Source organism: Streptomyces sioyaensis, from assembly GCF_004122735.1.
Lineage (GTDB): Bacteria > Actinomycetota > Actinomycetes > Streptomycetales > Streptomycetaceae > Streptomyces > Streptomyces sioyaensis.
The window spans coordinates 1-48,088 of the sequence record NZ_SDIF01000049.1 but is presented as its reverse complement, the minus strand read 5'-3'; the positions used below and the strand labels follow the sequence as shown (position 1 = coordinate 48,088).

General features: G+C 71.3%; 46 protein-coding genes. 30 read left to right on the top strand and 16 right to left on the bottom strand.

Features of this window, described 5'->3' with window-relative positions:
- The coding region (locus EST54_RS18380) for a PfkB family carbohydrate kinase (protein ID WP_244942552.1) at positions 1 to 716 on the bottom strand (716 nt) is incomplete at its 3' end.
- Positions 713 to 1,759 carry a LacI family DNA-binding transcriptional regulator gene (locus EST54_RS18375; protein WP_129248730.1) on the bottom strand — a complete coding sequence of 349 codons (1,047 nt, stop codon included), beginning with the start codon at positions 1,757 to 1,759 and terminating at the stop codon, positions 713 to 715. The genes EST54_RS18375 and EST54_RS18380, both read right to left, overlap by 4 nt.
- A gap of 298 nt (positions 1,760 to 2,057) precedes the next feature.
- Here EST54_RS18375 and EST54_RS18370 point away from each other — a divergent pair, with 298 nt between their 5' ends.
- Entirely contained in the window at positions 2,058 to 2,471 is a 414-nt protein-coding gene (locus EST54_RS18370) for a Rieske (2Fe-2S) protein (protein ID WP_129248729.1), read from the top strand.
- Positions 2,472 to 2,502: 31 nt separating this feature from the next.
- Here EST54_RS18370 and EST54_RS18365 read toward each other — a convergent pair whose 3' ends face one another.
- A complete protein-coding gene (locus tag EST54_RS18365; protein WP_129248728.1) occupies positions 2,503 to 3,441 on the bottom strand; it encodes a hypothetical protein in 939 nt (312 codons plus the stop codon).
- Between the two features lie 238 nt (positions 3,442 to 3,679).
- Here EST54_RS18365 and EST54_RS18360 point away from each other — a divergent pair, with 238 nt between their 5' ends.
- From EST54_RS18360 to pgi, 12 genes are all read left to right on the top strand, one after another.
- Positions 3,680 to 4,327, top strand: a complete 648-nt coding sequence (locus EST54_RS18360; RefSeq protein ID WP_129248727.1) for a papain-like cysteine protease family protein — start codon at positions 3,680 to 3,682, stop codon at positions 4,325 to 4,327.
- Between the two features lie 4 nt (positions 4,328 to 4,331).
- Positions 4,332 to 5,192 carry a hypothetical protein gene (locus EST54_RS18355; RefSeq protein WP_129248726.1) on the top strand — a complete coding sequence of 287 codons (861 nt, stop codon included), beginning with the start codon at positions 4,332 to 4,334 and terminating at the stop codon, positions 5,190 to 5,192.
- Positions 5,193 to 5,764: 572 nt separating this feature from the next.
- A complete protein-coding gene (uvrC, locus tag EST54_RS18350) occupies positions 5,765 to 7,843 on the top strand; it encodes an excinuclease ABC subunit UvrC (RefSeq protein WP_129248725.1) in 2,079 nt (692 codons plus the stop codon).
- Entirely contained in the window at positions 7,840 to 8,784 is a 945-nt protein-coding gene (rapZ, locus tag EST54_RS18345) for an RNase adapter RapZ (protein ID WP_129248724.1), read from the top strand. Before uvrC ends, rapZ begins: the two co-directional genes overlap by 4 nt.
- Positions 8,781 to 9,845, top strand: a complete 1,065-nt coding sequence (locus EST54_RS18340; protein WP_129248723.1) for a gluconeogenesis factor YvcK family protein — start codon at positions 8,781 to 8,783, stop codon at positions 9,843 to 9,845. Before rapZ ends, EST54_RS18340 begins: the two co-directional genes overlap by 4 nt.
- Positions 9,836 to 10,825, top strand: a complete 990-nt coding sequence (gene whiA / locus EST54_RS18335) for a DNA-binding protein WhiA (RefSeq protein ID WP_018091880.1) — start codon at positions 9,836 to 9,838, stop codon at positions 10,823 to 10,825. Before EST54_RS18340 ends, whiA begins: the two co-directional genes overlap by 10 nt.
- Before the next feature lie 313 nt (positions 10,826 to 11,138).
- Positions 11,139 to 12,143: a type I glyceraldehyde-3-phosphate dehydrogenase gene (gene gap, locus EST54_RS18330; protein WP_129248722.1), complete on the top strand. Its 1,005-nt coding sequence runs from the start codon at positions 11,139 to 11,141 to the stop codon at positions 12,141 to 12,143.
- A 117-nt stretch (positions 12,144 to 12,260) separates the two neighbouring features.
- A complete protein-coding gene (locus EST54_RS18325) occupies positions 12,261 to 13,463 on the top strand; it encodes a phosphoglycerate kinase (RefSeq protein WP_129248721.1) in 1,203 nt (400 codons plus the stop codon).
- A 5-nt stretch (positions 13,464 to 13,468) separates the two neighbouring features.
- Positions 13,469 to 14,245: a triose-phosphate isomerase gene (tpiA, locus tag EST54_RS18320; RefSeq protein ID WP_129248720.1), complete on the top strand. Its 777-nt coding sequence runs from the start codon at positions 13,469 to 13,471 to the stop codon at positions 14,243 to 14,245.
- A gap of 141 nt (positions 14,246 to 14,386) precedes the next feature.
- Entirely contained in the window at positions 14,387 to 14,623 is a 237-nt protein-coding gene (gene secG / locus EST54_RS18315; protein WP_129248719.1) for a preprotein translocase subunit SecG, read from the top strand.
- 155 nt (positions 14,624 to 14,778) lie between these two features.
- A complete protein-coding gene (locus EST54_RS18310) occupies positions 14,779 to 15,114 on the top strand; it encodes an RNA polymerase-binding protein RbpA (RefSeq protein ID WP_078518748.1) in 336 nt (111 codons plus the stop codon).
- Between the two features lie 348 nt (positions 15,115 to 15,462).
- Positions 15,463 to 17,118, top strand: coding sequence for a glucose-6-phosphate isomerase (pgi, locus tag EST54_RS18305; protein ID WP_129248733.1), 1,656 nt, complete (start codon positions 15,463 to 15,465; stop codon positions 17,116 to 17,118).
- A gap of 107 nt (positions 17,119 to 17,225) precedes the next feature.
- Here the strand turns inward: pgi and pgl are convergent, their stop codons facing one another.
- The 5 genes from pgl to tkt are packed head-to-tail and all read right to left on the bottom strand — an operon-like array spanning position 17,226 to position 23,821.
- Positions 17,226 to 18,008, bottom strand: coding sequence for a 6-phosphogluconolactonase (pgl, locus tag EST54_RS18300; RefSeq protein ID WP_129248718.1), 783 nt, complete (start codon positions 18,006 to 18,008; stop codon positions 17,226 to 17,228).
- Positions 18,005 to 19,033, bottom strand: a complete 1,029-nt coding sequence (opcA, locus tag EST54_RS18295) for a glucose-6-phosphate dehydrogenase assembly protein OpcA (RefSeq protein WP_129248717.1) — start codon at positions 19,031 to 19,033, stop codon at positions 18,005 to 18,007. The genes pgl and opcA overlap by 4 nt, the downstream gene beginning before the upstream one ends.
- Positions 19,030 to 20,562, bottom strand: coding sequence for a glucose-6-phosphate dehydrogenase (zwf, locus tag EST54_RS18290; RefSeq protein ID WP_129248716.1), 1,533 nt, complete (start codon positions 20,560 to 20,562; stop codon positions 19,030 to 19,032). Before zwf ends, opcA begins: the two co-directional genes overlap by 4 nt.
- A 6-nt stretch (positions 20,563 to 20,568) precedes the next feature.
- Positions 20,569 to 21,687: a transaldolase gene (tal, locus tag EST54_RS18285; protein ID WP_129248715.1), complete on the bottom strand. Its 1,119-nt coding sequence runs from the start codon at positions 21,685 to 21,687 to the stop codon at positions 20,569 to 20,571.
- Positions 21,688 to 21,721: 34 nt separating this feature from the next.
- Positions 21,722 to 23,821 carry a transketolase gene (tkt, locus tag EST54_RS18280; RefSeq protein WP_129248714.1) on the bottom strand — a complete coding sequence of 700 codons (2,100 nt, stop codon included), beginning with the start codon at positions 23,819 to 23,821 and terminating at the stop codon, positions 21,722 to 21,724.
- 454 nt (positions 23,822 to 24,275) lie between these two features.
- On the opposite strand from tkt, the gene EST54_RS18275 reads away from it, so the two are divergent.
- From EST54_RS18275 to EST54_RS18265, 3 genes are all read left to right on the top strand, one after another.
- Positions 24,276 to 25,259 carry a heme o synthase gene (locus EST54_RS18275; protein WP_372448092.1) on the top strand — a complete coding sequence of 328 codons (984 nt, stop codon included), beginning with the start codon at positions 24,276 to 24,278 and terminating at the stop codon, positions 25,257 to 25,259.
- A 46-nt stretch (positions 25,260 to 25,305) separates the two neighbouring features.
- Positions 25,306 to 25,686, top strand: a complete 381-nt coding sequence (locus EST54_RS18270; protein ID WP_129248713.1) for a type 1 periplasmic-binding domain-containing protein — start codon at positions 25,306 to 25,308, stop codon at positions 25,684 to 25,686.
- Positions 25,687 to 25,822: 136 nt separating this feature from the next.
- Entirely contained in the window at positions 25,823 to 26,869 is a 1,047-nt protein-coding gene (locus tag EST54_RS18265) for an amidohydrolase (RefSeq protein WP_129248712.1), read from the top strand.
- Here EST54_RS18265 and EST54_RS18260 read toward each other — a convergent pair.
- The 3 genes from EST54_RS18260 to EST54_RS18250 all read right to left on the bottom strand — a co-directional run bounded on the left by EST54_RS18260 (position 26,842) and on the right by EST54_RS18250 (position 29,690).
- Positions 26,842 to 27,846, bottom strand: coding sequence for a COX15/CtaA family protein (locus EST54_RS18260; RefSeq protein ID WP_129248711.1), 1,005 nt, complete (start codon positions 27,844 to 27,846; stop codon positions 26,842 to 26,844). The two genes, EST54_RS18265 and EST54_RS18260, sit on opposite strands and share 28 nt — an antisense overlap.
- Positions 27,847 to 27,942: 96 nt before the next feature.
- On the bottom strand, positions 27,943 to 28,731 hold the full coding sequence (locus EST54_RS18255) for an ABC transporter permease (protein ID WP_129248710.1): 789 nt from the start codon (positions 28,729 to 28,731) through the stop codon (positions 27,943 to 27,945).
- On the bottom strand, positions 28,728 to 29,690 hold the full coding sequence (locus EST54_RS18250; RefSeq protein ID WP_129248709.1) for an ABC transporter ATP-binding protein: 963 nt from the start codon (positions 29,688 to 29,690) through the stop codon (positions 28,728 to 28,730). Before EST54_RS18250 ends, EST54_RS18255 begins: the two co-directional genes overlap by 4 nt.
- A gap of 289 nt (positions 29,691 to 29,979) precedes the next feature.
- On the opposite strand from EST54_RS18250, the gene EST54_RS18245 reads away from it, so the two are divergent.
- The 12 genes from EST54_RS18245 to EST54_RS18190 all read left to right on the top strand — a co-directional run bounded on the left by EST54_RS18245 (position 29,980) and on the right by EST54_RS18190 (position 39,881).
- Positions 29,980 to 30,849 carry a helix-turn-helix transcriptional regulator gene (locus EST54_RS18245; protein ID WP_129248708.1) on the top strand — a complete coding sequence of 290 codons (870 nt, stop codon included), beginning with the start codon at positions 29,980 to 29,982 and terminating at the stop codon, positions 30,847 to 30,849.
- The gene (gene sufB / locus EST54_RS18240) at positions 30,846 to 32,267 is read left to right on the top strand and encodes a Fe-S cluster assembly protein SufB (protein ID WP_129248707.1); all 1,422 of its coding nucleotides are present in this window, start codon (positions 30,846 to 30,848) and stop codon (positions 32,265 to 32,267) included. The genes EST54_RS18245 and sufB overlap by 4 nt, the downstream gene beginning before the upstream one ends.
- 59 nt (positions 32,268 to 32,326) lie before the next feature.
- Complete coding sequence (gene sufD, locus EST54_RS18235; protein WP_129248706.1) at positions 32,327 to 33,511, top strand: Fe-S cluster assembly protein SufD; 1,185 nt, start codon at positions 32,327 to 32,329, stop codon at positions 33,509 to 33,511.
- Complete coding sequence (locus tag EST54_RS18230; protein WP_129248705.1) at positions 33,508 to 33,825, top strand: non-heme iron oxygenase ferredoxin subunit; 318 nt, start codon at positions 33,508 to 33,510, stop codon at positions 33,823 to 33,825. The genes sufD and EST54_RS18230 overlap by 4 nt, the downstream gene beginning before the upstream one ends.
- Positions 33,826 to 33,832: 7 nt before the next feature.
- The gene (gene sufC, locus EST54_RS18225; RefSeq protein ID WP_006606314.1) at positions 33,833 to 34,597 is read left to right on the top strand and encodes a Fe-S cluster assembly ATPase SufC; all 765 of its coding nucleotides are present in this window, start codon (positions 33,833 to 33,835) and stop codon (positions 34,595 to 34,597) included.
- Complete coding sequence (locus EST54_RS18220) at positions 34,594 to 35,850, top strand: cysteine desulfurase (RefSeq protein WP_129248704.1); 1,257 nt, start codon at positions 34,594 to 34,596, stop codon at positions 35,848 to 35,850. The genes sufC and EST54_RS18220 overlap by 4 nt, the downstream gene beginning before the upstream one ends.
- A 37-nt stretch (positions 35,851 to 35,887) precedes the next feature.
- Positions 35,888 to 36,346 carry a Fe-S cluster assembly sulfur transfer protein SufU gene (gene sufU / locus EST54_RS18215; protein ID WP_127150283.1) on the top strand — a complete coding sequence of 153 codons (459 nt, stop codon included), beginning with the start codon at positions 35,888 to 35,890 and terminating at the stop codon, positions 36,344 to 36,346.
- Positions 36,343 to 36,678 (top strand): metal-sulfur cluster assembly factor, encoded by a 336-nt coding sequence (locus EST54_RS18210; RefSeq protein WP_086718002.1) that lies wholly within the window; start codon positions 36,343 to 36,345, stop codon positions 36,676 to 36,678. The genes sufU and EST54_RS18210 overlap by 4 nt, the downstream gene beginning before the upstream one ends.
- A 120-nt stretch (positions 36,679 to 36,798) precedes the next feature.
- On the top strand, positions 36,799 to 37,119 hold the full coding sequence (locus EST54_RS18205; protein WP_129248703.1) for a DMT family transporter: 321 nt from the start codon (positions 36,799 to 36,801) through the stop codon (positions 37,117 to 37,119).
- Positions 37,119 to 37,658 (top strand): TetR/AcrR family transcriptional regulator, encoded by a 540-nt coding sequence (locus EST54_RS18200; RefSeq protein ID WP_129248702.1) that lies wholly within the window; start codon positions 37,119 to 37,121, stop codon positions 37,656 to 37,658. The genes EST54_RS18205 and EST54_RS18200 overlap by 1 nt, the downstream gene beginning before the upstream one ends.
- A 122-nt stretch (positions 37,659 to 37,780) precedes the next feature.
- On the top strand, positions 37,781 to 38,794 hold the full coding sequence (dapD, locus tag EST54_RS18195; RefSeq protein WP_129248701.1) for a 2,3,4,5-tetrahydropyridine-2,6-dicarboxylate N-succinyltransferase: 1,014 nt from the start codon (positions 37,781 to 37,783) through the stop codon (positions 38,792 to 38,794).
- A gap of 100 nt (positions 38,795 to 38,894) precedes the next feature.
- Complete coding sequence (locus EST54_RS18190) at positions 38,895 to 39,881, top strand: EI24 domain-containing protein (RefSeq protein WP_129248700.1); 987 nt, start codon at positions 38,895 to 38,897, stop codon at positions 39,879 to 39,881.
- On the opposite strand, the gene dapA is transcribed toward EST54_RS18190, so the two are convergent.
- The 3 genes from dapA to EST54_RS18180 all read right to left on the bottom strand — a co-directional run bounded on the left by dapA (position 39,793) and on the right by EST54_RS18180 (position 43,023).
- Positions 39,793 to 40,758 carry a 4-hydroxy-tetrahydrodipicolinate synthase gene (gene dapA, locus EST54_RS18185; RefSeq protein WP_129248699.1) on the bottom strand — a complete coding sequence of 322 codons (966 nt, stop codon included), beginning with the start codon at positions 40,756 to 40,758 and terminating at the stop codon, positions 39,793 to 39,795. The genes EST54_RS18190 and dapA overlap by 89 nt on opposite strands.
- Positions 40,759 to 40,908: 150 nt before the next feature.
- Positions 40,909 to 41,058, bottom strand: coding sequence for a hypothetical protein (locus EST54_RS34700; protein ID WP_167511565.1), 150 nt, complete (start codon positions 41,056 to 41,058; stop codon positions 40,909 to 40,911).
- Between the two features lie 126 nt (positions 41,059 to 41,184).
- Positions 41,185 to 43,023, bottom strand: a complete 1,839-nt coding sequence (locus EST54_RS18180) for an endonuclease/exonuclease/phosphatase family protein (RefSeq protein WP_129248698.1) — start codon at positions 43,021 to 43,023, stop codon at positions 41,185 to 41,187.
- Positions 43,024 to 43,242: 219 nt separating this feature from the next.
- On the opposite strand from EST54_RS18180, the gene EST54_RS18175 reads away from it, so the two are divergent.
- On the top strand, positions 43,243 to 44,778 hold the full coding sequence (locus EST54_RS18175) for a hypothetical protein (protein WP_129248697.1): 1,536 nt from the start codon (positions 43,243 to 43,245) through the stop codon (positions 44,776 to 44,778).
- Positions 44,779 to 44,968: 190 nt separating this feature from the next.
- A complete protein-coding gene (locus EST54_RS18170; protein ID WP_129248731.1) occupies positions 44,969 to 46,420 on the top strand; it encodes an alkaline phosphatase PhoX in 1,452 nt (483 codons plus the stop codon).
- A 71-nt stretch (positions 46,421 to 46,491) separates the two neighbouring features.
- Here the strand turns inward: EST54_RS18170 and EST54_RS18165 are convergent, their stop codons facing one another.
- Positions 46,492 to 47,340: a class I SAM-dependent methyltransferase gene (locus EST54_RS18165; RefSeq protein ID WP_129248696.1), complete on the bottom strand. Its 849-nt coding sequence runs from the start codon at positions 47,338 to 47,340 to the stop codon at positions 46,492 to 46,494.
- Positions 47,341 to 47,448: 108 nt separating this feature from the next.
- The coding region (locus tag EST54_RS18160) for a TerD family protein (protein WP_174857457.1) at positions 47,449 to 48,088 on the bottom strand (640 nt) is incomplete at its 5' end.

Here is a 48,088-nt window from a genome sequence, read left to right as displayed (position 1 = left end):
ACGACGCCCTCTCGTACGCCGCCGTCACCGCGCTCGGCGACGACGACTGGCGCGACATCCTGCGCTCCGCCGCCCGCCGCGGCACCGGCCCCCGCCAGCCACAGGGCGTCCTCCTCCGACATCTTCAGGAGGGCGAGATCGGGGAGCCAGGTGCGAAAGCGGGACCGGTAGGCGTCCGGATCGGCGATCAGACCGGCCCGGATATTGGGGTCCAGCGCCGTGAACACCCCGCGCCGCGCCTCGCGGTGCAGCAGGGCCTCATAGGCGCTCGCCCCCGGTTCCAGCACGAGCGAGCAGGTGCCCAGGGACAGCGCACGGACCGTGGCGGGCAGCGCCGGCGGCAGGGTGAAGAGCCGGTCGGCGGTGCCGTCGGCATAGAAGCCGTAGCCCGCCGACCCGTCCGGGCTGATGTCGGCCACGGCGAGGGTGGTCGGTTCACTGCCGCGCTGCACCAGCGAGGTGTCCACGCCGCTGCTGTGCAGCCCGTGCAGCAGCGCCGCACCGAAGGCATCGGTGGAGACCCGGGAGCAGAACGCGGCGGGCGAGCCCAGCCGCCCCAGCGCGACCGCGGTGTTGTACGGGCCGCCGCCGCGCTGCGGCTGCAGCGCCGGAAGCCGGCCGTCCGGGGTGGCGACGTCCACGCCCGGGCTGCTCGGGGAGGGCTCCTGCGGGCTGGGGACGAGGTCGATCAGTGCCTCGCCGGCGACGACGATCACGGGGTGCGGTTCCTTTCCTGGGCGGCCGGGGGCGCGGCCGGGGCGGGTTCGGCGCAGCCGCACGACGTACGGTGCACGAAGGTGCAGGGGAGACGGACGGTGCGCGGCGGCCGGTCCGGCTGCGCCAGCCGCTCCAGCAGCAGCTGGACCGCCGCCGCCCCGATCTCCTTGCTGGGCTGGGCGATCACGGTCAGCCGGGGCGTGAACAGATCGGCCCACGAGAAGTCGTCGAAACAGGCCAGCGCGATATCGCGGGGCACCTCCAGGCCCAGCTCGCGCAGCGCCCGGAGCGCGCCGATGGTCATCGCGTTGTTGGCGGTGACCAGCGCGGTGGGCGGTTGTGCCGCGGCGAGCAGCTGCCGGGTGGCGTCATGGGCGCCCGCCGCCTCGGAGTTGCCACCGGCGAGGAGTTCGGGGGCGAACGGCAGCCCGCGGGCGCGCAGGCCCTCGCGGTAGCCCTGGACGCGCTCGGTGGTCGTGCTCAGCCCGGGGAGGCCGGCCACCAGACCGATCCGGGTGTGCCCCGAGTCGGCCAGATGCTCGACCAGTTGACGCACCGGACCGGTGCTCTCGGCGCACACCTGGTCGTGGTCGTCGCCCACCAGCCGGTCCAGGAAGACCGTGGGCACCTCGCGTCGGGCCAGATACTCCACCATCTCGGCGGGCTCCGCGGACGGCGCGACGATCATGCCGTCCACCCGCCGCTCGTGCAGCAGCTGGACGACCGTGCGCTCGTGCCGCGGGTCGTCGTGCGGATCGGCGAGCAGCAGGCTGTAGCCGGCTTCCAGGGCGCCGGCCTCGACGCCCTGGAGGATCTCGGTGAAGTACGGGTTGCTGATCGCCGAGACCGCCAGGCCGATCGAGCGGGTACGGGAGGTGACCAGGGAGCGGGCCAGGGTGTTGTGGGTGTAGCCGAGCGCGTCGATGGCGCCGAGTACCGCGGTACGGGTATCCGGGCGCACCGGCCGCGTCCCGTTCAGCACGTGCGAGACCGTGGCGACGGACACCCCCGCACGCCGTGCCACATCCGCCATCGTCGTCATCCGGCTCTTCCTTCCCGCGCGGGGCGCCACGGCGGCTCCCCGGGCCGCGCTGGCACGGCCACTCTTCCCGCGAAGCCCTCACACTACGAGGCTCCGCCCGAAACGTAAACGCTTGCGTAAGCGTTTACGTCACACCGGGGACAAGCCGCCCGCCCCCGCTCCGGGCCCGGCCACGGCGCGCTGCTCTCCGTGCCGCCTCTCTCGCTGCGCGGACGCCCGGCCCGGCCGGAAGCGGAACGGTCTGTGCCGGTATCGTCGTCAGCCGCCAGCCACTGACGCCGTCCCCTCTGGAGCAGCCATGAGCCAGTCCCCCGCCCGCCGCACCGTGCTGCGGGGGGCCGCGCTCGCCGGCGCCGCCGGCTGCGGACTGACCGCCTGCTCGTCGGGGGACTCGGGCGCGAACGCCTCGGCGGTGCCCGACCGGCCGGTCGAGCTCGGGGCCGCGGCCGAGGTGCCGGTCGGGGGCGCCAAGCTCTACCGCGAGGACCGTCTCGTGGTGTCGCAGCCCGCCAAGGGCACGTACAAGTGCTTCAGCGCCAAGTGCACCCACGCCGGCTGCATCCTGTCGGAGGTCGACAAGAAGGAGGGCAGCTGCCCCTGCCACGGCAGCCGCTTCGACGTCACCACCGGCAAGGTCCTCCAGGGGCCGGCGGCGGACCCGCTGCCCGAGGTGCCGGTCAAGGCCAAGGACGGCAAGCTGATCGCGGGCTGAGGCGGCGGTCCGCCGCTCCGGTCGCGGGGACTCACCCCCAGTCCCAGGCGATGCCCAGTATCCCGGGCCGTACCCCCTGCTCCACGAGGTGCACCGCGCGGTGCTGTCCGCTGAGCGTCAGTTCTTGTCGACCGCTGCGCGGCGCGCCCGGCGAGGTCTGGGCGAAGCGGCGGCAGCGCACCGGCAGCGCCGCCTCGTCGAACCGGACCTGGAGCACGTACTGGCCGCCGGCGAAACTGAAGCCGCGCAGGTACTCGGTGCTCGGGCCGCCGCTGCCGTCCTCGAAGACGTAGCCGAAGACATGGGTGTCACCGGCCCGCAGCCGGGCGTCGAAGAGCAGCTCGGCGACCACCACCCCGGCCTCGGCGCTCCCGCGCACCCGGCCCAGCCGGCAGTTCTCCGCGGCCCGCACCCGGACGCGGGAGGGATCGCAGCCGGCATCGCCGCGGTGGATGGCGACATAGCGGTCCACGCCGTCCCGGTGTGCGCGCACCACCTGGAGTGACTCCCGTTCCAGGAGCCGGCGCTCGGGCCCGATGCGGACCCGCTCATGATGGCCCACGGTGTGCAGACCGCCGTCCGCGGGAGCCTCCAGCTCGGTGAACAGCTGCCGCAGCGCCTCGGCGGGCGCCACCAGGGAGCGGTACGTGCGGGCGGCCGGCCGCTCGGCCTCCGGGAGGCCGCTGCCCTCCGGCACCAGCAGCCGGTGCAGCGAGCGCGCGGGCAGCTCCAGGACCTCCTCCAGGGCGCGCACCGCCCGCAGCGACTCGGGGCGCTGCGGGCGCCGGGCGCCCTGCTGCCAGTAACTCAGGCTGGTCACCCCGATGGTGATGCCGCGCTCCGCGAGCTTGTGCTGGACGCGGGTGAGGGCGAGCCCGCGCTCGGTGAGCGCGGAGCGCAGCGCGAGGTGGAACGGGCCGGTGCGCAGCAGCTGCGCCAGCTCGGCCGACCGGGGGGTGTCCTGTGCCATTGCCTCAATCCTCCGGCGCGGTGAACGTTCACATCCGGATCGCCCGCTGCGCGCCGTACGGCCAGGTCACTGCAGCAAGCCGGGCACCGGCCGTTCACATCCGGGCCCCTCCGTCCACACCCCCATGTCATCTCGCATTGAAGCGTGTTGACCTGCCTGCGACAACACCCGATGCTCCTCAACAGCATCCGGATGCGCTCCTCTCACCCCCCTCACCCCCCTGTTCGGGAGGAACGCCATGACTCGTGCACCCCACGCACGCGTTTCCCGCCGCAGATGGCTGTCGGCCGCGGCCCTCACCGCCGCCGCACTGACCATGCTCACGGGGACGATCCCCGCCTCTGCCACCCCCCTCACACCCCCGGCGCACGCCCTCACCGCCCGTAGTACGGCGGCCGCCCTGCGCACCGCCAACAGCCTCGGCATCGCCATGCAGGCCCAGGAGAACACCAACTGGTGCTGGGCGGGCTCGGGCAACACCATCGCGGCCTGGTACGGCAAGAACTACAGCCAGAACGAGTTCTGCAACGCCGCCTTCCAGCGCCAGCAGGGCACCTCCTGCCCCAACGACCAGGCCACCCTGGGCAATGTGCAGAACGCCTTCGCCTGGATGGGCATCAACTCCGGCTCCTACGTGAGCGGTTCGCTCGGCTACGGCACCGTGCAGAGCGAGATCGACGCCGGCCGTCCGATGGAGACCCGCATCCAGTGGTCCTCCGGTGGCGGCCACATGCATGTGCTCTATGGCTATGACACAGAACGCAACTGGGTCTACTGGGGTGATCCCTGGGCGACCAATAATCGCTATAACTGGGGCGATTTCGACTACTACGTGAACGGCAGCTCCTTCTCCTGGACACACTCCCTCTACCGGATAGGAGCCTGAGGCCATGACGAAGCGCACCGCAGTCCGCACCGCCCTCCGCGCCGTCGCCACCGGGACGGTCGCGACCGCCCTCATGGGCCTCACGCCGCACCCCGCACTGGCCGCGGCCGTCCCCGCGCCCCAGGCCCCGGCCCGCGCGAGCCTCACCGCCGCCCGTGCGGCGGCCACCGCCCCCGCGACCCTGCACACCCTCGCCCGGTTCTTCGCCGCCGAGGGGCAGCACGGCGGCGCCGCCGTGACCGGGGCCGCACCGGCCGCCCCGCGCATCGAGGGCGGCACCGTCCCCGTGTACGGCCTGTCACCGGACTTCGTCCGCGGCCGGCCGGCGGCCCCGGTCGCCCGGCTGGAGTTCCTCGCCACCAAGGCGGTGGCCGCCGACGGCCGGACCGCCTCGGTGTGGACCGCCTCGCAGGGCGGTGCCTGGAAGGTCGTCAATATCGCCGGCGGCGACGACGAGACCCGTTACACCGCGGCCGGCGCCGCGCGGGCACAGGGCGGCACGGTCTTCCACGAGCCGCAGATCGACGCCTGGTACGTCCAGCGCGGCGACCGGATCGAGCCACTGGACGCCGACGCCCGCAAGGCCGTCGGCGCGCACGGCACCACGGTCGCCGCCTACCGCACGCGGGTGGCGAAGGCCTACGGGGACAAGCTCCCCGGCTCCGCGTACGACAGGCGCGGGGAGGCCGGCGGCTACGGCCCGCCCGCCGCCGGGAAGGGCCCCCGGAAGGCGCCCGTCGAGGCCGGGGCGCTCACGGGCGACTCCTTCCCGGTGACCGCGGCCTCGACCGTGGCGGCCGCCGCCGCTCTGCTCGCCCTGGGGCTGTCCGCCGCCGTGGCGCTGCGCCGCCGGCACAGTCACTGAGCAGGCCTTCTCCCCGCTGCCGGACGGTGGGCGGCGGCGGGGGGACGGGGAACGGAGCACGGCGCACGGAGCGGCCGGCGTGCACCCGGCGCACGGGGGCGGCGCCCGATCCGCGCCTCGTGCGGCGGGGCATCCCGGCCGCCGTCCTCCGGGCCCCGTACGGACATTGACCGGCCGTCATGCCGCTGACGCGCCGTCCGCAGGAGCTGTCCCGGCAGGAGCCGTCCCGGCGTCCCCCCCCCCGACGGGCGGGCGCCGATCTCCCGCGTCGTGCGCCCGTGCCCCGGATCGGCGCGGCACGTCTCGACCGGGCCGCACCGCCCACTACTGACCGCCCACTACTGACCGCCCACTGCTGGCCGCCCACTACTGACCGCCCGCCCCCGCCCTGCTCCACCCGGATGCGCACCGTCCCGTCCCCGCCCGCACCGTGCCCCTGCGCTCCCCGCCGCAGGCCGGGGCCCGCCCGTGACGGCGTGGCGGCCGGGGTCCGCCGGACCGGTGGCGTCCGGCCGGCCGCGGGAGTGGTCGGGGCACCGTGAATGTCGGTGGCGGTCAGTAGGGTGGTGTGCATGGCAGACCCCAGCAGCTATCGACCCAAGCCGGGACAGATCCCCGACTCGCCGGGGGTCTATAAGTTCCGCGACGAGCACGGCCGGGTCATCTACGTCGGCAAGGCCAAGAGCCTGCGCCAGCGCCTGGCCAGCTACTTCCAGGACCTGGCCGGCCTCCATCCGCGTACCCGCACGATGGTCACCACCGCCGCCGCGGTGGAATGGACCGTGGTCTCCACGGAGGTCGAGGCGCTCCAGCTCGAATACACCTGGATCAAGGAGTTCGACCCCCGGTTCAACGTCAAGTACCGCGACGACAAGAGCTATCCGTATCTGGCGGTGACCCTCAACGAGGAGTTCCCGCGCGTCCAGGTCATGCGCGGTGCCAAGAAGAAGGGCGTGCGCTATTTCGGCCCCTACGGCCACGCCTGGGCCATCCGCGAGACCGTCGATCTGATGCTGCGGGTCTTCCCGGTGCGTACCTGCTCCGCCGGTGTCTTCAAGCGCTCCGCCCAGATCGGCCGCCCCTGCCTGCTCGGCTACATCGGCAAGTGCTCGGCCCCCTGCGTCGAGCGGATCTCCGCCGGGGACCACCGCGAACTCGCCGAGGAATTCTGCGACTTCATGGCCGGCCGCACCGGCGCCTACCTCCGCCGCCTGGAGCGGCAGATGCAGGAGGCCGCCGAGGAGATGGAGTACGAGCGCGCCGCCCGGCTGCGGGACGACATAGGGGCGCTCAAGCGGGCCATGGAGAAGAGCGCCGTGGTCCTCGCCGACGCCACCGACGCCGATCTGATCGCCGTCGCCGAGGACGAACTCGAAGCCGCCGTCCAGATCTTCCACGTCCGCGGCGGCCGGGTCCGCGGCCAGCGCGGCTGGGTCACCGACAAGGTCGAGGCCGTCACCACCGGCGATCTCGTCGAGCACGCCCTCCAGCAGTTGTACGGCGAGGAGCAGGGCGACGCCGTCCCCAAGGAGGTCCTGGTCCCGGCGCTCCCCGAGCCCGTCGAGCCGGTCGCGCAGTGGCTCTCGCACCGTCGCGGCTCCCAGGTCTCGCTGCGGATTCCGCAGCGCGGCGACAAGAAGGACCTGATGGCCACGGTCGGCCGCAACGCCCAGCAGGCGCTGGCGCTGCACAAGACCAAGCGCGCCTCCGACCTGACCACCCGCTCCCGCGCGCTGGAGGAGATCGCCGAGGCGCTCGGCCTTGATTCGGTGCCGCTGCGCATCGAGTGCTTCGACATCTCCCACCTCCAGGGCGACGACGTCGTCGCCTCGATGGTGGTGTTCGAGGACGGCCTCGCCCGCAAGAGCGAGTACCGCCGCTTCCAGATCAAGGGCCGGGTGGGCGACGAGCAGATCTGGCACGGCCAGGGCCAGGACGACGTCCGCTCCATGCACGAGGTCACCGCCCGCCGCTTCCGGCGCTACCTCCAGGAGAAGCAGCGGTCCGGCGAATGGACGGAGGAGCCGGCCGAGGACGCCCCCGTGGAGGCCGAGAGCCCCATGGAGCCGGGTGCCGGCCGCCCCGTCGACGAGGACGGCCGCCCCAAGCGGTTCGCCTACCCGCCCCAGCTCGTGGTCGTCGACGGCGGCGCCCCGCAGGTCGCGGCCGCGCGCAGGGCCCTGGACGAGCTCGGCATCGACGATGTCGCCGTCTGCGGCCTGGCCAAGCGCCTCGAAGAGGTCTGGCTGCCCGGGGACGACGACCCGGTGGTGCTGCCGCGCAGCAGCGAGGGCCTCTACCTCCTCCAGCGCGTCCGTGACGAGGCGCACCGCTTCGCCCTCCGATATCAGCGCACCAAGCGCGGCAAGCGGCTGAAGGCCTCCCCACTGGACGCCGTCGCCGGGCTGGGCGACACCCGCCGCCAGGCCCTGCTCAAGCACTTCGGCTCGCTGAAGAAGCTGCGGGCCGCGACGGTCGACGAGATCTGTGAGGTCCCGGGCGTCGGCCGCAAGACCGCCGAGACGGTCGTTGCGGCGCTGGCCGGGGCGGCACCGTCCGCCCCCGCGGTGAACACCGCCACAGGAGAGATCATTGAGGATGACGGGGCCCCACCGGCCGCGTTGTCGGCAGAACGGGGGCAGGAACGATGAGTACACCGCACGAAGCGCAGGAACCCGAGAGAGACGGTGCAGAGGTGAACACGGGCACGACCGATCAGGGCGAGAGCGCCGCGATTCCCGAGTTGGTGATCATCTCCGGGATGTCCGGCGCCGGCCGCAGCACGGCCGCGAAGTGCCTGGAGGACCTCGGCTGGTTCGTCGTCGACAACATCCCGCCCGAGCTGATCGCGCCGATGGTCGAGCTGGGCGCCCGCTCGCAGGGCAATGTCGCCCGGATCGCGGTCGTCGTCGACGTCCGCGGCCGCCGGTTCTTCGCCAACCTCAAGGAATCGCTGGCCACCCTCGACGCGCAGAACGTCAAGCGCCGCATCGTCTTCCTGGAGTCCTCCGACGAGGCCCTGGTGCGCCGCTTCGAGTCGGTGCGCCGCCCGCACCCCCTCCAGGGCGACGGCCGGATCGTCGACGGCATCGCCGCCGAGCGCGATCTGCTGCGCGAGCTGCGCGGCGACGCCGACCTGGTCATCGACACCTCCAGCCTCAACGTCCACGAGCTGCGCGCCAAGATGGACGCCCAGTTCGCCGGCGAAGAGGTCCCCGAGCTGCGCGCCACGGTCATGTCCTTCGGCTTCAAGTACGGCCTGCCGGTCGACGCCGACATGGTCATCGACTGCCGCTTCATCCCCAACCCGCACTGGGTCCCCGAGCTGCGCCCCTTCACGGGGCTCAACGACGAGGTCTCCAGCTATGTCTTCAGCCAGCCCGGCTCCAAGGAGTTCCTGGACGGCTACGCCGAGCTGCTGCGGATCGTCGCGGAGGGCTACCGCCGGGAGGGCAAGCGCTATGTGACCATCGCCGTGGGCTGCACGGGCGGCAAGCACCGCAGTGTTGCGATGTCCGAGAAGCTCGCCCGCCGTCTGGTCTCCGAAGGGGTGGAAACGGTCGTCGTCCACCGGGACATGGGGCGCGAGTGAGCGGGCGCACCACTCCCCGGCTGCGCCGGGTCCGCCGCTTCGTCTCCAGCGCGCGGACGACGAAGGGCGCCACCCCCAAGGTGGTCGCGCTGGGCGGCGGCATGGGGCTGTCCGCCTCGCTGGCCGCGCTGCGCCGTATCACCGGTGATCTGACCGCCGTGGTCACGGTCGCCGACGACGGCGGCTCCAGCGGCCGCCTGCGCGACGAGCTGGGCGTCCTGCCGCCCGGCGATCTGCGCAAGGCGCTGGCCGCCCTCTGCGGCGACGACGACTGGGGCCAGACCTGGTCGCGGGTGATCCAGCACCGCTTCCAGAGCGAAGGGGAGCTCCACGACCACGCGGTCGGCAATCTGCTGATCGTCGCGCTGTGGGAGCAGCTCGGCGATCATGTCCAGGCGCTCGACCTGGTCGGCAAGCTGCTCGGCGCGCACGGCCGGGTGCTGCCGATGTCGGCGGTGCCCCTGGAGCTCCAGGCCCAGGTCAAGGGGCATGACGCGGACCGCCCGGACGAGATCTCCACGGTCCGCGGCCAGGCCACCGTCGCGCTCACCCGCGGCGAGGTGCAGTCCGTCCATGTGGTCCCCGAGGACCCGCCGGCCGTCCCCGAGGCGGTGGCCGCGGTGCGTGACGCCGACTGGGTGGTGCTCGGCCCCGGATCCTGGTTCTCCTCGGTGATCCCGCATCTGCTGGTGCCGGAGCTGCGCGAGGCCCTGGAGGAGACCAAGGCCCGAAAGGTCCTTTCGCTCAACCTTGCGCCCCAACCGGGCGAAACCGATGGCTTCTCCCCGCAGCGTCATTTGGAGGTTTTGGCCCGACACGCCCCTAAACTCGCCTTCGACGTGGTGCTGGCCGACAAGGCCGCCGTGCCCGACCTCGATGGCCTGACCACTGCCGCAAAGCAGCTGGTCGGCAGCGAGGTCGAGCTGGCGGCGGTCGCCGCACAAGGAGACGACGCCCGGTCGAGCGCCGGGGGAGCCCCCGACCGGCACGACCCGGAGCTGCTGGCAGCCGCGTACGACCGTATTTTTCGGATGCATGGAAGGATCGGCCCATGGCGATGACGGCAGCGGTGAAGGATGAAATCTCCCGGCTCCCCGTCACCCGGACCTGCTGCCGGAAGTCGGAGGTCTCGTCGATCCTGCGGTTCGCGGGCGGTCTGCATCTGGTCAGCGGACGCATCGTGATCGAGGCGGAGCTGGACACCGGCATTGCCGCCCGTCGGCTGCGCAAGGACATCCTGGAGATCTTCGGGCACAGCTCCGACCTGGTGGTGATGGCCCCCGGCGGGCTGCGGCGCGGCAGCCGCTACGTGGTCCGGGTCGTGGCCGGCGGCGATCAGCTGGCCCGGCAGACCGGCCTGGTGGACGGCCGCGGCCGCCCGATCCGCGGCCTGCCCCCACAGGTCGTCTCCGGCGCGACCTGCGACGCCGAGGCGGCCTGGCGCGGGGCCTTCCTGGCCCATGGCTCGCTGACCGAGCCCGGCCGCTCCTCGTCGCTGGAGGTCACCTGCCCCGGGCCCGAGGCGGCGCTCGCGCTGGTCGGCGCCGCCCGCCGGCTCGGCATCGGCGCCAAGGCCCGCGAGGTGCGCGGCGTGGACCGCGTCGTCGTCCGTGACGGTGATGCGATCGGCGCCCTGCTGACGCGGCTCGGGGCCCACGAGTCGGTGCTCGCGTGGGAGGAGCGGCGGATGCGCCGCGAGGTCCGCGCCACCGCCAACCGCCTGGCCAACTTCGACGACGCCAACCTCCGCCGCTCGGCGCGCGCCGCGGTCGCCGCGGGCGCCCGGGTCCAACGCGCCCTGGAGATCCTCGGCGAGGAGGTCCCCGAGCACCTCGCCGCGGCCGGCCGGCTGCGCATGGAGCACAAGCAGGCATCGCTGGAGGAGCTGGGCGCCCTCGCGGACCCGCCGCTGACCAAGGACGCCGTCGCCGGCCGGATCCGCCGGCTGCTGGCGATGGCCGACAAGCGGGCCCAGGACCTCGGCATCCCCGGCACGGAATCCAATCTCACCGAGGAGCTCGCCGAGGGCATGGTCGGCTGACGACCGGTGCCTCGCACCCCACCGGGCATCCCCTCGCGTCCCCGGCGTCACTTCCGAAACGGTGCCGTCGGGGGAGGCGTGGGCGGGCGCGCACGAGGGCCGTTCAAACCGCTCGTTTGAGGGATTGGGAGCGCTTCTGGGCTCGCTCGTTTGAGGGGCCAGGAGCCCTTCTGTGGCTGCTCGTTTGAGGGTACGAAGGCCCGTTTGTCAATGTCACGTACGTCTCTCTTTGGGGGTAGGGTCGGAGGCGGTCGGGGACAGCCCATACAGCTCGCCGGTAACTCATCGGCGTACCTAACGAGGAGATCGGTTCGTGACGATCCGCGTAGGCATCAACGGATTCGGCCGCATTGGTCGCAACTACTTCCGCGCGCTCCTGGAGCAGGGCGCGGACATCGAGATCGTCGGTGTCAACGACCTGACCGACAACGCCACTCTGGTTCACCTGCTGAAGTACGACACCATCCTGGGTCGTCTCAAGCAGGACGTCAGCCACACCGACGACACCATCACGGTCGGCAACCAGACCTTCAAGACGATGGCCGAGCGCGACCCGGCCAACCTCCCCTGGGCGGAGCTGGGCGCCGACATCGTCATCGAGTCGACCGGCATCTTCACCAAGAAGGCCGACGCCGAGAAGCACATCCGGGCCGGCGCCAAGAAGGTCCTGATCTCCGCGCCCGCCAAGGACGAGGACATCACGATCGTGATGGGCGTCAACAACGACAAGTACGACGCGGCCAAGCACCACGTCATCTCCAACGCCTCCTGCACCACCAACTGTGTGGCGCCGATGGCCAAGGTTCTCGACGAGAACTTCGGCATCGTCAAGGGCCTGATGACCACGGTCCACGCGTACACCAACGACCAGCGGATCCTGGACTTCCCGCACAGCGACCTGCGCCGCGCCCGCGCCGCCGCGGAGAACATCATCCCGACCTCGACGGGTGCCGCCAAGGCCACCGCCCTGGTCCTCCCGCAGCTCAAGGGCAAGCTGGACGGCATCGCCATGCGCGTGCCGGTCCCCACCGGCTCCGTCACCGACCTGGTCCTGGAGCTGGACCGCGAGGTCACCAAGGACGAGATCAACACCGCCTTCCAGAAGGCCGCCGAGGGCCAGCTCAAGGGCATTCTCGAGTACACCGAGGACCCGATCGTCTCCTCGGACATCGTGAACTTCCCGGCCTCCTGCACCTTCGACTCGAAGCTGACGATGTCCCAGGGCAAGCAGGTCAAGGTCGTCGGCTGGTACGACAACGAGTGGGGCTACTCCAACCGCCTGGTGGACCTGACCACCTTCGTCGGCGGCCAGCTCTGATCTCTGGTTCACACCCGAGGCACCGCGAGATGTGAGGACGGGGCTCGTACGACGCGAGGAAGCGTCGTACGGGCCCCGTTCCGCGACCTACCGACCCATGTGATGGAGTCACTCCTCATGAAGACGATCGACGACCTTCAGGTAGCGGGCAAGCGCGTCTTTGTCCGCGCCGACCTGAACGTGCCGCTGGACGGCACCACCATTACCGACGACGGCCGGATCCGCGCCGTCGCCCCGACGATCGCCAAGCTCGTCGAGCGCGGCGCCCAGGTGATCGTCGCCTCCCACCTGGGCCGTCCCAAGGGCGCCCCGGACCCGGCCTTCTCGCTGGCCCCCGCGGCCGCACGGCTGGGTGAAATCCTCGGCCAGGACGTGGCGTTCGCGACCGACACGGTCGGCGAGTCCGCCGCGTCCGTGACCGCCGGCCTGGCGGACGGCCAGGTCGCCGTGCTGGAGAACCTCCGCTTCAACGCGGGCGAGACCAGCAAGGACGACGCCGAGCGCGGCGCGTTCGCCGACCGGCTCGCCGCCCTCGCCGACCTGTACGTGGGCGACGGCTTCGGCGCCGTGCACCGCAAGCACGCCTCCGTCTACGACCTGCCGAAGCGCCTTCCGCACGCCGCCGGCGACCTGATCGCCACCGAGGTCGGCGTCCTGAAGAAGCTCACCGAGGACGTCAAGCGCCCGTACGCCGTCGCGCTCGGCGGGGCCAAGGTCTCCGACAAGCTCGCCGTCATCGACCAGCTGATCGAGAAGGCCGACCGCATCCTGGTCGGCGGCGGGATGGCCTACACCTTCCTCAAGGCCAAGGGCCACGAGGTCGGCATCTCGCTGCTCCAGGAAGACCAGGTCCCGGCCTGCCTGGAGTACCTGGCGCGGGCCGAGAAGCGCGGCGTGGAGTTCGTCCTCCCCGTCGACGTCCTGGTGGCGTCCGAGTTCCCGGACCTGAAGACCAAGGCCCCGGCTCACCCCGACACCGTCGCCGCGGACGCCATCCCGGCCGACAAGGAGGGCCTGGACATCGGCCCGAAGACCCGTGAGCTCTACGCCGCGAAGCTCGCCGACGCGGGCACGGTCTTCTGGAACGGCCCGATGGGCGTCTTCGAGCACCCGGACTACGCGGGCGGCACCCAGGCCGTCGCGCAGGCCCTGCTGGACTCGGACGCCTTCACCGTCGTCGGCGGCGGTGACAGTGCCGCCGCGGTCCGGCTGCTGGGCTTCGACGAGAATGCTTTCGGCCATATCTCGACCGGCGGCGGCGCCAGCCTCGAATACCTCGAAGGTAAGACGCTCCCCGGCCTCGCCGCTCTGGAGGACTGAACATCGTGACTGACCGCACCCCGCTGATGGCGGGCAACTGGAAGATGAACCTCAACCACCTTGAGGCCATCGCACACGTCCAGAAGCTCGCCTTCGCCCTCGCCGACAAGGACTTCGACGCCGTAGAGGTCGCGGTCCTGCCGCCCTTCACCGACCTGCGGTCGGTGCAGACGCTGGTCGACGGCGACAAGCTCAAGATCAAGTACGGCGCCCAGGACATCTCCGCGCACGACTTCGGTGCCTACACCGGTGAGATCTCCGGCCCGATGCTGGCCAAGCTCAAGTGCGCGTACGTGGCCATCGGCCACAGCGAGCGCCGCCAGTACCACGGTGAGAACGAAGAGATCTGCAACGCCAAGGTCAAGGCCGCGTTCAAGCACGGCCTCACCCCGATCCTGTGCGTCGGCGAGGGCCTGGACGTGCGCAAGGCCGGCAACCAGGTCGCGCACACCCTCGCCCAGGTCGACGGCGGTCTGGCGGACATCCCGGCCGAGCAGGCCGAGACGATCGTGATCGCCTACGAGCCGGTGTGGGCCATCGGCACCGGCGAGGTCGCCACCCCCGAGGACGCGCAGGAGGTCTGCGGTGCCATCCGCGGCCGCCTCGCGGAGCTCTACAGCCAGGAGCTGGCCGACAAGGTCCGCATCCAGTACGGCGGCTCCGTCAAGTCCGGCAACGTCGCCGCGATCATGGCGCAGCCCGACGTCGACGGCGCGCTGATCGGTGGCGCGGCGCTGGACGCCGACGAATTTGTGAAGATCGTCCGCTTCCGCGACCAGTAGCCGCTATGACGAGGGGGAGCCCTCGTCGTACCCTGTCGGGGCCGGGACCGGTGCAGCAGCGCCGACCCCGGCCCCGCACCATCTGTTCCACAGATATTGATCCATACGTCCGTCCGTCAGTCCTAGAGAGTTGGTCCAGCCGTGGTCATCGGGTTCTCGATCGCCCTCATCGTCTTCAGCCTGCTGCTGATGATGCTGGTGCTCATGCACAAGGGAAAGGGCGGCGGCCTGTCCGACATGTTCGGTGGCGGCATGCAGTCCTCGGTCGGTGGCTCCTCGGTCGCCGAGCGTAACCTCGACCGCATCACCATCGTGGTCGGTCTGCTGTGGTTCGCCTGCATCGTCGTGCTCGGCATCCTGATGAAGCTCGGCAACTGACAAGGCGTCGGAGGCGCGGCCTATCATGAGGGTGGCGTCCTCGGACGGGTAACTCCAGCCACTGGACGCGCGTTGGGCCTTACGTAGACTGGGGCGTTCCGCAGCGCAGCTGCTGCGAGAGGCTGTGCAGCACCATTACGCAGGGAGTTACGACCGTGGCAAGTGGCAACGCGATCCGAGGAAGTCGGGTCGGGGCGGGGCCGATGGGGGAGGCCGAGCGCGGCGAGTCCGCGCCGCGCACCCGCATCTCCTTCTGGTGCTCCAATGGGCACGAGACGCAGCCCAGCTTCGCCGGCGATGCGCAGGTTCCGGACACCTGGGACTGCCCGCGCTGTGGTTTCCCGGCAGGCAAGGACCGGGAAAGCCCGCCGGACCCGCCGCGCACCGAGCCGTACAAGACCCACCTCGCCTATGTCCGGGAGCGCCGCAGCGACGCCGACGGTGAGGCGATCCTCGCGGAGGCGCTCGCCAAGCTCCGCGGCGAGATCTGACGGAGCACCACACACCGGCCGGCCCGGCCGGAGGGGACAGCACCCTCCGGCCGGGCCGGCCGCGTAGGTGCGCCCTCGTGGGTCGGCCGGTCAACTCCGGGCGCAGTGGGGGCGGCGGATGCGGCGGCCGCTCGGGGGCGACTGTCAGTGGTCGCCCGTACCGTTTTCCGTATGCGCACGATGCGGACGGGGCGGGATGACGAGCTGGGTGCCGGTGCGCCGATACCTGTTCTTCAGGCCGCCGACAGCGCCTCGTCCGGCGGTGGACAGATACCTCCTACCGCGCGCTGATCAATTAGGTTGGGAGACGGCGGGGCCGCTACGAGACGAAGAAGGCAGATGTCCGAGATGAACGCAGAAGGCCGCAGCAGGCTCGACCAGTTGCCCGAGTGGACCGCGCTGGGCAAGCACCGCGAGCAGCTGGGGAAGGTGCATCTGCGCGAGCTGTTCGAGCGGGATCCGGGGCGCGCCGAGCGCTACACCCTCCAGGTGGGCGAGCTGCACCTCGACTACTCCAAGCACTTGGTCACCGACGAGACGCTGCGGCTGCTGGGCGAACTCGCCACGGCGGCCGGCGTGGCGGAGCTGCGGGACGCGATGTTCCGCGGCGAAAAGATCAACATCACCGAGCAGCGCTCCGTGCTGCACACCGCGCTGCGCGCGCCCGGCTCGGCGGTCATCAAGAGCGACGGGGAGAACGTCACCCCCGCGGTGCAGTCCGTCCTGACGAAGATGGGCACCTTCGCCGACCGGGTCCGCTCGGGCGACTGGAAGGGCCACACCGGCAAGCGCATCAAGACCGTCGTCAACATCGGTATCGGCGGCTCCGACCTGGGCCCGGCGATGGCGTTCGAGGCGCTGCGTGCCTACACCCACCGGGACATGCAGTTCCGCTTCGTCTCCAATGTGGACGGTGCCGATCTGCACGAGGCGGTCCGCGATCTGGACCCGGCCGAGACGCTGTTCATCATCGCCTCGAAGACCTTCACCACCATCGAGACCATCACCAATGCCACGTCGGCCCGCGACTGGCTGCTGAGCGGGCTGGGCGCCGAAGGGGGAGCGGCCGTCGCCCAGCACTTCGTGGCGCTGTCGACCAACGCCGAGAAGGTGACGGAGTTCGGCATCAACCCGGACAACATGTTCGAGTTCTGGGACTGGGTCGGCGGCCGTTACTCCTTCGACTCCGCCATCGGCCTGTCGCTGATGGTCGCGATCGGCCACGAGCGGTTCCGCGAGATGCTGGCCGGCTTCCACCTCGTCGACGAGCACTTCTGCTCCGCCCCGCTCCACGAGAACGCCCCGCTGCTGCTGGGCCTGCTGGGCATCTGGTACGGCAACTTCTGGGACGCCCAGTCCCACGCCGTGCTGCCCTACAGCCACTACCTCTCCAAGTTCACCGCGTATCTCCAGCAGTTGGACATGGAGTCCAACGGCAAGTCGGTGGACCGTGAGGGACACCGGGTCACCTGGCAGACCGGCCCCGTCGTCTGGGGCACGCCGGGCACCAACGGTCAGCACGCCTACTACCAGCTGCTCCATCAGGGCACCAAGCTGATCCCGGCCGACCTCCTGGGCTTCGCCGAGCCGGTCGCCGATCTGCAGCCCGGCCTGGTGCCCCAGCACGACCTGCTGATGGCCAACCTCTTCGCCCAGGGCCAGGCGCTGGCCTTCGGCAAGACGCCGGACGAGGTGCGGGCCGAGGGCGTGGCCGAGGAACTGGTCCCGCACAAGACCTTCCCGGGCAACCGCCCCACCACCACCATCCTGGCCAAGGAGCTCAGCCCGTCCGTGCTGGGCCAGTTGATCGCGCTCTATGAGCACAAGGTGTTCGTCCAGGGCGCGGTCTGGAACATCGACTCCTTCGACCAGTGGGGCGTGGAGCTGGGCAAGGTCCTGGCCAAGCGGGTCGAGCCGGCGCTGACCGACGGCGCGGAGGTGCCGGGGCTGGACGCCTCGACGGCCGGTCTGGTCGCCAAGTACCGTGCACTGCGCGGGCGTTGATCCGGAAGGGTCCCGCCGGCGCGCTGCCGTGACGCCGAAGGCCCCGCACTCCCTGGGAGGGGTGCGGGGCCTTCTGCTGCCGGGCCGGACCGTTCGGGACGGACCGCTCAGGCCGAGGCCGGCGGATAGAGCCCGCGCGGCAGCTGTGCCGCCGCCGCCTCGTCCAGCAGCCACAGCGTCCGGCTGCGGCCGCGGGCACCGGCCGCCGGAGCCTGGACCTCGCCGGCGCCGGACAGGGCGATGGCCGCGGCGTTGGCCTTGTCCGCGCCGGCCGCCAGCAGCCAGACCTCCCGCGCCGCGCGGATCGCGGGCAGGGTCAGCGAGGTACGGGTCGGCGGCGGCTTCGGCGCACCGTGCACGCCGACCACCGTCCGCTCCTGCTCGTAGACGGCCGGCAGCTCCGGGAAGAGCGAGGCGACATGGGTGTCCGGGCCGACGCCCAGCAGCAGCACGTCGAAGGACGGCACCGGGCCGTGGTCCTCGGGCCCCGCGGCGGCGGCGAGTTCGTCCGCGTACGCCTCGGCGGCGGCGTCGGCGTCCTTGCCGTACCGGCCGTCCGACGGGGGCATCGGATGCACCCGGGCCGGATTCAGCGGGACGCTGTCCAGCAGCACCTCCCGGGCCTGGGTGTAGTTGCGCTCAGGATCGCCGTCCGGAGCGAACCGCTCGTCGCCCCACCACAGATCGAGCCGGGTCCAGTCCACCGCGTCCCGCGCGGGCGCCTCGGCGACGGCCGCGAGCAGCCCGTTGCCGTTGCGCCCGCCGGTCAGCACCACGGATGCGGAGCCGCGGGCGGCCTGGGCATCCACGATCTTGGTGATCAGCCGGGCCGCCGCCGCCTTGGCCATCAGCTCCTTGTCGCGGTGGACGACAACCTGCGGAGCACTCACTTGGCGGCCGCCTTCTTGGCGGGCGCCTTCTTCGCCGCGGGCTTGGCCGTGGCGCTCCCGGCCGCCGCCGGCTCCCCGGCCGCCGGTGCGGAGTCCTTGCCCTCACCGAGCCGGTCCACGCCGTACTTGAGCGCGGCGGCGTAGATGTCGTCCGGGTCGAGCCGGCGCAGCTCCTCGGCGAGCAGCTCCGCGGTGTCCCGCCGCTTGAGCGCCACCGCGCGGTCCGGCTGGTGGGGCGTGCAGAGCGTGGCCAGCGAGCCGTCCGGGCGGTCCAGCACGATCGAGCCGATGCTGGACTCCATCCGTACGGCGGTCAGGCCGGGGCCGCCGGACACCTTGCGGGTGACCGGAACCTTCAGCCGGTCGGCCAGCCACATGGCGAGCAACTCGCAGCTGGGGTTGAACTCCTCGCCCTCGACCTCGGCCGAGCTGACCGTGCACGGGGCCTGGTCGAGCGCCGCCGCCAGCATCGAGCGCCACGGCGTGATCCGCGTCCAGGACAGATCGGTGTCGCCCGGCGTGTAGCTCTCCGCGCGGGCGGACAGCTCCCGGACGGGCTGCTCGGCGGCGTAGGCGTCGGTGACCCGGCGCTGGGCCAGCGCACCGAGCGGATCCTTGGCGGGGTCCAGCGGGGCGTTGACCGCCCACCAGACCACGACCGGGGCATCCGGCAGCAGCAGCGGCAGCACCACGGACTGGGCGTGGTCGATGACCTCGCCGTAGAGCCGGAGTATGACCGTCTCGCCGGTGCCGGCGTCCGTGCCGACCCGCACCTCGGCGTCCAGGCGGGCCTTGGCGCGGTCGCGCGGCGACCGGCTGACCCGCTTGATGACGACGAGGGTGCGGGAGGGGTGCTCACGCGACGCCTCGGTGGCCTCCTTGAGGGCGTCGTAGGCGTTCTCCTCGTCGGTGACGATGACGAGGGTGAGCACCATGCCGATGGCGGGCGTGCCGACGGCGCGACGGCCCTGGACCAGCGCCTTGTTGATCTTGCTGGACGTGGTTTCCGTCAGATCGATCTTCATGGCCGGCGCCAGCTCCGTCCGTCTCGTGCGAGCATTTCGTCCGCCTCGGTGGGACCCCAGGTGCCCGCCGGATACTGCGCGGGCTTGCCGTGCTTCTCCCAGTACACCTCGATCGGGTCGAGGATCCGCCAGGACTGTTCGACCTCCTCCAGCCGCGGGAAGAGGTTGGCGTCACCCAGCAGAACGTCCAGGATCAGGCGCTCGTACGCCTCGGGGCTGGACTCCGTGAAGGACTCGCCGTAGGCAAAGTCCATCGAGACGTCCCGCACCTCCATCGAGGTGCCGGGCACCTTCGAACCGAACCGCACGGTCACGCCCTCGTCCGGCTGCACCCGGATGACCAGGGCGTTCTGCCCCAGCTCCTCGGTGGCGGTGTGGTCGAAGGGGGAGTGCGGGGCGCGCTGGAAGACCACCGCGATCTCGGTGACCCGGCGGCCCAGGCGCTTGCCGGTGCGCAGATAGAAGGGGACGCCCGCCCAGCGGCGGTTGTCGATCTGCAGCTTGATCGCGGCGTAGGTGTCGGTCTTCGACTTGGGGTCGATGCCGTCTTCCTCCAGGTAGCCGACGGCCTTCTCGCCGCCCTGCCAGCCCGCCGCGTACTGCCCCCGGACGGTCTCCTTGCCGAGATCCTTGGGGATCTTGACCGCGCCCAGCACCTTGGTCTTCTCGGCGACCAGCGCGTCCGCTTCGAAGGAGGACGGCTCCTCCATGGCGGTCAGCGCGAGCAGCTGGAGGAGGTGGTTCTGGATGACGTCCCGGGCGGCGCCGATGCCGTCGTAGTAGCCGGCCCGGCCGCCGATGCCGATGTCCTCGGCCATGGTGATCTGGACGTGGTCGACATAGCTGCGGTTCCACAGCGGCTCGAACATCGTGTTGGCGAACCGCAGCGCCAGGATGTTCTGGACCGTCTCCTTGCCCAGGTAGTGGTCGATCCGGAAGACCTCGTTCGTCGGGAAGACGTCGTGGACGATCCGGTTGAGCTCCTGGGCGCTCTCCAGGTTGTGACCGAAGGGCTTCTCGATGACGGCGCGGCGCCAGGAGCCCTCCTTCTGGTCGGCCAGCCCGTGCTTCTTCAGCTGCTGGACGACCTTGGGGAAGAACTTCGGCGGCACCGAGAGGTAGAAGGCGAAGTTGCCGCCGGTGCCCTGGGCCTTGTCGAGCTCGTTTATCGTCTGCTTGAGCGTGTCGAAGGCGTCGTCGTCGTCGAAGGTGCCCTGGACGAAGCGGCAGCCCTGGACCAGCTGCTGCCAGACCTCCTCGCGGAACGGCGTACGGGAGTGCTGCTTGACCGCCTCGTACACCTCCTGCGCGAAGTCCTCGTGCTCCCACTCGCGACGGGCGAACCCGATGAGCGAGAAACCCGGCGGGAGCAGACCGCGGTTGGCCAGGTCGTAGACGGCAGGCATCAGCTTTTTACGGGACAAATCGCCCGTGACACCGAAGATGACCAGGCCCGACGGCCCCGCGATACGCGGGAGCCGTCGGTCTGCGGGGTCACGAAGCGGGTTGGCTCCGCGTGCATCGGACAAAGGAGATCAGCCCTCCGAGGGAGCGAGGCGCTTGAGCTCCGCCTCGGTCGACTTGAGCAGGTCAATCCAGGAGGCCTCGAACTTCTCCACGCCCTCGTCCTCCAGGACCTGCACGACATCGTCGTACGAGATCCCGAGCTCCGCGATCGCGTCGAGGTCGGCCTTGGCCGCGTCGTACCGGCCGCGGACGGTGTCACCGGTGATCTCACCGCGGGCGGCGGTGGCCTCCAGGGTGGCCTCCGGCATGGTGTTGACCGTGCCCGGGGCGACCAGCTCGTCCACGTACAGCGTGTCCTTGAAGTCCGGGTCCTTGACGCCGGTCGAGGCCCACAGCGGACGCTGCTTGTGGGCGCCGGCCTTGTCGAGAGCGGCCCAGCGCTCCGAGGAGAAGATCTCCTCGTAGGCCTGGTAGGCCAGCCGGGCGTTGGCCAGCGCGGCCTTGCCCTTGAGGGCCTTGGCCTCGTCCGAGCCCTGCTTCTCCAGGCGCTTGTCGATCTCGGTGTCCACACGGGAGACGAAGAACGACGCCACCGAACGGATCAGGGACAGGTCCAGGCCCGCGGCCTTGGCCTTCTCCAGGCCCGCGAGGTAGGCGTCCATGACCTCGCGGTAACGCTCCAGCGAGAAGATCAGCGTGACGTTGACGCTGATGCCCAGGCCGATGACCTCGGTGATCGCCGGGAGGCCCGCCTTGGTGGCCGGGATCTTGATCAGCGTGTTCGGACGGTCCACCAGCCAGGCCAGCTGCTTGGCCTCGGCGATGGTCGGCACGGTCTTGTGCGCCAGGCGGGGGTCGACCTCGATGGAGACCCGGCCGTCCTGGCCGCCGGTGGCGTCGAAGACCGGGCGCAGGATGTCGGCGGCGTCGCGGACGTCCGCCGTCGTGATCATGCGGATGGCTTCCTCGACGGTGACCTTGCGGGCGGCGAGGTCGGCGACCTGCTGCTGGTAGCCGTCGCCCGCGGAGATCGCCTTCTGGAAGATCGACGGGTTCGTCGTGACACCGACGACATGCTGCTGGTCGATCAGCTCTGCGAGGTTGCCGGACGTGATGCGCTTGCGCGACAGGTCGTCCAGCCAGATCGCGACGCCTTCGTCGGAGAGGCGCTTGAGTGCGTCTGTCATGGGTTCTGCATCTCCTACTTGTTGTGTACGGGCGTCAGCGCGCGGCGGCTTCCAGCGATTCCCGGGCGGCGGCGGCGACCGCGTCGGCGGTGAAGCCGAACTCGCGGAAGAGGACCTTGCCGTCGGCCGAGGCACCGAAGTGCTCCAGGGAGACGATGCGCCCGGCGTCACCGACAAAACGGTGCCAGGTCAGACCGATGCCGGCTTCGACGGCGACACGGGCCTTCACGGACGGGGGAAGCACACGGTCGCGGTACGTCTGGTCCTGCTGGTCGAACCACTCGACCGACGGCATCGACACCACACGGGTGGGGATGCCCTCGGCCTGCAGCTGCTCGCGCGCGGCGACGGCGAGCTGCACCTCGGAGCCCGTGCCGATCAGCACGACCTGCGGTGCGGCGTCCCCGTCGGCCCCTTCGGCCTCGAACAACACGTAACCGCCCTTGGCGGCATCCTCGTTGGCCGGGTACGTCGGCACACCCTGACGGGTCAGCGCGAGGCCGTGCGGGGCCCCCACGCCGTACTCCTTCGTCCAGCGCTTGAGGATCTCGCGCCAGGCGATGGCGGTCTCGTTGGCGTCGGCCGGGCGGACGATGTTCAGGCCCGGGATGGCGCGCAGCGAGGCCAGGTGCTCGACCGGCTGGTGGGTCGGGCCGTCCTCGCCCAGACCGATGGAGTCGTGCGTCCACACGTACGTCACCGGAAGGTGCATCAGCGCGGAGAGCCGGACGGCGTTGCGCATGTAGTCGGAGAACACCAGGAACGTGCCGCCGTAGACACGGGTGTTGCCGTGCAGCGTGATGCCGTTCATCTCCGCGGCCATGGAGTGCTCACGGATGCCGAAGTGGATCGTGCGGCCGTAGGGGTCGGCCTCCGGCAGCGGGTTGTCCGCCGGGAGGAACGAGGAGGTCTTGTCGATCGTGGTGTTGTTCGAGCCGGCCAGGTCGGCCGAGCCGCCCCACAGCTCCGGGATCACCGCGCCGAGGGCGTGCAGCACCTTGCCGGACGCGGCGCGGGTGGCCACGGACTTGCCGGTCTCGAACGCCGGGAGGTGGTCCTCCCAGCCCTCGGGCAGCTCGCCCGCGGCGATCCGGTCGAACTCCGCGGCGCGCTCCGGGTTGGCGGTGCGCCAGGCGGCGAAGGACTTCTCCCACTCCTTCTTGGCGTCCCGGCCGCGGTCGAGGGCGCCGCGGGTGTGCTTGAGCACCTCGTCGCCGATGTCGAAGGACTTCTCGGGGTCGAAGCCCAGGACGCGCTTGGTGGCCGCGACCTCTTCCTCGCCCAGCGCCGAGCCGTGCGCGGCCTCGGTGTTCTGGGCGTGCGGGGCCGGCCAGGCGATGATCGAGCGCATCGCGATGAACGACGGGCGCCCGGTCTCGGCCTTGGCGGCCTCCAGGGCCCTGGCCAGACCGACCGGGTCCAGGTCGCCGTTGGGCAGCTGCGCGACCCGCTGGACGTGCCAGCCGTAGGCCTCGTAGCGCTTGACGGTGTCCTCGGAGACCGCGGTCTCGGTGTCACCCTCGATGGAGATGTGGTTGTCGTCCCACAGCAGGATGAGGTTGCCGAGCTTCTGGTGGCCCGCCAGGGAGGAGGCCTCGGCGGAGATGCCCTCCTGGAGGCAGCCGTCGCCGGCGATGCAGTAGATGGTGTGGTCGAAGGGCGAGGTGCCCTCCGCCGCGTCCGGGTCGAACAGGCCGCGCTCGTAGCGCGACGCCATCGCCATGCCGACCGCGTTGGCGACCCCCTGGCCCAGCGGACCGGTCGTGGTCTCCACGCCGGTGGTGTGGCCGTACTCGGGGTGGCCGGGGGTCTTCGAGCCCCAGGTGCGGAACGCCTTCAGGTCGTCCAGCTCCAGGCCGTAGCCGGCGAGGTAGAGCTGGATGTAGAGGGTCAGGCTGGAGTGGCCCGCGGAGAGGACGAACCGGTCGCGGCCGGTCCAGTTCGCGTCCGCCGGGTCGTGCTGCATCAGCTTCTGGAAGAGAAGATAGGCGGCCGGCGCCAGGCTCATGGCCGTACCGGGATGGCCGTTACCGACCTTCTGCACGGAATCCATGGCCAGGACACGGACGGTATCCACCGCACGCTGGTCCAGTTCGGTCCACTCGAGATCTGTGGTGGTCGGCTTGGTGCTCACCCTGAGTCAGGGCTCCTCTCCACATGTCGAATGCCGCGGACGGTGTGCCCGCCAGGCGGTGTCGAGCCTACCCCCGCAAGTGCGTGCGTCTTTTCGACGCTCAGTCGAAGTTTCCGGCGCTCAGTCGGTGGGCGCGGGGCGTGCCGGCAGTCGCTCCGGGCAACCACATCGGGACCACGTGCCTTCCCGGCCCGGACGGCCATACGACCAGACTGCCGGGCACCGGTCCGGTTCGCCTCCCGAACGCCGGGTGAACGGGCGCGGAAACGTGCCCGGGAGCTCCCGCGCCCCGGCGCCCAACACGACCCCACCCCCGCGAAGATCGCCGAATGGCCAACGTCTAAAGTGGCGTGGTACGCGCAAGCCCTTCCGTACGGGTCGATACCGCCGAAGGAGCTTGCAGGCCTTATCTCTTCCGCGGCAGAGGCCGCTGATGTTACTTCCAGGGGTGTGCGTGACGGCCGTCGAATCCCGTCCTGCGGGTGGGGGCACCGCCCACGCCCACAAGGCTGAGGGCAAGCGTTCTCAGCTCCCCAGAAGTCCCGGTGACCGGCCGTTCGGGGCCCGGGTCAAGGCATTCGTGGCGCTGACCAAGCCACGGGTCATCGAGCTGCTGCTGATGACCACGGTGCCGGTGATGTTCCTGGCGGCCAAGGGCGTGCCCGATCTGTGGCTCGTCCTGGAGACCTGCGTCGGCGGCTACCTCTCCGCCGGCGGCGCCGCGGCCTTCAACATGTACCTCGACCGTGACATCGACGCGCTGATGGACCGCACGTCCCAGCGGCCGCTGGTCACCGGCATGGTCTCGCCGCGCGAGTGCCTGGTGTTCGCGACCGCCCTCGCGGTCGGCTCCACCGCCTGGTTCTGGTTCCTCGTCAACCCGCTGTCGGCGATGCTGTCGCTCGGTGCGCTGCTTTTCTACGTCGTCGTTTACACGATGATCCTCAAGCGGCGCACCAGCCAGAACATCGTCTGGGGCGGTATCGCGGGCTGCATGCCGGTCTTCATCGGCTGGTCGTCGGTGACGAACTCGGTCTCCTGGGCCTCGTTCGTCCTCTTCCTGGTCATCTTCTTCTGGACGCCGCCGCACTACTGGCCGCTGTCGATGAAGGTCAAGGACGACTACGAGCGGGTCGGTGTGCCGATGCTGCCGGCCGTCGCGGGCAACAAGGTCGTCGCGCGCCAGATCGTCGCCTACAGCTGGGTGATGGTGGCCGTCTCCCTGCTGCTCCAGCCGCTGGGCTACACCGGCTGGTTCTACACCGCGGTCGCGCTCGTCTGCGGCGCCCTCTGGCTCAAGGAGGCGCACGGTCTGCAGTCCCGCGCCAAGGCCGGGATCACGGGCGCCAAGCTCAAGGAGATGCGGCTGTTCCACTGGTCCATCACCTATGTGTCGCTGCTGTTCGTCGCCGTCGCCGTGGATCCCTTCCTTCGCTGAGGGGTGTGGGGGATCACCCCCACAAAGACCAGTACTCGCGGGTAGCATGCTGTTCATGGCAGACACCCAGCAGGCGGACGAGCAGGTGGAGACGGTGGCCGGCGCAGCGGCCGGAAAGCGGGCCGGCCGGCGCACGGCCAGGCTCGCCAAGGAGATCCGCGCCTTCGCCGCCACCCATGGCGGCAGCGCCGAAGGCCAGCTCGCGCACATCGGCCGCGGCCGCATCCGGATCGCCCTCGTCGGGGCCAACGGCGAGTGGGGCAATCTCGTCGCGGACACCGCCGAATCCGCCAAGGCGGCCGCCGAGCAGGCCGGCCTCACGCTCCAGGAGGACTTCGACGGCGACCTCGCCGCCCGGGTCCGTACCGGCCGCTACGAGTGGTCCCGGATGGCGGGCATCCAGGTGGGCGGCCCGGCCAACGGCTGACGGCCGGTGCCCGGGCGCCGTGCGCCGGAGCGCACGCCGGAAGCGGAGCCCGCTACCTCACCACCACCTCGGCCGTTAGGTTCACCGGGCGCGGCGCTCCGGCCACGCCCGGCGGGCTCACGGCGAGGAGGGGCGGATGGACGGATCTCCACCGCTCATCGATCAGTACAGCCACGGCGCGGTGCACGGCGAGCTCGGCCTCGGCTCCTTCGAGAGCCACCTCGCCGCCGCGGTCGGCGCCCAGGGCCCGGCACCCGCCGGCACCAGCTACTTCGACAGCGTCACCGGCCTGGCGATACGCCGCTGGTGCCCCCCGCTGCTCGGCCTGGAACCGCACTGCCCGCCCGCCCGCTACCTCGCCCGCAGGCGCGAGGTCGGGGCCTACCGCGCCGGACGGATACTGCTGCGCGGCTGCGGCATCGGCACGTTCCTGCTGGAGGCCGGCACCCCCAGCGAGCTGACCTCGGCCACCGAACTCGCCACCGCCGCCGAGGCCCCGGCCCACGAGGTCGTCCGGCTCGAACCGCTCGCCGAGCAGGTCGCCGACACCTCCGGCAGCGTCGACTCCTTCATCGGCTACACCGCCGAGGCCCTCTACGCCGCCGCCCAGCACGCCACCGCCTTCGCCTCCGGCGCCACCCACTGCGACGCACACGCCCCGGAGGCCGGTGAGGTACGGCGCGCCGCGGACCGCTGGCTGCGCGGCCGCCGCCCCGGGCAGCGGCTCGGCGAGCCCGCACTCGTCCGGCATCTGCTGTGGAGCGCGGTGGCGACCGGTCTGCCGGTGCAGCTGCACTGCACCGATCCGCAGCCGCTGGCGGCGTTCCTGCGGGCCACGGCCGGCATCGGCTCGGCTCTCGTCCTGCTGCCGGCCGCGCCGCACCACCGGCGGGCCGCGCAGCTCGCCGCGCTGCACGCCCATGTGTATGCGGACGCCGGGCCCCGCCCCGAGGAGACGCTGGGTCAGGCGCCGTTCGGCAAGCTGCTGTTCTCCTCCGGCGCCCGCGGGCTGCCCGAGCTGTACGTCACCGGCGCCCGGTTCTTCGTCCGCGCCATGGGCCGGCTCGTACGGGAGTGGACCGACGAGGGGCTGTGCGGCGCCGAGGACGGGCGGCGGATCACGGAGATGGTGGGGTCGGGGACCGCACGCCGGGTCTACCGGCTGGACGCGCCGGCCATCTGAGAACCGGTCGCCTCGTGCTCGCCCGCGGGGGCGGGCACGCCGGGCTCGCCCTCCGGGAGCGCACCGCGGTCGCGCAGCGACATGGCAACCCGCAGCACACAGATCCACACCAGGGCCGAGCCCAGCATGTGCACCCCGATGACGAATTCGGGCAGGCCCGTGAAGTACTGGACATAGCCGACGACGCCCTGCGCGGCGAGGCAGCCGAGCAGCTCCAGGACCCTGCGGCGCGGCGCGGCCGGTGCCGCGACGGCGCGCAGCGTGAACCACAGGGCGACGGTCAGGCCGATGACGATGTAGACGAAGTCGACATGCAGCTGGGTGATCTCCTGCCAGTCCACCGCGATCCGGTGGACCTTGCGGGCGTCGCCCGCGTGCGGCCCCGCGCCGGTGACGACGGTGCCGATGACGGTGAGCGCGCCGGCCGCCGCCACCAGCAGCCAGGCCAGCTGCCGCACCGGCCGCGCGACCAGGGCGTGCGGCTCCTCGTCGCCCTCGCCCGCCCGCTTCCAGGTCAGGACGGCGACCGTGAGCAGCCCCGTGGCCGCCAGGAAGTGTGCGCTGACGATGTACGGGTTCAGGCCGGTGAGGACCGTGATGCCGCCGATGACGGCGTTGGACATGACGAGCCAGAACTGCGCCCAGCCGAGGCGGGTGAGCGAGCGGCGCCGGGGGCTCCGGGCGCGGGCGGCGATGATGAACACCCCGATGACCACGCACAGCACGTCGGTCAGCATGCGGTTGCCGAACTCGATGAGCCCGTTGATGCCCATCGCGGCGGTCGGCGTCAGGCTGTCCGGCGTGCACTTGGGCCAGGTCGAGCAGCCCAGTCCGGACTGGCTGAGCCGGACCGCGCCGCCCGTGACGACGATGATCACGGCCATCACGACGGTGGCCAGCGCGGCCCGCCGCACGAAGGCGGCGGACGGCTGCCAGCGGCGGGCGATCAGCTCAAGGGGATTCAGCGTGTTCGGCACGGGAGACATCGTAGGACGGTCCTTGTGCAAGTTTTCACGAGGGGTCCCCGACCCGCCCGGAGCCACCTCCGCGGCCGGGCAGCGGCCCGCCGGCGGCTACTCCCAGCGGAAGAACTTCGCCGCCGCGCCCAGCCCGAGCACCGCCCAGACGGCGAGGATGCCCAGGTCGGTCCACGGCATCCCGGTGCCGTGCTGCAGCACGGCCCGCAGGCCGTCCGACAGCGCGGAGACCGGCAGGAACTGCAGGACGGACTGCGCCGCCGCCGGGAACCTGTCCAGCGGCACGATCACCCCGCCGCCGACGAGCAGCAGCAGGAAGACCAGGTTGGCGGCGGCCAGCGTCGCCTCTGCCTTCAGCGTCCCCGCCATGAGGAGACCCAGGCCCGAGAAGGCGGCCGTACCGAGGACGAGAAGCAGCAGCACCGGCACCGGGCTGCCCTGCGGGGACCAGCCCAGCGCGAGCGCGATCACCGTCAGCAGCACGGTCTGCAGGACCTCGGTGACCAGCACCGCGCAGGTCTTGGCGGTCATCAGCGCCCAGCGGGGGAGCGGGGAGACGGCGAGCCGCTTGAGGACTCCGTAGCGGCGCTCGAAGCCGGTGGCGATGGCCTGGCCCGTGAACGCCGTGGACATCACGGCCAGTGCGAGGACGCCCGGCGCGAGGAAGTCCACCGGCTTCCCGGACCCCGTGTCGACGATGTCGACGGCGGAGAACAGCACCAGCAGCAGCGTCGGGATGACGACGGTCAGCAGCAGCTGCTCGCCGTTGCGCAGCAGCATCCGGGTCTCCAGCGCCGCCTGCGCCCGGATCATCCGGGACAGCGGCGCCGCGCCGGGCCGCGGGGTGAACGTGCCGGAAGCGACACCGGCTCCGGTGGCGGTCATGCGCGCAGCTCCTTGCCGGTGAGCTCCAGAAAGACGTCCTCCAGGGTGTGGCGTTCGACGGCTATCGCGTCGGGCATCACGCCGTTCTGGGCGCACCAGGAGGCGACGGTGGCCAGCAGTTGCGGGTTGACCTTGCCGTGCACCCGGTAGATGCCGGAGGCCGGCTCGGTGGCGGCGCTGTCCGCGGGCAGCGCCTTGAGGAGCGAGGCGAGGTCGAGGCCGGGGCGGCCGGTGAAGCGCAGGCTGTTCTCCGCGCCGCCGCGGCACAGCGCGTCCGGGCTGCCGTGGGCGATCACCCGGCCGCCGTCGATGATCGCGACCTCGTCGGCGAGCTGCTCGGCCTCGTCCATGAAGTGGGTGGTCAGCACGGTGCTGACGCCGTCGGCGCGCAGCTCGCGTACGAGGTCCCAGGTGGCGTGCCGGGCCTGCGGGTCGAGTCCGGCCGTGGGCTCGTCGAGGAAGACCAGCTCGGGGCGGCCGACCACGGCCATCGCCAGCGCCAGGCGCTGCTGCTGGCCGCCGGACAGCCGTCGGTAGGGCGTCCGGCCGCAGCTGCCCAGGCCGAGCCGGTCGATCAGCATGCCCACGTCGAGGGGGTCGGCGTGCAGGGTGGCGGTGTGCCGCAGCATCTCCTCGGCCCGGGCACCCGCATAGACGCCGCCGGACTGCAGCATCACACCGACGCGCGGCCGCAGCGCCGCGGCGTCCGCGACCGGGTCCAGGCCCAGTACCCGGACGTGGCCGGCGTCCGGGCGGCGGTAGCCCTCGCAGGTCTCGATGGTGGTGGTCTTGCCGGCGCCGTTGGGGCCGAGCACGGCGGTCACCTCGCCGCGCCCGACGGTCAGGTCGAGTCCGTCCACGGCGGTCTTGGTGCCGTAGCGCTTGACCAGTCCGACGACCTCGACGGCAGGCTCTCGGCCAGGGGGCCGGGGGGCGCCCCCCGGAGAGGTGCTGGGCATGCCGGGCAGTCTACGGAGAGTGGCAGGGCGCTCTTCAACGGGGGCGTGGGTGCGGAAGGGGCCGGGGTACGCAAGACGGCGGTGCGCGGCCGCACAATTTCCGCCGGCCCGCGCGCCCTGGTGCGCCCTTGTCCGCGGCTGTCGGCAGGGCTCGTCCCGTTGCAGGTCGGAGGGGCATTCGAGGGTTCCGGCGGATGCTTGAATTAGGTGAACCTAAGTGATAGAGGCCACCCGCCCGTGATCGGGACGAGGCTTGTATCGCTTTGACGAATTACGCAACAATGGCGTTGTGAAATACGCGAGCGAGGAGAAGGAAGGGCCCGCGGCCGAGCAGACCGCCGGGCCGGCCGCCTCCGCGCCCGAGCAGTCCGAGCAGGCCGGGCGTCGCGCGGCCGGCGCCGGGCACCCCGCGGCGCCGCACGACGAACAGCAGGGCACCCGCAACAAGGTCGCCCGCTCCATCCTCGACCACGGTCCGTCCACCGCGGCCGAGCTGGCCCTCCGGCTGGAGCTGACCCAGGCGGCCGTCCGCCGCCATCTGGACGCGCTGGCCGCGGAGGGCGTCGTCGAGCCCCGCGAGAAGCGGGTCTACGGCACTCGTGGCCGCGGCCGCCCGGCCAGGGCCTTCGCCCTCACCGACTGCGGACGGGACGCCTTCGACCAGGCCTACGACCAGCTCGCCACCGACGCGCTGCGCTGGATCGCGCAGAGTGCGGGCGGCGGCGAAAAGGGCGAGGCGGCCGTTGCGGCCTTCGCCCGCGCCCGGCTCGCCGCCCAGGCGGAGGGCTACCGCAAGGAGGTCGAGGCCGCCGAGCCGCAGGCCCGTACCGAGGCCCTGGCGAAGGCATTGACCGCGGACGGGTACGCTGCTACGGCGCGCAGCGCGCCCAATCCCCAGCTCGGTGAACAGCTCTGCCAGCACCACTGCCCGGTCGCCCATGTCGCCGAGCAGTACCCGCAGCTGTGCGAGGCGGAGACCGAGGTCTTCTCCCGTTTGCTGGGGACCCATGTACAGCGGCTGGCCACCATCGCCCATGGCGACGGGGTGTGCACGACCTTCGTCCCGAAGGCCGGCGCCGGCAAGGCCGCTCACCGCACGCCACGCACCACCAAGACCACCACAGCATCTGCAAGCACGGCCGGGAGGAACCCCGCATGACGCTCCCCACGGAGACTGCTCACCCTGAGCTCGAGGGCCTGGGCAAGTACGAATACGGCTGGGCCGACTCCGACGTGGCCGGCGCTTCCGCCAAGCGCGGGCTCTCCGAGGCCGTCGTCCGCGACATCTCGGCGAAGAAGAGCGAGCCGGAGTGGATGCTCAAGCTCCGCCTCAAGGGCCTGAAGCTGTTCGACAAGAAGCCCATGCCCAACTGGGGCTCGGACCTGTCGGGCATCGACTTCGACAACATCAAGTACTTCGTCCGCTCCACCGAGCAGCAGGCCGCCTCCTGGGAGGACCTGCCCGAGGACATCAAGAACACCTACGACAAGCTCGGCATCCCCGAGGCGGAGAAGCAGCGCCTGGTCGCCGGTGTCGCCGCGCAGTACGAGTCCGAGGTCGTCTACCACCAGATCCGTGAGGACCTGGAGGCGCAGGGTGTGCTCTTCCTGGACACCGACACCGCGCTCAAGGAGCACCCGGAGATCTTCCAGGAGTACTTCGGCACGGTCATCCCGGTCGGCGACAACAAGTTCGCGTCGCTGAACACCGCGGTGTGGTCCGGCGGCTCGTTCATCTACGTGCCGAAGGGTGTCCACGTCGACATCCCGCTGCAGGCCTACTTCCGGATCAACACCGAGAACATGGGCCAGTTCGAGCGGACGCTGATCATCGTCGACGAGGACGCCTACGTCCACTACGTCGAGGGCTGCACGGCGCCGATCTACAAGTCCGACTCGCTGCACTCCGCGGTCGTCGAGATCATCGTCAAGAAGGGCGGCCGCTGCCGCTACACGACCATTCAGAACTGGTCGAACAACGTCTACAACCTGGTCACCAAGCGTGCCGTCGCCTACGAGGGCGCGACCATGGAGTGGGTCGACGGCAACCTCGGCTCCAAGGTGACGATGAAGTACCCGGCGGTCTACCTCATGGGCGAGCACGCCAAGGGCGAGACCCTGTCCATCGCCTTCGCGGGCGAGGGCCAGCACCAGGACGCCGGCTCCAAGATGGTCCACATGGCGCCGAACACCTCCTCCAACATCGTCTCCAAGTCGGTGGCGCGAGGCGGCGGCCGCACCTCCTACCGCGGTCTGGTCGAGATCGGCGAGGGTGCCGCGGGCTCCAAGTCCAACGTGCTGTGTGACGCCCTGCTGGTGGACACCATCTCCCGCTCGGACACCTACCCCTACGTCGACGTCCGCGAGGACGACGTCTCCATGGGCCACGAGGCGACCGTCTCCAAGGTCAGCGAGGACCAGCTCTTCTACCTGATGGCGCGCGGCCTGTCGGAGGACGAGGCCATGGCGATGATCGTGCGCGGCTTCGTCGAGCCGATCGCCCGTGAGCTGCCGATGGAGTACGCCCTGGAGCTCAACCGGCTGATCGAGCTGCAGATGGAAGGCGCGGTCGGCTGACGCCGCACCCCCAGCAGCGACCGACTCCCTGATTGCAGAAAGCGAGCACTACGACAGCCATGGCTGAGGCTCAGAACATCCCGGCGGGCTCCACCACCACCGGCTCCCTTGCGGTGGCGGCGGAGTCCACCGTCGCCACGAGGATGAGCGCCCCGCCGTCCTACGACGTGGCGGACTTCCCGGTGCCGCACGGCCGCGAGGAGGAGTGGCGCTTCACGCCCCTCGCGCGCCTGAAGGGCCTGCACGACGGCAGTGCCGTGGCCGCAGGTCCCGACCTGAAGATCGACATCACCGCTCCCGAGGGCGTCACCCACGAGCTGGTCGACCGCACCGACCCGCGGGTCGGCAAGGCCGGCAAGCCCGTGGACCGGGTCGCCGCCCAGGCGTACAGCTCCTTCGAGAAGGCCTCGGTGGTCTCGGTCCCCAAGGAGACCGTGCTCTCCGAGCCCATCCGGATCACCGTGCACGGTGAGGGCGGTACGACCTTCGGCCACCAGGTCGTCGAGCTCGGCGCGTTCGCCGAGGCGGTCGTCGTCATCGACCACACCGGCGACGCGGTGCTCGGCGCCAACGTCGACTACCTCCTCGGCGACGGCGCCAAGCTGACCGTCGTCTCCGTCCAGGACTGGGACGACGACGCCGTCCACGTCGGGCAGCACAACGCCCTCGTCGGCCGGGACGCCACCTTCAAGTCCGTCGTGGTCACCTTCGGCGGTGACCTCGTCCGGCTGCACCCGCGCATCACCTACGCGGGCCCCGGCGGTGAGGCCGAGCTCTACGGTCTGTACTTCACCGAGCAGGGCCAGCACCAGGAGCACCGCCTCTTCGTCGACCACGAGGCGTCCAACTGCCGCTCCCACGTCGTCTACAAGGGCGCGCTCCAGGGGCAGGACGCCCACGCGGTCTGGATCGGCGATGTCCTCATCCAGGCGTCGGCCACCGGTACGGACACCTACGAGCTCAACCGCAACCTCGTCCTCACAGACGGCGCGCGGGTCGACTCGGTGCCCAACCTGGAGATCGAGACCGGCGAGATCGTCGGCGCCGGCCACGCCTCGGCGACCGGCCGCTTCGACGACGAGCAGCTGTTCTACCTGATGGCCCGCGGCATCCCGGCCGACGAGGCCCGCCGTCTGGTCGTCCGCGGCTTCTTCGCCGAGCTGGTCCAGCAGATCGGTCTGCCGGACGTCGAAGAGCGGCTGATGAGCAAGGTCGAGGCCGAGCTGGAAGCGTCCGCGGCATGACGTACGTACGCGCAGCGGCGCTCAGTGAGCTGGAGGAGGACACCCCCAAGCGGGTGGAGCTCGACGGCGTCCCGGTCTCGCTGGTCCGCACCGAGGGCGAGGTGTTCGCGATCAACGACATCTGCTCGCACGCGAACGTCTCCCTCTCGGAAGGCGAGGTCGAGGACTGCTCGATCGAGTGCTGGCTGCACGGTTCGAGTTTCGACCTGCGCACCGGCAAGCCGAACAGCCTTCCCGCGACGCGCCCCGTCCCCGTTTACCCCGTCAAGATCGAAGGGGACGACGTGCTCGTCTCCGTCACCCAGGAGTCCTGAGTTCCCCATGGCAACGCTTGAGATCCACGACCTGCACGTCTCCGTCGAGGCCGAGAACGGCCCGCGCGAGATCCTGAAGGGCGTCGACCTGACCGTGAAGCAGGGCGAGACGCACGCCATCATGGGCCCCAACGGCTCCGGCAAGTCGACCCTCGCCTACTCCCTCGCGGGTCACCCCAAGTACACGATCACCGGCGGCACCGTCACCCTCGACGGCGAGAACGTCCTGGAGATGTCCGTCGACGAGCGGGCCCGCGCCGGCGTCTTCCTCGCCATGCAGTACCCGGTCGAGGTGCCCGGCGTCTCGGTCTCCAACTTCCTGCGGACCTCCGCGACCGCGATCCGCGGCGAGGCCCCCAAGCTGCGGCTGTGGGTCAAGGAGGTCAAGGAGGCCATGGAGCGCCTCCAGATGGACCCCGCGTTCGCCGAGCGCAACGTCAACGAGGGCTTCTCCGGCGGCGAGAAGAAGCGCCACGAGATCCTCCAGCTGGAGCTGCTGAAGCCCGCGATCGCGATCCTCGACGAGACCGACTCCGGTCTGGACGTCGACGCCCTGCGGACCGTCTCCGAGGGCGTCAACCGCGTCCGCGAGACGGGCGAGGTCGGCACCTTGCTGATCACCCACTACACGCGCATCCTGCGCTACATCAAGCCCGACCACGTCCACGTCTTCGCCAACGGCCGGATCGCCGAGTCCGGCGGCGCCGAGCTCGCGGACAAGCTGGAGGCGGAGGGCTACGAGGCATACACGAAGGGTGGCGCAACCGCGTGACACAGCTGCCGGGCCTCCTCGACACAGAGGCGATCCGTAAGGACTTCCCCCTTCTGGACCGTCAGGTCCACGACGGGAAGAAGATCGTGTATCTGGACAACGCGGCGACCTCCCAGAAGCCGCGCCAGGTCCTCGACGCCCTGAACGCCTATTACGAACGCCACAACGCCAACGTCCACCGCGGCGTGCATGTGCTCGCCGAGGAGGCCACGGCGCTGTACGAGGGTGCCCGCGACAAGGTGGCCGCCTTCATCAACGCGCCGAGCCGCGACGAGGTGATCTTCACCAAGAACGCCTCCGAGTCGCTCAACCTCGTGGCCAACATGCTCGGCTGGGCCGATGAGCCCTACCGCGTGGACCGCGAGACCGAGATCGTCATCACGGAGATGGAGCACCACTCCAACATCGTCCCGTGGCAGCTGCTCGCGCAGCGCACCGGCGCGAAGCTGAAGTGGTTCGGCATCACCGACGACGGCCGCCTCGACCTGTCCAACATCGACGAGATCATCACCGAGCAGACGAAGATCGTCTCGTTCACGCTGGTCTCCAACATCATGGGCACCATCAACCCGGTCGAGACGATCATCCGTCGCGCCCAGGAGGTCGGCGCGCTGGTCTGCATCGACGCCTCGCAGGCCGCCCCGCACATGGTGCTGGACGTCCAGGCGCTGCAGGCCGACTTCGTGGCCTTCACCGGCCACAAGATGTGCGGCCCGACCGGCATCGGTGTCCTGTGGGGACGCCAGGAGCTGCTGGAGGACCTCCCGCCGTTCCTCGGCGGCGGCGAGATGATCGAGACCGTCTCGATGCACTCCTCGACGTATGCGCCCGCGCCGCACAAGTTCGAGGCCGGTACGCCCCCGATCGCGCAGGCCGTCGGCCTCGGTGCGGCCGTGGACTACCTCAGCTCGATCGGCATGGACAACATCGCCGCGCATGAGCACGCGATCACCGAGTACGCCGTCAAGCGGCTGCTGGAGGTCCCCGACCTGCGCATCATCGGCCCGAGCACGGCCGAGGACCGCGGGGCGACGCTCTCCTTCACGCTCGGCGACATCCATCCGCACGACGTGGGCCAGGTGCTGGACGAGCAGGGCATCGCGGTGCGGGTGGGCCACCACTGCGCACGGCCGGTCTGCCTGCGCTACGGAATTCCTGCGACCACGCGGGCGTCGTTCTATCTGTACTCCACCCCCGCCGAGGTCGACGCCTTGGTCGAGGGCCTGGAGCACGTCCGCAATTTCTTCGGTTGACCAAGCACAGCGGATGAGGACGAGGACTGACTGAGCCGTGAAGCTGGATTCCATGTACCAGGACGTCATCCTGGACCACTACAAGCACCCGCACGGGCGCGGTCTTCGGGACGGCGACGCAGAGGTGCACCATGTCAACCCCACCTGCGGTGACGAGATCACGCTGCGCGTGCGGCTCGACGGCGCCACGATCGAGGATGTGTCCTACGAGGGCCAGGGCTGCTCCATCAGCCAGGCCAGCGCGTCGGTGCTCAACGAGCTCCTGGTGGGCAAGCAGCTCGGGGACGCGCAGAAGATCCAGGAGACCTTCCTGGAGCTGATGCAGTCCAAGGGTCAGGTGGAGCCGGATGACGCGATGGAGGAGATCCTGGAGGACGCGGTCGCGTTCGCCGGTGTCTCCAAGTACCCGGCGCGTGTGAAGTGCGCCCTGCTCAGCTGGATGGCCTGGAAGGACGCCACGGCCAAGGCCCTCTCCGAGGAGGCGAAGACCGCATGACCGACACCCCGACCACCACCAAGCCGGCCTCCGAGGAAGAGGTCCGCGAGGCGCTGTACGACGTCGTGGACCCCGAGCTGGGCATCGATGTCGTCAACCTGGGGCTGATCTACGGGATTCACGTCGACGACGCCAATATCGCCACCATCGACATGACGCTGACCTCCGCGGCCTGCCCGCTGACCGACGTCATCGAGGACCAGGCGAAGTCCGCCACGGACGGCATCGTCAACGAACTGAAGATCAACTGGGTCTGGATGCCCCCGTGGGGCCCGGACAAGATCACCGACGACGGCCGCGAGCAGCTCCGCGCGCTGGGCTTCAACGTCTGACGAGATCTCCGAGCGATACGGCCGTGCCCGCCAGCCACCACTGGCGGGCACGGCCGTTTCGCGTGGCGGGACCCGCGCGGATATGTACGCCCGTACGCAACGTTGTGTACGCTCGTACGCATGGGCTATCTGACGCTCGCCGGCGCGATCCTGTCCGAGGTTCTGGCGACCACCGCGATGAAATACAGCGACGGCTTCAGCAGGCTGTGGCCGTCGGTGTGTACCGCGGCGGGCTACCTCCTCGCCTTCTTCCTGCTCGCGCAGACGCTGAAAACGATGAGCGTCGGCACCGCGTACGCCCTCTGGGCCGGTGTCGGCACGGCGCTGATCGCCGTGATCGGGATGGTGTTCCTGGGGGAGAGCGCCAGCGCCCTGAAGATGCTCGGGGTGCTGCTGGTCATCGCCGGGGTCGTGGTGCTGAATCTGGACGGGGCGCACTGATGGCGCGGCGCCATGACCCCGGGCGGCGGCAGCGGATCATCGACGCGGCGATCGCCGTGGTCGGCGCGCGGGGGATCGCCGGGCTCAGCCATCGGTCGGTGGCCGCGGCGGCGGACGTGCCGCTCGGCTCGACCACGTACCACTTCGCGACCCTGGACGAGCTGCTGATCGCCGCGCTGCGGCAGGTCAACGGCGAGTGGCTGGCCGGCTTCGCGCGCTGGGTGGACGGGCTCGATCCGGCGGTGCCGCTGGCCGAGGAGGTCGCGGGGCTGGTGGCGGACACCCTGGCCGGCGACCGCGCGCGGGTGGAGCTGGAGTACGAGCTGTATCTGGCGGCGCTGCGGCACGAGGCGGTGCGGCCGATCGCCGCCGAGTGCCTGGACGAGATGGTGCGGCTGCTGGGCCGGCGGGTCGGCGACGAGCGGACCGCGCGCGCCGTGGTGGCCTTCGCGGACGGGCTGCTGCTCCAGCATCTGCTGACCGGCGCGCCCTTCGAACCCGCGGTGGTGCGGGACGGGCTGGCCGGGGTGCTGGGCTGACCGCCGGCGGGTGGGCGGCAGGGCTCGTGCGGTCGTACGAGGCCGGTGGTGCGACCGTACGGCCGGGCCCGATCGCTGAGACCGGTTCGCCTCGACGGGCGCCCTCCGGTTAGGTTTCGAGCATGACCGATGCTGCTGCTTCCGCTGCTTCTTCCCGTACCACCGGCGCCGTCGCCGCCGGGCTCGCCACCGTCACCTCCGACGGCACCGTTCTCGACACCTGGTTCCCGGCGCCCGAGCTGGTCGCCGCGTCCGCCGCGGACCTCGGACCGGCCGGCACCGAGCACCTCGACGACGCGCGCGCCACCGAGCTGCTGGGCGCCACCGTGCTCAAGGCGATCGGTCCCGACCCGGTCCGCCAGGTCGAGGTCGTCGCCGTCCGTACGGTCATCGCCTCCCTCGACGACAAGCCGCTGGACGCGCACGACGCCTATCTGCGCCTCCACCTGCTCAGCCACCGGCTGGTCAAGCCGCACGGCCAGAACCTGGAGGGCGTGTTCGGCCTGCTGGCCAACGTCGCCTGGACCTCGCTGGGCCCGGTGGCCGTCGACCAGGTGGAGACGGTGCGGCTCAACGCCCGCGCCGAGGGGCTGCACCTCCAGGTCACCAGCATCGACAAGTTCCCGCGGATGACCGACTACGTCGCGCCCGCCGGGGTGCGGATCGCGGACGCCGACCGGGTGCGCCTGGGCGCGCACCTCGCGGCCGGGACCACCGTCATGCACGAGGGCTTCGTCAACTTCAACGCCGGGACGCTGGGCACCTCCATGGTCGAGGGCCGGATCAGCGCGGGTGTGGTCATCGGCGACGGCTCCGACATCGGCGGCGGCGCCTCCACCATGGGCACCCTGTCCGGCGGCGGCAAGCAGATCATCTCGGTCGGCGAGCGCTGCCTGCTCGGCGCCGAGTCGGGCATCGGGATCGCGCTGGGTGACGAGTGCGTCGTCGAGGCCGGTCTGTATGTGACCGCGGGTACCCGGGTCACCCTGCCCGACGGCCAGATCGTCAAGGCCCTGGAGCTCTCCGGCGCGGACAACATCCTCTTCCGCCGCAACTCCACCACCGGCGCCGTCGAGGCCCGCCCGAACAAGGCGACCTGGGGCGGCCTCAACGAGGTCCTGCACAGCCACAACTGAGCGCACACGGCAGCACCGACGGCCCGGCGGACGCCCCGCCGGGCCGTCGGCGGTGCGGCCGCCGTCCCGGGCCCGGGCGGGCGCCGATAGGCTGTGCGCCATGCGTGATCTTGTAGCGGGGATGCGGTATCTGGGCAAGGGCCAGCGCTGGGTCGCCCAGCACGGCCGGTGGTGGGGGTTCGGACTGATTCCGGCGCTGATCGCCCTGGTGCTGTATGCGGGGGTGCTCACCGCGCTCGCCCTCTGGTCCGGCGACATCGCGGCCTGGGCGACGCCGTTCGCCGACGGCTGGGGTGAGCCCTGGCAGGGGCTGCTGCGCGGGGTGTTCGTGGCCCTGCTGTTCGCCGGCGGGCTGACGCTCTCCGTGCTGACGTTCACCGCCGTCACCCTGCTGATCGGCGACCCCTTCTACGAGTCCCTGTCCCGGACGGTCGAGGAGTCCGAGGGGCACTGTCCGCCGGACCCGGACCGGCCGCTGTGGCAGGAGATCGGGATCGCGCTGCGCGACAGCGTGCATGTGCTGCTGCGGGCCGCCGGCTTCGGAATCCTGCTGTTCGTCCTCGGGTTCGTGCCGTTCCTCGGGCAGACCGTGATCCCCGCCGTCGGCTTCTGCGTGTCCGGCTTCTTCCTCGCCGTCGAGCTGACCTCGGTGGCCATGCAGCGCCGGGAGATCCCGGTGCGCGAGCGGCTGCGGCTGCTGCGCGGGCGCAAGGGGCTCGCCGTCGGCTTCGGCACCCCCGTCGTGCTGCTGTTCCTGATCCCCTTCGTCGCGGTGGTGCTGATGCCGGGTGCGGTCGCCGGGGCGACGTTGCTGGTACGGGATCTGGTGCCGGACGCCGGCGAGCCGTCGGCGCCGGACGAGGGCGCGGCCGGGCCGGCTCAGGCCGCGCCCTACGGGCAGACCGCGGCCGGGGCGCCGTACGGACAGCACGGCGCCGCGGCGCCCGGGCAGCCCGGTGCGCAGGGCGGTTTCGGCCCGGCGCCCGCACCCTTCCCGCCTAGCCAGGGACACCCGCAGGCACCGCGGTACCCGTCTCCGCCGTCCGGTCCAGGGTCGTCCGCAGGGCGTCCACCAGCTGGCTGGTGAGCGTGGCGTCCGCTGCCAGCAGCGGGCCGCGGACCGGTCCCGCGGGCAGGCCGAGGTGGTTCAGCCGCGCCTTCGCGGTGACCGTGCCGGGCGTCTCGGTGCCGGTCACCGCCTCGATGAGGGGGACCAGGGCGAGCTGACGGCGGGCCGCCTCGGCGGTGTCCCCGGCGTCATAGGCGTCCAGGACGGCGCACACCGCCCGCGGCGCGGCATTGGCGGCGGTGCTGATGCAGCCGGCGCCGCCGATAGCGCGCAGCGGCAGGATCTGCTCGTCGCAGCCCGCGTAGTAGGCCAGGCCCGTCGCGGCCAGCACCTTCGCCGACTTCAGCAGGTCGTAGCCGCAGTCCTTGACCGCGGCGATCCGCGGGTGGGCGGCCAGCCGCAGCAGGGTGGCGGCACTCAGCGCGGTGCCGGTGCGGCCCGGGATGTCGTAGAGCATCACCGGCAGCCCGGTGGCGTCCGCGACCGTCCGCAGATGCTGGGTGACGGCCTCCTGGGTGGGCCGTGAGTAGTACGGCGTGACCACCAACAGGCCGTGTGCGCCCGCCCGTTCGGCGCCGCGGGCCAGTGCGACGGTGTGCCGGGTGTCGCTGGTGCCGACCCCGGCGGTGATTCTCGCCCGGTCCCCGACGGCCTCGACGACGGCCCGCAGCAGGGCCTCCTTCTCGGCGTCCGTAGTGGTCGGGGACTCCCCGGTGGTGCCGCTCAGGACCAGGGCGTCGCAGCCGCCTTCGTCGACGAGGTGGGTGGCGAGCCGCTGCGCGCCGTCGGTGTCGAGCTCGCCGTCGGCGGTGAACGGGGTGATCATGGCGGTCGCGGTACGGCCGAAGGGTGATACGGCCGCCCGGGGGGCGAGGGGATCGGTCACAGGGGTCATGCCAGGAGTCTGAGGGCGCCTCATATTTCACGTCCAGTTAGTTGTTCTGGCTGATTCGTTAAGCACTGCTGCTATGTCCCGGGGTGGCGGCGCAACGCGGAACGGCCGCCGCACCTTCGGTGCGACGGCCGCTCGGGCATCACAGGCCCATCACGCGTCAGTCAGGCCATTCCGCGAACGCTTCAGGTCCTGGGTCCGCTCGGAAGCGGACTCCTCCGATGACTTCGGCTTCCGCTGGTCGGCGCGCCGCTCCGCGGCACGGTCCTTGTTGCCCGACTTACGGTTCTGGGACTTCGGCATGGTGACTCCCTATGTCTCGCCGAATTTTTCTTACGAGCCCAGTACCGCATCCCCGGCGGCATTCGGCCCCCGGACGTGAGCCAGCGGAGTGACGGGAGCGTCACGCGGGGTGACCCGGTGCGGGGCTCACGGCCGGATGCGCAGCACCTGCGGATCGTGGTCGCTGGCCTGGTCGGCGTACTCGGAGTTGAGGTGCACGATGTCGTAATCGGCCCTGGTCAGCGGGCGGGTGGTGAGCATGTGGTCCAGCACCTGTGAGTTGCCTTGGTAGACGTAGCCGTAGCGCTCGGCGGCCGGGAGCCGGTTGACCTGGTCGGTGAGCACACCGCCGGCGGTGAGGCTCTTCAGGGCCGGCGAGAACTGGTAGTCGTTGAGGTCACCGGCCACCACCACACCGGCCTTCGGGTCCTTGGCCAGCAGTTCCTTGACGAACCCGTTGACCAGCTCGGCCTGTGCGGTGCGCTGGGTCTCCGAGCTCCTCGCCGGTGGCTGGAAACGGCTGTCCAGGCTCTGGTCGCCGCCCTTGGAGTTGAAGTGGTTGGCGATCACGAAGACCCGGCTGCCCGGCCGGCTCTTCAGCGCGAACTGGCCGACGAGGGGCTTGCGGCTGGTCTTCCACGCCTCGTCGGTGGGCGCGATCCGGCCCGGGGAGGCGGACAGCGTGACCTTGCCGTGGTCGCCGACCACCTTCACCGGCGTGGTGGCGTCGCCGCCCTTGATGTCCGTGAAGGACACCCGGTCGGGGTTGAACAGGAACGCCGTGCGGATGTTGCCGCCGGGCTGGCCGCCGTCCTGGTCGTTGACCGGGTCGATCTGCCGCGCCTCGTACGCCGGGCCGCCGGCCGCCTTGATGGCGTCGGTCAGCTTCTTGAGGGTCTCCCCGGCGGTGACCACGCCGTTGTCCTTGGGGCCGCTGTCGTCCTGGACCTCCTCCAGCGCGACGACATCGGGCGCGGACAGGTTGTGCACCAGCGCCTTGGCCAGCCGGTCGAACTTGGCCTGCGGGGTGGCGGGGGAGAGGTTCTCGACGTTGTAGGTGGCCACCGCCAGCTCGTCGGACTTCTGCCGGCGGGTGCTCTCCGGCGCCGGGCCGTGGTCGGTGAGCTTGCCCAGCTCGGTGGCCTGGAGGGTGTAGCCGCCGAAGTTGTCGTAGTCCAGCGGCCCGGCGGTGGTGCCGGTCAGCGCCTGGCCGACATCGGCCACCGGGAACGGCTGCTGCGAGAACGGGATCAGGGACCCCACCTTGATCCGGCCGCCGTTGGGGTCCGCGTACGAGCGGTAGAGCGTCCCACCGCGGGTCGTGCGGTCGTGGCCGGGCTCGGCGGTCACCCACAGCTCGTGGTACTTGTTCGTCGGGCCGACGACCGGCGCGTCGGAGACCGCGACCCGCATGCCCTCCAGGGACTCGTAGCGGTCCAGGGCGTACGAGGAGGGGCGCAGCTTCAGCGACTCGATGCTCTTGCCGCCCGCGGCGGGGGCGTAACGGCCGGGTACCGAGGCCGGGTTGAGCTTGAAGGCGGCCGGCAGCGGGGCGTCGGAGGAGACCGTCTTCCAGGTCGCGCCGGTGATCTCGGTGACGGACTGCAGACCGGCGTCCTTGCCGCCCGGGTAGTACTCACTGACCGTGCCGGAGAAGGTGAGGGCGTCGCCGACGGCGACCTTCGGCGTCTCCTTGCCGGTGAAGACGAAGACCGCCTCACTGGTGGCGGGGTTCTTGTCCGGGTGCGGGTCCTGCACCCAGAACCCGCGCGCCGAGCCGAACGAGCGGATCGCGGTGACCGTGCCGGGCACCTCGCTGACCTGCTGTCCGACCAGCGGGGATATGCGGGTGCTGCCTTGTATGTCGTGGATCCGGGTGCCGGCCGCGGAGGCGGACTGCGTGGTGATCAGCAGTCCGCCGGCAAGGGCGGCACCGGCCACCGCGCTGACGGCGAGCGGCCTGCGGAGCGAACGACGGGACGGCATGGATGCCTCCGAGGGGGTGATGGGGGGTGGACGGTGCAGCGGGCCTACGGAGCAGTAACCGGCGCGCTACGCGCGTCAATCTCTTGCGTACGTACGGGAGTTGTCAAGACTCCTCGGGTGTCCGACAGGAGGCGCCGGGGTGAACCGTCCGAGATACGGAGAATTCCGTCTACGCTTGGGCGCGCACGAGCCGTAGCCGTCCGAGGAGCTGAGCACCCGATGTCCGCAGACCGTCCCACCCTGCCGCCGGTGCGGCTGCACTCCGAAGCGGAGCTGGCCCGGGACGCACTGAGCGCCCCGCTGATGGCCCGGGCCGCGAAGCTCGCCCGCTGGGCCGAGCGGGGCGTCCCGGTCGGGGTGGGCGGCGAGATTCTCCAGGAGCCGCTGGCCGCCGCCACCGAGCACCTCGGACTGGCCGGCGACGAGGACGGTCCCGCGTACACCGCCGAGGCCTGGCAGCTGGCGGTGGACACCGGACTCGTGGAGATCGAGGAGGCCCCCGACGACGAGGACGGCACCGACCTGCCCGACAACGCCGCGGCCGGCACCGCCACCCCCGGCGAGGAGCTGGGCCTGCTCACCTCCGGCAGCCCGCAGGACATCCTCGACATCTGGCTCGGCGGCATGGAGACCGTGCTCGCCGACGCGGCCGCCCCCGATCTCGCCGACCTCGCCGACCAGCTCACCCAGGGCGGCGAGCTGGACCTGGACGCGATCGACTGGAACCCGGAGGAGGAGGCCGAGCTGCTGGACGGCATCCTCGGCAACCTCTATCTGCTCACGGCCCTGAACGAGCGTCCCGACCAGGACGTCCCGCTCCCCGCGCTGGCCGCCTCCATGATCGTTCCGGACGACATGGACGAGCCCACCGACGACGTCCTCGAAGAGGTCTCGGAGGCGATGATGCGCCTGGACGACCAGTTCCGGGTGCTGGAACCGATCGGCCTGGTCGCCTATCAGCCCGTGGACGAGGCGCTCATCGAGGAGCTCGACGAGGACGGCGAGACGGTCCTCCCCCAAGGACCTTCGACAGGCTCCGGTCCAGGGGGGACCCCCATCGCCGAGCCGCTGACGGACGAGGACGTCTCCCGCTACGGCCTGGTCCGCCTCACCCCGCTCGGCGTCTACGCCGTCCGCGCCAGGATGCTGGACGCGGGGGTGCACGCCCCGGCCGTCGGCGATCTCTCCGACAAGGGCGCCGACGTCCTCCTGGAGGCGCTGCCCGACTACCCCGAGCCGCTCGCCCAGGCCGAGTCCGAGCTGTGGCTCGCCGCCCGTACGCCCCTGGACGCCGCGCGGGACCTGCTCGCCGCGGCCCGGGGCGACGATGAGCGCGCCCCGCGCCGCCGGCTCGGCGCCCAGCAGACCCTCTCCCTGGTCGCACCGGACGCCGAGGAGGCGCTGCGCGAGGTGCTCGACGACCGGCAGCTGGGCGGGCTGGCCCGGGTCTGGCTCGCCGAGCGTGCGCTGCCCGGCATCCCCGAGCCCTCCCAGGAGATGATCTTCTGGCTGACGGTGGACACCCTCGCGGCGCAGCTGGACAGCGCCGAAGAGGAGGAGGCCACCGCCGAGCTGCGCGAGCTGGTCCAGGGCCTGACCGAGCAGCACAGCGGATTCTTCGAGACGGCCTGGCGGGTGGACCACCCGGCCACCGCCGACGTCCTGGAGGCCATGGGTCGGCTGCACCCGGACAAGAAGGCCGCCAAGGAGGCCCGTAAGGCCGCGTTCAAGGCGCGCTCGCGGCAGTCGGACTGAGCCGGTCCGACCCCTGAGGCACCGGCGGGGCCGGTCCGGCGGAGCACGGCCCACCACGGCCCGGTTCCGCCGGACCGGCCCCAACTGCTCCCTGGATGTCGTGCCGCGTTCAACTGGAGTTCGACGACGCGCGGAAACGTGGGCGGCGTAGGCCCCAGGGGAGAAGAAACCGGCCATCTTGGAGATGACAATGCCGCTCACCCGAAGAGACTTCGCCACGCGTTCCGCCCTCGCCGGCGCGGGGGTTGCGCTGGCCGGCAGCGTCGGGGTGCTGGCCACCGCGCCCGGAGCCCTCGCCGCGGAGCTCCCGGACGCCGGCCCGGACGGTGCGCCGGACGGGTCCGCGCCCGGCTACGGCCCGCTGGTCCCCGACCCGGACGGCATCCTCGCGCTGCCCGCCGGGTTCTCGTACCGGATCATCACCCGCACCGGCGTCACCACGCTCGACAGCGGTGAGTCCACCCCTTCCAACCACGACGGCACCGGCACCTTCGAGGGGCACCGCGGCACCACCCTGCTCGTCAACAACCACGAGCTCAAGGGCCCGCGCGCCGACTGGCCGCACCCGGTGCCGCTGACGGAGGGCCTGGTCTACGACCCGGCGGCATCCGGCGGCTGCACCGTCGTCGAGGTCGCCAAGGACGGCAGCCCGGTCGGCGAGCGGGTCGGCATCGCCGGTACCTCCACCAACTGCGCGGGCGGCACCACCCCTTGGGGCACCTGGCTCACCTGCGAGGAGACCGAGGACAAGGCCGGCGACCACGGCATGACCAAGGACCACGGCTACGTCTTCGAGGTCGACCCGCACGACCTCGCGGCCGGCCGGAACCCCAAGCCGGTCAAGGCGCTGGGCCGTTACGCCCACGAGGCCGTCGTCGTCGACCCCAAGCGCGGCCACCTCTTCCTGACCGAGGACGCCGCCGGCCCCAACGGCCTGTTCTACCGCTGGACCCCGCCGCACGGCTTCCGGCACGGCCACGGCCGGCTGCGCACGCTGGCCGACGACGCGGGCGTGCTGGAGGCCTTCAAGTGCTTCGACTCCGGCGGCCGGTTCGTCGACGACCTCTCGCGCGCCACCAAGGCCGGCACCGTCTACGGCGTCGACTGGGTGGAGGTGCCCGACCGCGACGCCCGGACGGTCTCGGTCCGCAAGCAGTTCAAGGACGGTGAGGTCACCCGCGCCCGCAAGCTGGAGGGCATGTGGTGGGCGGACGGCGGTGCCTACGTCGTGTCCTCCTACGCCCGCGAGGAGAGCCCGGTCCAGCACGACGGGCAGGTGTGGTTCTACGACCCGCGGCGGCGGACGCTGACCCTGAAGGTGCTGCTGGGCGTCAACCAGGACCCGTCCAAGGACGGCGCGCTGGACGGCCCGGACAACATCAGCGTCTCGCCCTACGGCGGCCTGATCATCGCCGAGGACGGCGAGGGCGTGCAGCACCTCTTCGGCGCCACCGACGACGGCCGGACCTACCCCGTCGCCCGCAACGAGCTCAACATCGGCACCGCGGACAAGCCGGAGTTCAGCGAGTTCACCGGGCCGGTGTTCTCCCCGGATGGGCGGACGCTGTTCGCCAACATCCAGGAGCCCGGCATCATGCTGGCCATCACCGGCCCGTGGAGGCGGCAGCGCCGGCAGCGGTAGCCGCCACGGCCGGTGACCGGTGACCGGCCGGTGACCGGCGGCGAGGCCCCCTGCCGTACGGGCGGAGGGCCTCAGCCGGCCGTCGCGGTCAGCACGTAGTAGTCCAGCAGACCGGTCTCATAGGCCGTCAGATAGCGGCGCGGCCACTCGTCGCGGAGCTCCGGCTGCTGGGCCATGTAGCGGTCGTAGTCCTCCCAGACCCCCTCGCCGATCGGCCGGACGCGGACCTGCCGCAGGCCCGCCGCGGAGAGCGTGGCGGCGACCTCGTCGACCACATGCGGCACGTCCAGGCCGTCGGCGTACGGGGGCAGCAGCCCGGGCAGCGCGCGGGCGGCGGCAGGGGTGGGGGCGAAGAACGTGGTCAGCGCCAGCCGGCCGCCCGCGCGCAGCACCCGCGCCGACTCCCGGGCGAAACCGGGCAGATCGCGGAAGTGCTGCGCCGCCTCGACGGAGAAGAGGCAGTCGACGCTGCCGTCGGGGAGCGGGATCTGCTGCGCCGCGCCCTGGAGGAACTCCAGCCGGCCGGTGGTGTCCGGGGACGCGGCGAGCAGCTCCGCGTTCGCCTTCTTGGCCCGGGCGATCTGGTCGGGGTGCGCGTCCAGTCCGATGACCGCTCCCAGGCCGCGCTCGCGCAGCGCCAGCGCACAGCCCAGCCCACGCCCACAGCCGACCTCCAGTGCGGTGCGGCCCCGCGCCGGCTCGAAGGTGTCCAGCACCAGGCGGTAGAGGTCCTGCTCGCTGCGCACGCGGTCGGCCTCGGTCAGCGGCCGGTCCGCGGGGCCGGTCAGGCCCGCCCAGTAGCCGAAGTTGATGAAGCCGCCGGCGAAGGCCGGGACGGTGCTGAGGTCGAGCTCGCCGTACACCTTCGCGACCCGGTCGGGAAGGCCCGCGGGGCCGGCGGGCGGCGGCTGCTGCGTCATCGAACGCTCCTCGTGCGGGATGCTGACGGGCCGTCAGGATAGCGGCCCCGCCGCGGACGGCCCGCGCCGCCTGCCGCGGGGCGGGGCCGTCCGGCGGGCGTCACCGGTTCACAGCGCCTGGGCGGCAGGTTTGGTCATGCCGCGTACCGTGCGGGCGTCGACGAACTCTCCCAGCGCGGTCATCTCCCACTCGCCGGAGTACTGGCGGATGAGCTTCGCCATCATCACGCCCGTCCGCGGTTCGGCGTGCGTGAGGTCGAAGCGGACCAGCTCCTCGCCGCTCTGGGCGTCCAGCAGGCGGCAGTACGCCTTGGCGACATCGGAGAACTTCTGGCCGGAGAAGGAGTTCACGACGAAGACCAGGCCCGACACCTCCGGGGGCAGCCCGCCGAGATGGACGGTGATCGCCTCGTCGTCGCCGGCGCCCTCGCCGGTGAGGTTGTCGCCGGAGTGCTGGATCGCGCCGCCCAGGATCATCAGCTTGCCGAAGAAGCAGTTGTCGACCTTCTTGCGGTCCGGGCCGTAGGCGATGACGGAGGCGTCGAGGTCGATGCTCCGGCCCTGGAAGGCGGGCTCCCAGCCGAGGCCCATCCGGACCGAGCTGAGCACCGGGCGGCCGCCCTTGACCAGCGACACGGTCTGGTTCTTCTGCAGGCTGACCCGGCCCTTGTCGAGGTTGACCTTGCCGGAGCCGGGGGCCGGGTCAGCCTGCAGAAGAACCAGACCGTGTCGCTGGTCAAGGGCGGCC

What these genes read in the sequence shown, in the direction of transcription:
- EST54_RS18375 (WP_129248730.1), bottom strand. Translation starts at nt 1,759, where the DNA reads ATGACGACGATGGCGGATGTGGCACGGCGTGCGGGGGTGTCCGTCGCC.
- EST54_RS18370 (WP_129248729.1), top strand. Translation starts at nt 2,058, where the DNA reads ATGAGCCAGTCCCCCGCCCGCCGCACCGTGCTGCGGGGGGCCGCGCTC.
- EST54_RS18365 (WP_129248728.1), bottom strand. Translation starts at nt 3,441, where the DNA reads ATGGCACAGGACACCCCCCGGTCGGCCGAGCTGGCGCAGCTGCTGCGC.
- EST54_RS18360 (WP_129248727.1), top strand. Translation starts at nt 3,680, where the DNA reads ATGACTCGTGCACCCCACGCACGCGTTTCCCGCCGCAGATGGCTGTCG.
- EST54_RS18355 (WP_129248726.1), top strand. Translation starts at nt 4,332, where the DNA reads ATGACGAAGCGCACCGCAGTCCGCACCGCCCTCCGCGCCGTCGCCACC.
- uvrC (WP_129248725.1), top strand. Translation starts at nt 5,765, where the DNA reads ATGGCAGACCCCAGCAGCTATCGACCCAAGCCGGGACAGATCCCCGAC.
- rapZ (WP_129248724.1), top strand. Translation starts at nt 7,840, where the DNA reads ATGAGTACACCGCACGAAGCGCAGGAACCCGAGAGAGACGGTGCAGAG.
- whiA (WP_018091880.1), top strand. Translation starts at nt 9,836, where the DNA reads ATGGCGATGACGGCAGCGGTGAAGGATGAAATCTCCCGGCTCCCCGTC.
- EST54_RS18325 (WP_129248721.1), top strand. Translation starts at nt 12,261, where the DNA reads ATGAAGACGATCGACGACCTTCAGGTAGCGGGCAAGCGCGTCTTTGTC.
- pgi (WP_129248733.1), top strand. Translation starts at nt 15,463, where the DNA reads ATGAACGCAGAAGGCCGCAGCAGGCTCGACCAGTTGCCCGAGTGGACC.
- opcA (WP_129248717.1), bottom strand. Translation starts at nt 19,033, where the DNA reads ATGAAGATCGATCTGACGGAAACCACGTCCAGCAAGATCAACAAGGCG.
- tal (WP_129248715.1), bottom strand. Translation starts at nt 21,687, where the DNA reads ATGACAGACGCACTCAAGCGCCTCTCCGACGAAGGCGTCGCGATCTGG.
- EST54_RS18270 (WP_129248713.1), top strand. Translation starts at nt 25,306, where the DNA reads ATGCTGTTCATGGCAGACACCCAGCAGGCGGACGAGCAGGTGGAGACG.
- EST54_RS18265 (WP_129248712.1), top strand. Translation starts at nt 25,823, where the DNA reads ATGGACGGATCTCCACCGCTCATCGATCAGTACAGCCACGGCGCGGTG.
- EST54_RS18255 (WP_129248710.1), bottom strand. Translation starts at nt 28,731, where the DNA reads ATGACCGCCACCGGAGCCGGTGTCGCTTCCGGCACGTTCACCCCGCGG.
- EST54_RS18250 (WP_129248709.1), bottom strand. Translation starts at nt 29,690, where the DNA reads ATGCCCAGCACCTCTCCGGGGGGCGCCCCCCGGCCCCCTGGCCGAGAG.
- sufB (WP_129248707.1), top strand. Translation starts at nt 30,846, where the DNA reads ATGACGCTCCCCACGGAGACTGCTCACCCTGAGCTCGAGGGCCTGGGC.
- sufD (WP_129248706.1), top strand. Translation starts at nt 32,327, where the DNA reads ATGGCTGAGGCTCAGAACATCCCGGCGGGCTCCACCACCACCGGCTCC.
- EST54_RS18230 (WP_129248705.1), top strand. Translation starts at nt 33,508, where the DNA reads ATGACGTACGTACGCGCAGCGGCGCTCAGTGAGCTGGAGGAGGACACC.
- sufC (WP_006606314.1), top strand. Translation starts at nt 33,833, where the DNA reads ATGGCAACGCTTGAGATCCACGACCTGCACGTCTCCGTCGAGGCCGAG.
- EST54_RS18210 (WP_086718002.1), top strand. Translation starts at nt 36,343, where the DNA reads ATGACCGACACCCCGACCACCACCAAGCCGGCCTCCGAGGAAGAGGTC.
- EST54_RS18205 (WP_129248703.1), top strand. Translation starts at nt 36,799, where the DNA reads ATGGGCTATCTGACGCTCGCCGGCGCGATCCTGTCCGAGGTTCTGGCG.
- EST54_RS18200 (WP_129248702.1), top strand. Translation starts at nt 37,119, where the DNA reads ATGGCGCGGCGCCATGACCCCGGGCGGCGGCAGCGGATCATCGACGCG.
- dapD (WP_129248701.1), top strand. Translation starts at nt 37,781, where the DNA reads ATGACCGATGCTGCTGCTTCCGCTGCTTCTTCCCGTACCACCGGCGCC.
- EST54_RS18190 (WP_129248700.1), top strand. Translation starts at nt 38,895, where the DNA reads ATGCGTGATCTTGTAGCGGGGATGCGGTATCTGGGCAAGGGCCAGCGC.
- dapA (WP_129248699.1), bottom strand. Translation starts at nt 40,758, where the DNA reads ATGACCCCTGTGACCGATCCCCTCGCCCCCCGGGCGGCCGTATCACCC.
- EST54_RS34700 (WP_167511565.1), bottom strand. Translation starts at nt 41,058, where the DNA reads ATGCCGAAGTCCCAGAACCGTAAGTCGGGCAACAAGGACCGTGCCGCG.
- EST54_RS18180 (WP_129248698.1), bottom strand. Translation starts at nt 43,023, where the DNA reads ATGCCGTCCCGTCGTTCGCTCCGCAGGCCGCTCGCCGTCAGCGCGGTG.
- EST54_RS18175 (WP_129248697.1), top strand. Translation starts at nt 43,243, where the DNA reads ATGTCCGCAGACCGTCCCACCCTGCCGCCGGTGCGGCTGCACTCCGAA.
- EST54_RS18170 (WP_129248731.1), top strand. Translation starts at nt 44,969, where the DNA reads ATGCCGCTCACCCGAAGAGACTTCGCCACGCGTTCCGCCCTCGCCGGC.
- EST54_RS18165 (WP_129248696.1), bottom strand. Translation starts at nt 47,340, where the DNA reads ATGACGCAGCAGCCGCCGCCCGCCGGCCCCGCGGGCCTTCCCGACCGG.